Genomic DNA, 56,325 nt, shown 5'->3' with positions numbered 1-56,325 from the left:
TGCGCAACGCCGCCACCCTGCTCAACCGCAAGCTCGGTGACCTGCGGGTCGCGGTGAGCGGCGCCGGCGCGGCCGGTGTGGCCGTGACGAAGATGCTGGTCGCCGGGGGCGTCAACCCCGACCAGGTGGTGGTCTGCGACTCCAAGGGCATCATCGGCCGGCACCGTACCGAGCTGACCGGCACCAAGGCCGAGCTGGCCGCGACCACCAACGCCGACGGTCGGCAGGGTGACATCACCGAGGCGCTGCGCGGCGCGGACGTGCTGATCGGCGTCTCCGGCGGGCAGATCCCGGAGGCCGCGGTCGCCGGCATGGCACCCGGCGGGATCGTGTTCGCGCTGGCCAACCCGACCCCGGAGGTGCACCCCGAGGTGGCCGCCCGGCACGTCGCGGTGGTCGCCACCGGGCGCAGCGACTACCCCAACCAGATCAACAACGTGCTCGCCTTCCCCGGGGTGTTCCGGGGCGCGCTGGACGCGCGGGCCACCCGGATCACCGAGGGCATGAAGGTCGCCGCCGCGGACGCCATCGCCGGAGTGGTGGCCGAGTCGCTGACCGCCGAGGCGATCGTCCCGTCGCCGCTGGACCCCCGGGTCGCCCCGGCGGTGGCCGAGGCGGTCGCCGAGGCGGCCCGCCGCGACGGCGTCGCCCGCCGCGACGGCGTCGCCCGCCGCGACGGCGTCGCCCGCCGGTAAGGAAGGGCACCTTCTTAACGCCTGGTGCATAGGAAGGGTCCCTTCCTAACGCCGGGTGTGTGGAAGGGCCCCTTCTTAACCGGCGTTCGGCTTGTTACCGTGCCGATCATGCGTGCTGCCTTCGCCTCCCGCTTCGACGACGCCGACCCGCTCGCCGCGCTCACTGTCGGTGAGCGGCCCGAGCCGACCCACCCGGCGGACGACTGGGTGACCGTGCAGCTGCGCGCCACCTCGCTCAACCACCACGACCTCTGGTCGCTGCGGGGGGTGGGGCTCACCGAGGCCCAGCTGCCGATGATCCTCGGCTGCGACGCGGTCGGCGTGGACCCGGAGGGCAACCAGGTGGTCGTCTACCCGGTGGTGGTCACCCGGGGTGACCCGCGCGGGGTCTCCATCCTCTCCGAGTACTTCCCCGGCACCCTCGCCGAGCGGGTCGCCGTACCCCGGTCGAACCTGGTCCCGCTGCCCGACGGGATGGCGGCGACCGACGCGGCCTGCCTGCCCACGGCCTGGCTGACCGCGTGGCGGATGTTGACCACCAAGGGCCGTGTCGAGGACGCCGACAGCGTGCTGGTGCAGGGCGCGGGCGGCGGCGTGGCCACCGCGGCCGTCGCGCTCGCCGTCGCGATGGGTAAGCGGGTGTACGCGACCAGCCGCGACGCCACCAAGCGGGAGCGGATCACCGCGCTCGGCGCCACCGCCGTGGAACCGGGTGCCCGGCTGCCGGAACGGGTCGACGTGGTGATCGAGACGGTCGGCGCGGCCACCTTCGACCACTCGATGAAGTCGGCAGCGCCGATGGCCCGGATCGTGGTCTCCGGCGCCACCGCCGGTCACGAGCCGGCGGTCAACCTCCGCCGGGTCTTCGCCATGCAGCTGGAGATCCTGGGCACCTCGATGGGCACGCCCGGCGAGCTGTACGAGCTGCTGGCGTTCTGCGCGGACAGCGACGTGCGCCCGGTGGTGGACAGCGTCGTCCCGTTCAGCCGGGTCGAGGACGCCTTCGCCCGGCTGCACTCCGGTGACGCCTTCGGCAAGGTCGTCGTCGACCACACCGCCTGACGCGTCCGCGGCGTTGCTTTCATGATCCGCGCCTTCGCCCGGCCGGCTACCTACAGGTGGTCGTCGAAGGTGGCGATGTCGCCGCGCTTCGCGTCGGTGGAGATGCGCTTCTTGGCCGCCGGGTCGCCGTACAGCGTCCAGCGGAGGAACTCGACGGAGGTGTCCGAGACCACCCGCAGCGCCGCGCCGTCGCTGAGCAGCGCCCGCCCGTGGTCGCCCTTCGGCAGGCTCAGCATCGCCTTCGGCCAGGGCACCTTGTCGTACGCGGCCCGGCCCGCCGCGTAGTCGACCACCTCGTCCAGCTCGCCGTGCACGAACAGCTGGGGCGCGGCCGCGCCGGCGAACGCCGTACCCACGCCGAGCGCCGTGCCGGCGAACACCACGCCGGCGTCCAGCCGTTCGTCCCGGCTGGCGGTGAACAGGCCGATGGTGGTCACCCCGCCGGCCGAGTGCCCGGCCGCGGCCACCCGCTCGGCGTCCAGCCGGCCGCGAAGCGGGTCGCCCGCCTTGCCGTCGAGCGCCAGCACCTCGGTCAGCGTGTAGGACACGTCGGCCGGCTGGTTGAGCACGTCGAGGACGTTGCCGTCGCCGCCCCGGGAGGTGTGCGGGAAGGCCGGCGCGGCCACCACGAAGCCCGCCGCCGCCCACCGGGTCAGCAGCGTGGCGTAGTCGTCCGGCCGCCCGCCCAGGCCGTGACTGAACATCACCACGGGAAACCGGCCGGCCGCTGCCGCCGCCGACCGCTTGACCGCCCCGCCGGCCTCCCCGGCCGCCGGGTACCAGAGCGTCACCGGCAGCGCCCGGCCGTCCCGGTTCAGCTTGAGCTGGCGTACGCCGACGGCGAAGGCTCGCTGTGGCGCGGTCCCGGCGGGTACCCGCGGCGTCGCCGAGGCGACGGAGGAGGGCTCGACCGGTGCCGGCCCGCTCTCGGCCTGCCGGGCGTCCGCGGTGCAGCCGACCAGGCCGGCCGTGAGCAGGGCGCTGGCCAGCAGCGCGGGGGTGACGCGACGGGACATGAACTCAATTGTGCCCTGCCCGGCTGACCCGCTCGGTCGCGTTCGGTGTGGCGTGGCCACCCGCTCACCCAGCGCTCAGTCTTCTCCGGCCGGCGGGACGGCGGCGCGCAGCCGGGCCAGGTCGTCGGCGTCCTTTGGTCGGCGCGGGCGCTCCGGCATCCAGATCGGGTACATCTGCTTGAACTCGATCTGGGCTGACACCGAGATCGTCGGCACGGTGAGCGCGCCGATCCGGCCCGCTGGCGCGTCCAGCATCCCGGCCGGCAGCGGGGCGGCCGGGGTCGTCAGCGGGCCGGGCGGGACTCGTAGCGGGTCAGGGTGGGGGTGCGGGCGTCGGCGGGGAGGCGGGCGCCGGCCGCGCTGTCGTCGTAGAGGGTCCAGCGGAGAAAGTCGGTGGTGGTGGCGAGGACGGGGGCGAACCCCGGACTGTCCGGGGTGAGGTACGCGCCGTGGTCCTGGCCGAGCAGGCTGAGAAAGGCGGCCGGGCCGGGGGTACGCCCGTACGCGGCCCGGCCGACCGCGACCGGCACCACCGGGTCGGCCGTGCCGTGCACGAAGAGCAGGGGCGCGGCCGGCCCGGCGAAACTGCCGGGCAGTCCGCCCCCGGCGATCACGATCCCGGCGCGCAGCCGGGCCTGGTGCCCCTCGGCGAACATGCCGGCCGTGGTGAAGCCGCCGGCCGAGTGGCCGGCGGCGGCGATCGATGCCAGGGCCAGGTGACCGGCGAGCGGATCATCCGGGTCGGTGTCGAGACGGCTCAGGTGCCGGATGAGCCGCCAGCAGTCGGCCGGCTGGTTGCGGACGTCGGCTCGGGTGAACCGGGCGGCACCGCGCCGGGTGTGCGGGAACGCGGGAGCGGCCACCACGAAGCCGGCCGCCGCCCAGCGCGTGGTCAGCCCTGCGTGCAGCCCGGGCCGGCTGTCCAGGCCGTGGCTGTAGATGACCACCGGGAACCGCCCGGCGGCCACCCCGTCGGGTGACGCCGGGTACCAGATGGTCACCGGCAGGGGGCGCGCCGAGCGGGGATCGAGGGTGAGCGTACGCACGCCGACGACGTACGACCCCTCGGGCGCCCGGCGCGCCGACGGCACGACCGGGGCGGCGGTGGACCCGTCCGCCACGGCGGTGGCCGGCGCGCAACCGGCCAGCAGCGCTGTCACCAGTACGGCGATCAGCCGCCCCGCCCCCATCGTTCCACGGTAGGTGCCCGGGTGTGGGTAGCGACCCCGCCGTCCGGTCCGGCCGCACCCGCCGGCCGGGTCGGGTCAGCTCCGCCGGTCGGGTCGACACCACCGGGTGCCGTGGGCGGGGGCGGTGCGCCGCGACCGGCTTCGCTAGGGTCACCGGCATGCCTGAGAACTACACCGACCCCAGCGGCAACACCGAGGCGTTCCGCGCGTTCACCCAGACGCCGGAGGCCATCGCGTCGGCGGAGTCCCCGTCCCGCCTGCCGCTGATCATCGGTGCGGCGGTGGTCGTCGTGCTGGTGGTTGCCCTCGTCGCCTGGTTGGCGCTGCGCTGAGCCTGCCGGCCCGGCCGGGTTTGACCGGCGGTGAGATGTCCGCGTGCTGAGCCCCACGGAATGGCGTCAGCCGGCCTCGACCACGGCCCGGGCCTGCCGGGCGATCTCCCGTTCCTCGTCGGTGCGAATGACGCAGACGGTCACCTCGGTGCCCTCGGGCGAGATCACCCGGTCACCGTTCCCGGCGTTGCGGGTCGGGTCCACGACGATGCCGAGCCGGTCCAGCCCGGCCAGCGCGGCGGCCCGCACCGGCGCCGCGTGCTCGCCCACCCCGGCGGTGAAGGTGATCGCGTCGACCCGACCGAGCAGCGCGTAGTACGCGCCCACATAGCCGGTGATCCGCCGGCAGTACACGTCGAAGGCCAGCTCCGCCGCCTGGTCTCCGGCCGCCCTGCGCTGGAGCACCTCGCGCATGTCGTTGACGCCGGTCAGCCCGAGCAGGCCGCTGCGGTGGTTGAGCAGGTCGTCGATCTCGTCCACCGACAGCCCAGCCTCCCGCCGCAGGTGGAAGATCACGGCCGGGTCCAGGTCGCCGCTGCGGGTGCCCATCACCAGCCCCTGAAGCGGGGACATGCCCATCGAGGTGGCGACGCTGCGGCCATCCGCCACCGCGCAGGCGCTGGCACCGTTGCCGAGGTGCAGGGTGATCGTGTTGAGCTGCCCGTACGGGCGCCCCAGCAGTTCCGCGGTGCGCCGGGAGACGTACGCGTGTGAGGTGCCGTGGAAGCCGTACCGGCGGATGGCGTACCGCTCGGCGGTGTCCCGGTCGATCGCGTAGGTGGCCGCGGCCTCCGGCAGGGTGTGGTGGAACGCGGTGTCGAAGACGGCGACCTGCGGAACGTCCGGCAGCGTCTCACGGGCCATCTCGATGCCGGCCAGGTTGGCCGGGTTGTGCAGCGGGGCGAGCGGTACCAGGTCCCGGATCGCGGCCAGCACCGCGTCGTCGACCAGGACCGGCGCGGCGAACATCCGGCCGCCGTGCACCACCCGGTGCCCGACCGCTGCCAGCCCACTCAGGTCCTGCCCGGCCAGGATCTCCCGGACGGCGCTGGTGTGGTCCGCCGGGCCGCCACCGGGTTCACCGACCCGCTCGACGGTGCCCTGGTCGAGCACCCGGTCAGCGTCGTAGCGGCGCCACTTGACCGATGACGACCCGCAGTTGAGCACCAGCACCCGACTCACGACGCCTCCTCGGTGGCCGCCTGGATGGCGGTGATCGCCACCGTGTTGACGATGTCCGGCACGGTCGCGCCCCGGGACAGGTCGTTCACCGGCCGGCGCAGGCCCTGCATCACCGGGCCGACGGCGACCGCCCCGGCGGAGCGCTGCACCGCCTTGTACGTGTTGTTGCCCGTGTTCAGGTCGGGGAAGATGAAGACCGTGGCCCGGCCGGCGACCGCGCTGCCCGGCAGCTTGGTCGCCGCCACCGCCGGGTCGATCGCCGCGTCGTACTGGATCGGCCCCTCGACCAGCAGGTCGGGCCGGCGCTTCCGGACCAGCGCCGTGGCCGTGGCGACCTTCTCCACGTCCGCGCCGGCCCCCGAGCTGCCGGTGGAGTACGACAGCATCGCCACCCGGGGCTCGATGCCGAACCGGGCGGCGGTGTCCGCGGACGAGATCGCGATGTCGGCGAGCTGGGCGGCATCCGGGTCGCGGTTGACCGCGCAGTCGCCGTAGACCAGCACCCGGTCGGCGAGCAGCATGAAGAAGACGCTGGAGGCCACCGAGACCTCCGGCACGGTTCGGATGATCTCGAACGCCGGCCGGATGGTGGCGGCGGTGGTGTGCGTCGCGCCGGAGACCATGCCGTCGGCCCGTCCGGTGGCCACCATCAGGGTGCCGAAGTAGTTCGGCTGGGCGACGATGTCGTGCGCCAACTCGGCGGTGACCCCCCGGTGGGCGCGGAGCTGGGCGTACTCGACCGCGAAATCGTCCCGCCACCCGCTGGTCACCGGGTCGACCACGTGCGCGTCGCCGAGGTCGACGCCCAGCTCACGCGTACGCCGGGAGATGTCGTCCGGCCGGCCGAGCAGGGTCAGCTCGACCACCCCGCGGCGGAGCAGGATCTCCGCCGCGCGCAGGATCCGCTCGTCGGCGGCCTCCGGCAGCACGAGGTGCCGGCGCTGTGACCGGGCCCGGTCGATCAGCTCGTTCTCGAACATCAGGGGGGTGACCCGGGTCGACCGGCTGACGCGCAGCCGGCGGGCCAGGTCGTCGGTGTCCACGCAGCGCTCGAACGCGCCGAGCGCGGCCTCCACCTTGCGCGGGTTCGCCGCGCTGGGTCGGCCCTCGATCCGGCTGGACGCGGCCACCGTGTGGTAGCTGTCGCTGCGCACGGAGAGCACCGCCAAGCCGGTGTTCAGCCCCTCCACCAACCGCATCGCCCGCGGGTCGGGCTGCTCGCCGAGGGTCAGCACCAGCCCGGCCACCGACACCTGCCCGGCCACGTGCGCGGCGCTGGCGGCGACGAGCAGGTCGGCGCGGTCCCCGGGGGTGATCACCAGGGCGCCCTCGGTGAGGTGGTCCAGCAGCGTGGGCACGTGTGCGGCACCGACCACGAAGTCCAGCACGTCCCGCCCGAGCGCGGCGTCGTCCCCGGCGAGCAGGGTGGCGTCGAGCGCCGCGGCCACCTCGGCCACCGTCGGCGCCGACACGCTCGGCACCTCCGGGATGGCGTACGCCGGCACCGGCAGCTCGGGCAGGGTCATCGGCCCGGGCACCCGGTTGGCGATCACCGCGAGCACGGTCGCGCCCAGGTCGGCCAGATCGTGGTACGCCCCCCGCACGGCTGCCGCGATGGCCGCCGGCTCCTGCCCGAAGCCGTCCACCACCGGCACCACCACACTGCCGAACTCGGTGGCCAGCCGGGCGTTGAAGGCCAGTTCCCGGGGACGGGCCGGGTCGCCCGGGTCGTCGAAGTCGCTGCCCACCACAACCACCGCCGGGCACTGCCGCTCCACGGCCCGGTAGCGCTCGACGACGGCGGAGATCAGCTCCTCCCGCCGGCCGTCGGCGACCAGTGCGGTGGCCTCGGCGTAGCTCATCCCACTTAGTTCGGTCAGCGGTTGCTCGATCCGGTAGCGCTCGCTGAGCAGGGCGAGGATCGGGTCCGGGCCGGAGCCGGCGACCAGCGGCCGGAACGCGCCGATCCGCCCGACCTGGCGGGACAGCAACTCGGCCAGCCCGAGGGCGACGGTCGACTTACCTCCGCCCGATCCCACACTCGTCAGATACACGCTCCGGGCCACGCCCCAACCCTAGAAGATCGCAAGACCTCCCGCCCGGGTCCTCCGGCCCCTCCAAGCTCGATCACCGGCAGCCGCCGGGGTCTAGGCGTCGTCGTCGTCGGGGTCGTCCAGTCGGGCCAGGTAGGTGGCCAGGCGCTCGATGGGGGTCTCGAAGTCGGGGTTGAGGTCCACGAAGTCGCGCAGGCGTTCGCCGAGCCACTCCAGGGTGACCTGCTCGTCGCCCCGGCGCTCGACCAGCTCCTCAATGCCGCGGTCGGTGAAGTACATGGGTACGTCCTCTTGCTCGTCCCGGCTCGGCCGGGCGGGTGGACCGACGGAGCCGGGGCAGGGCCGTTGTGAACGGTCCTGCCCCGGCTCGCGCGGTGCGGTCAGATCACGGGCGGGGGAGGGCTGCCTCGATCAGGGCGTTCTGCTCGACCTCGTGGGTCTTGGCGGAGCCGACTGCCGGGGCGGCTGCGGCCGGGCGGGAGATCCGCCGCAGCCGGACGTCCGTGAGGTGCTCCAGCAGGTTGAGCGCGACGAACGACCAGGCCCCCTGGTTGGCCGGCTCCTCCTGCACCCAGGCGAAGTCCTCCGCGTTCGGGTACTGCGCCAGGGCGGCCCGGATCTCCTCCACCGGCAGTGGGTACAGCTGCTCGATCCGGAGGATCGCGGTGTCGGTGACCTCGCGCTGCTGCCGGGCCTGGAACAAGTCGTAGTAGATCTTGCCGGAGCAGAGCAGCACCCGCTTCACCGCCTCCGGTGCCGGGGCGGCCGTGTCGCGCAGCACCGGCTGGAAGGTGCCGGTGGTGAAGTCCTCCACCGACGAGACGCAGAGCTTGTGCCGCAGCAGCGACTTCGGCGTGAAGACCACCAGCGGCTTGCGCTTCGGCGACAGAGCCTGACGGCGCAGCAGGTGGAAGTAGTTCGCCGGGGTGGTCGGGATGGAGACCCGCATGTTGTCCTCGGCGCACATCTGCAGGAACCGCTCGGGGCGGCCGGAGGTGTGGTCCGGCCCCTGACCCTCGTGGCCGTGCGGCAGCAGCAGGGTGACCGCGGAGCGCTGACCCCACTTCACCTCACCGGAGGAGATGAACTCGTCGATCACCGACTGGGCACCGTTGACGAAGTCGCCGAACTGGGCCTCCCAGGCGACCAGCGCGTTGATGTTCTCCACCGAGTAGCCGTACTCGAAGCCCATCGCGGCGTACTCGCTGAGCAGCGAGTCGTGCACGAAGAACCGGGAGCGCTCGCCGTCACCGGTGAGCGACTTCAGCGGCAGGTAGTCGTCGCCGGTGCGGGCGTCCACCACCGAGGCGTGCCGCTGGACGAAGGTGCCGCGGCGTGAATCCTGACCGGCGAGCCGGACGGTGATCCCGTCGTGCAGCAGCGCCCCGAGCGCGATGATCTCGCCGAAGCCCCAGTCGATGTTGCCCTCCACGGACATCTTTGCCCGCCGGTCGAGCAACTGCTGGATCCGCTTGTGCGGGGTGAAGCCCTCCGGCAGGTTGATGTGCGCCTCGCCGATCGCCTTCACCACGGCGGCGTCGGTGGCGGTGTCGACCTGCGGCTCCGGCTCCTCCTCACGGCGCGGCCGGTTGAGCTGGCGCGGCGCCGAGGCGGCGTCCCGGGTGGCCTTGAAGACCCGCTCCAGTTGCGCCTGGTAGTCGCGCAGCAGCTCCTCCGCGTCCTCCACGGTGATGTCGCCGCGACCGATCAGCTCCTCGGTGTAGAGCTTGCGGACCGAGCGCTTCGAATCAATGATCTTGTACATCTGCGGGTTAGACATCGACGGGTCGTCGCCCTCGTTGTGCCCGCGCCGGCGGTAGCAGACCATGTCGATCACGACGTCCTTGTTGAACGCCTGCCGGTACTCGAAGGCCAGCCGGGCCACCCGGACCACGGCCTCCGGGTCGTCGCCGTTGACGTGGAAGATCGGCGCCTGGATCATCCGGGCCACGTCGGTGCTGTAGAGGCTGGACCGGCTGTACTCCGGGGCGGTGGTGAAACCGACCTGGTTGTTGACCACCACGTGCACGGTGCCGCCGGTGCGGTAGCCGCGCAGCTGCGAGAGGTTGAGGGTCTCGGCGACCACACCCTGCCCGGCGAACGCGGCGTCACCGTGCACCGCCAGCGGCAGCACGGTGTAGCCCTCCAGCTTGAGGTCGATCCGGTCCTGCTTGGCCCGGACGATGCCCTCCAGCACCGGGTCGACGGCCTCCAGGTGCGACGGGTTGGCCACCACCGACACCTTGACCGCGTGCTCGCCGTCGGGGGTGGTGAACTTGCCGTTCTGGCCCAGGTGGTACTTCACGTCGCCGGAGCCCTGCGTCGAGCGCGGGTCCAGGTGTCCCTCGAACTCGGAGAAGATCTTCTCGTACGGCTTGCCGACGATGTTGGCCAGCACGTTGAGCCGACCCCGGTGGGCCATGCCGATGACGACCTCGTCCAGCCCGCTCTCGGCGGAGGACTCCAGCACCTCGCCGAGCAGCGGGATCAGCGACTCGCCGCCCTCCAGCGAGAAGCGCTTCTGGCCGACGTACTTGGTCTGCAGGAAGGTCTCGAACGCCTCGGCGGCGTTGAGCCGGTTGAGCACGTGCTTCTGCTCGTCCGGGGAGGGCTTCTCGTACTTGCGCTCGATCCGCTCCTGGATCCAGCGCCGCTCCTCCGGGTCCTGGATGTGCATGTACTCGATGCCGACCCGGCGGCAGTACGAGTCGCGCAGCACGCCGAGGATCTCGCGCAGCTTCATCCGCTGCCGACCGGCGAAACCGTTCACCGGGAACTCGCGGTCGAGGTCCCACAGGGTCAGCCCGTGTTGGAGTACGTCGAGATCCGGGTGCTTGCGGATCTTGAACTCGAGCGGGTCGGTGTCGGCCATCAGGTGCCCGCGCACCCGGTAGGCGTGGATCAGCTCGTGCACCCGCGCGGTCTTGTTGATCTGGCCCTCGGAGTTGACCGCGACGTCGCGTACCCAGCGGACCGGCTCGTACGGGATCCGCAGCGAGGTGAAGATCTCGTCGTAGAAACCGTGCTCGCCCAGGATCAGCTCGTGCATCACCTTGAGGAACTCGCCGGACTGCGCGCCCTGGATGATCCGGTGGTCGTACGTGCTGGTCAGCGTGATGATCTTGCTGACCGCCAGCTCGGCCAGGGTGGCCTCGGACATGCCCTGGTAGGGGGCCGGGTACTCCATCGCGCCGACGCCGATGATCGCGCTCTGCCCCTGCATCAGCCGCGGCATCGAGTGCACGGTGCCGATACCGCCGGGGTTGGTCAGCGAGATCGTGGTGCCGGAGTAGTCCTCCATGGTCAGCTCATTGCGCCGCGCCCGCCGGACCACGTCCTCGTACGCCTGCCAGAACTGCCGGAAGTCCATCTGCTCGCAGCCCTTGATGGAGGGGACCACCAGGTTGCGGGTGCCGTCCGGCTTGGCCAGGTCGATGGCGATGCCGAGGTTGACGTGTGCCGGGCGGACCACCGCCGGCTTGCCGTTGGCCTCGGCGAAGGAGTTGTTCATCTCCGGGTGCTGGACCAGCGCCCGGACCATCGCGTAGCCGACCAGGTGGGTGAAGCTGACCTTGCCACCGCGCCCGCGGGCGAGGTGGTTGTTGATCACGATGCGGTTGTCCACCAGCAGCTTGGCCGGGACGGCGCGCACGCTGGTCGCGGTGGGCACGCTCAGCGAGGCGTCCATGTTCTGGACGATCTTCGCGGCGACCCCGCGCAGCGGCGTGGTCTGGGGGCCGTCGGCGCTCGGCGCGGCGGCCTTCTCGGCCGGCTTGGCCGGGGCGGCCTTCGCCGGGGCGGCGGCCTTCGCCGGAGCGGGTGCGGCCTTGGCCGGTGCCGGCTGCGCGGCGGCCGGCTTGCTGGCGGCCGCCGGCTTCGCCGCGGCGCTGGGCTGGCTGACCGAGGCGGCCGCCTCGGGCTGGCCGTCCGGCTCCGGCGCCGCGGCCGGCGTGCCCGTCGACTCACCGCCGCGCGGGGTGGCGGCACCCGGCGCGGGTCGGTAGTCGGCGAAGAAGTCGTGCCAGGCCGAATCGACGCTCGTTGGGTCGGCGAGGTAGCGCTGGTACATGTCCTCGACGATCCACTCGTTCGGGCCGAAACCCGCCAGTGGGTTATCCTGCGAAGTCTGCTGGGTCGACACGGCCGGTAATCGCCTCTTTCACGCGGGTTTATGTGTCACGCGGTGTCCGTCGCGCCCGGTTCGGAGCACGGACAGGACGGCTCCCAGGCTACGCCGTACGGATCCCGCAGGCATTTCCGCCTCGGCCGCGTGGTCCGATTCACAGAAGATGCCAGAAGTTCAGCAAGTGCTGCGGGTCGGCCCGACGGCTGATAGGTCGGCCGGCGCCGGCGCCTGAGTACCGGTACGGATGTCCGCACGGGCGCTCCTCGGCAGGATCGGCCGCATGGATGACACGGGGGAACGGAAGCGGTACGGCCCGAGCATGGCGGTCGCGTTCGGTTGGTACGCCACCGCGATCGCGGCGGTGGTGGTGGGTGTGAACAGCGTGCCGAGCGCCCCGCGGCGGGACTGTTCGGCGATGTTCAGTTGCCTCTCCCCGATGGAGTCACTGGCGCTGGCCGGGCTGGTCTGGGGCGGGCCGGTGCTCGTCGGGTTGCTGATCGTCACGGCGGTGATCAACGCGCTGTTGGTCCGCCGGATCACCTCGCCGGTGCTGGCCGGCACTCTGTCCGTGGCGGTCAGCCTCGCGGTCTGCGCCGTCGTGGCCGCCGCGTACCTGGGCCGGTCGTGAAGCGGCTCGGGCTCGGCGGGCTCTTCTTCGCCTGGCTCTACGGGGTGCCGTTCCTGCTCGTGGTGGCCCTGATCCGGCGGACGTCCACGCCGTACACGCCGACCCAGGACGTGGCGCGGGCGTTCGGCGCGACGACCGACGCCCTGCTGACCGCCGGGCTCCTGCTGAACGCGGCGCTGCCGCTGGCCGGCCTGCTGCTCGCCGGGTGGGCGGGGGAGCAGGGCTGGCGGCGGCACTTCGGCTGGGCGTTCGGTGGGATGGCGCTGCTCTACGTGGCGGTCGCGCTCGCCGGTAGCATGGCCACCAGCACCCTGGTCGGCCACACCCCGGCCGACCAGGAGCCGGACCCGCCGGTCGGCCACTGCGTCCCGATCAGCGGTGGCCGGGGCTGCCCGGGCGGGTGAGTCGACGGAGCCGGGGCCGGCGGGGTCGGGGGTCCGGGACGCCCCGGGGTGGCGACCGAGCCGCCGCCACCCCGGGACGATCCGGGTCAGGAGATGTCGCGCCGGCGCATCAGCAGGGTGCCGACCAGGCCGGTGATCACCGCGTACCCGATCAGCACGAGGGCGCCGGCCCAGCGCGGCGGGTTGCCGGGGATGTCCGCCCCGGTGACCATCAGCGACGAGGCGAGCGACGGCACCAGCAGTTGCAGGTTGTTGATCCAATCGCCCCAGCGGGCGGCCAGGATGCTGATCACCACGATCGCGCCGATCGAGCCACCCAGGTAGAGCAGGATGCCGGTCACGGTCGCGCCGATCTGGCTGCGGATCAGCACCCCGATGCCGACGCCGAACACCGCCCAGAGCAGGTACGCGAGCAGGTTCAACCCGATCGCGCGCCAGGCTGCGTCGTTGCCCAGTTGCGAGCCCACCCCCACGGCGTTCAGCACCGCCGCACCGGCGAGCAGGTTGAGCGCCGTGGTGACCAGCCAGAACAGCAGCGCCAGCACACCCGCCGCGGCGAGCTTGGCGCTCATCACGGCGGTGCGGTGCGGCGTGGTGAGGAACGTGGTGGTCACCGTCTGGTGGAAGAACTCACTGGTCACCACGATGATGCCGAGCAGCATCACGATCAGCAGACCGAAGAACTGCCCGGTGGTGAACAGGTTCGACGAGAGGGCGTCCGGGCTGGCCGCGGCCGCCAGGGTGTCGACCTGGTCGGGTGGCACGTCGCCGAGGTTCCCGCTCGTCAGGGCATCGGCCTGCAACCAGTTGATGAGCAGGGTGAGCGCCCAGAGCGGCAGGCTGATGAGCGCGAAGATCCACCAGGTGTTGGTGGTACGGATCTTGAGCAGTTCGGCTCGGATCAGGTTCATCGGATGCCCGCCTTTCCGGCCGTCAGCTCCAGGAAGACCCGTTCCAGGTCGGGCCGTTCGGTGGTCAGTTCGTGCAGCTCGACCCCGGCGGCCAGGGCGGCGCGGCCGATCGTCGGGGCGTCCACCCCGCCGACCAGCAGGACACCCTGCTCGTCGGTGTCGACGGTGGCCGACTGCGCCTTCAGCGCGGTGATCAGCGCCTCGGTGTGCGGGGTGCGGACGCGGACCCGAGCGCCCTGCGCCATCGACCCGAGGACCTGGTCGACCGGGCCCTGGCGGACCAGCTGCCCGGCCGCGATGATCACCACGTCGTCGGCGAGCAACTGCATCTCCGACAGCAGGTGGCTGGAGACCAGCACGGTGCGACCCTCGTGGGCGAGGTTCTTGAGGAACCCGCGCATCCACCGGATGCCCTCCGGGTCGAGCCCGTTCGCCGGCTCGTCCAGGATCAGCACCCGGGGGTCACCGAGCATGGCGGCGGCGATGCCGAGCCGCTGCTTCATGCCGAGCGAGTAGCCCTTGAACTTGCGCTTCGCCGCCGGGGTCAACCCGACCAGGGCCAGCGCCTCGTCGGCCCGCTGCCTGGGCAGCCCGGCCGCCGCGCAGATCACCCGCAGGTGGTTGATGCCGGTGCGGCCCTTGTGCGCGCTGGACGCCTCCAGGATCGCGCCGACGTGCCGCAGCGGGTCGGAGAGGTCGGCGTACCGGTGGCCGCTGATGGTGGCCGTACCGGCGGTCGGCGTGACCAGGTTCAGCAACATGCGCAGCGTGGTGGTCTTGCCGGCGCCGTTCGGGCCGAGGAAGCCGGTCACCCGTCCCGGCGCGACGGTGAAGGACAGGTTGTTCACCGCCCGGACGTTCTTGTACTGCTTCGACAGACCGGACACCACGATCTGACCGTCGCTGGTGGGGCTTCGCTGCCCGTCAGTCATCGTTCTCCTCCCGTGTGTGGCGTCGAGGTACGCCGTGGCACAGCGTGACGGCCCCGGGCAACAAGGTCAATCAGGCGCGGTCCGTACGGCGTGGTCCGCCTCGGGGTGGAGGCGGGTCCTCCCTGCGGACGACGGAGCGGTTCAGCGGGAGATCCAGGTGGCACGGGCCAGGCCGAGCAGCGCGCCGTCCGGTCCGTACAGGCTGGTGTGCACGAGGGCCTTGCGCCCATCGGCGCGGATCAGCGCACCGGTCACCACGCACTCGTCGCCCGGCTCCGGCAGCGCGGTGACCACGGCGGCGATCCGGCCCAGCAGGTACGGACGGCCCGGCGCGAGCACCGTCCACCCACCCGGACAGTCCAGCGCCGCCCAGACCGTGGCGTCGCTGACCCTCTCGGGCGCCCGGAACGGCGCGGCGGTCCGACCGTCCGGCAGGCGGCCAGGGAAGATCCGCAGCCCGTCGGCCCGGTGCGGACCGCAGACGTAGCAGTCGGGGAACGGGTGCTCGACCAGCCCGGGGTAGCGGCTCGCGGCGTCGATCGCGGTGTCCCGGTCGACCGGCGGTACGACGGCGTCCACCGCCCCGTCCGGGCGTACCTCGGCCACCAGCTCGCCGGCCGGGTCACGGACCTCGCCGTCGACCATCCTCAGCGCCGTCTCCAACGGTGGTGGCCGGCGCAGCGTCACCTCGACGGGGCCGGGGCCGCCGGCCTCGGCGGCGAAGACTCCGGCGCTCCAGCCGCCGTTGCCGGAGCCGGACGGCCCGTTGTAGCGGGACTCGATGCGCATCGTCGACCTCCGGTGTCGGGGCGTGCCGGCGCCGTCGCCGGGTCCGTCCGGCAGCCTCGCACGGCCGCCGTCGGGCGCATCCGCCGGCCGGCGTTCACCCGAGCGACACCGGTGGTCACCTTGGATGGCAACCCGGGGCACCTACACAGATCCCATGGCTGTTCTGCATGCCGCTGGCGCACCCCTGACGACCAGCGGATACACCCTGCTGATCGCCGACGACCCAACCCAGGTCGCGGCCGCGCAACGCCTGCGTCACGAGGTGTTCGCCACCGAGCTCGGCGCCACCCTCCGCCCGGGTGAGGCCGGGATGGACGTGGACCCCTTCGACGCCCACTGCGACCACCTGATCGTCCGCCAGGAGAGCACCGGCGAGGTGGTCGGTACGTACCGGCTGCTGCCGCCCGGTCGCACCAACCGTCGGTACGCCGAGGGCGAGTTCGACCTCGCCGCGCTCGACCCGCTGCGCGACGACCTGGTCGAGGCTGGGCGGTCCTGCGTGCACCCGGACCACCGCTCGGGCGCGGTGATCAACCTGATGTGGGCCGGCATCACCCGGTACCTGCACCTGCGCGGCTCACGCTGGCTCGGCGGCTGCGCCTCGGTGCCGGTGGCCGACGGCGGTCGGGCGGTGGCCGAGGTGTGGGCGCAGGCCCAGGCCCGGCACCTGGCGCCGCCTCCGCTGCGGGTCCGCCCGCTGCGGCCCTGGTTCGCCGAGCCGGCCGCCGGCGCTGGCCCGGTGGCCGCCGCCGATCCGGTCGGCCGCGCGGCGGTGCCGCCGCTGCTGCGTGGCTACCTGCGGCTCGGCGCGTGGATCTGCGGCGAGCCGTCGTACGACCCCGACTTCGGGGTCGCGGACTTCTACGTGTTGTTCTCGCTGGACCGGATGAACCCGCGCTACCTGCGGCACTTCCTGGGCGGGGAGGAGCGGTGACCGCCGCGCCGCACGACCTCTGGCGGCCCTCGTCCGGCTGTGACGAGGGGTGCCTGCCGGCGGCCGGCGAGGTGCCCACGGTGCCGGTGGCCCGCCGGGTGCTCCGGTTGGTCGCGGCGGCCGGCATGCTGCTGGCCGGGGTGGGCTTGGTGGTGCTGCTGCCCCTGCTGCCGGCACCGGAGCGGCAGGCGGCGGTCCGTGGCTGGGCCCGGGGCACCGCGCGCGCCTTCGGCGTCCGACTGGTGATCCGGGGCCGACCGCCCCGGCGGCGTGCGCTGCTGGTCGCCAACCACGTCTCGTGGCTGGACATCCTCGCGGTGCTGGCGGTCGCGCCGACCCGGATGGTGGCGAAGCGGGAGATCCGCTCCTGGCCGGTGGTGGGCCTGCTCGCGGCGGCGGCGGGCACGGTCTTCGTGGACCGGTCCCGGCCGCGGGCGCTGCCGGCCACCGTGCGCCGGGTCGGCGACGCGCTACGCGCCGGCCGCTCGGTAGCGGTCTTTCCGGAGGGTACGACCTGGTGCGCCGGGGACCGCGCGGTCGACTGCCGTCCCGGCGGCGGGTTCCGGCCCGCGACGTTCCAGGCGGCCATCGACACCGGCAGCCCGGTGGTGCCGCTGCGGCTCGTGCACCGGTGCGAGGCCACCGGGACGGCCACCACGGCCGGCGCCTTCCTCGGCGCGGACACCCTGCTGCGCTCGGTGGCCCGGGTGGTCGCGGCGCGGGAACTGGTGGTGACGGTGACGGTCGGTGCCGCGCTGCATCCGGCCCGCGACGCGGATCGGCGGTTGCTGGCCCGGGCCGCCGAGTCGGCCGTACACCTGCGGCCCCCGCCGGGTGCCGGGGCGCGGGCCCGGAGAACCACGAGCCCGGCGGCTCCCGTGCTGTCGCCAGCCGCCGGCCGGGAGCTGGACCTGGCGGCCTGAGAGGGGAGCGGCCGCCCGGTCGGCGCATGCCCGGGCCGGACGGCCCGGCAACTCGCGACAGTCTTGTGCTGTCGCGATGTATCGCGTTACTGTTTCTCTCGGCGGACGCGCATCGGCGCGTCGTCGAGGGGGAGGACGCCATGACCGGATGGACGGTCGACAGCCCACAGCGGCTCACCGTGGACGGCCCGGTCAGCCGGCTGGACGTCCGCCTGGTGAGCGGGCGGCTCAACGTGGTCGCCACCGACGGCCCGGCCCGGGTCGACGTCACCCGGGTCGGCCGCCGACCCGTCCTGGTCACCCACTCCGACGGTCGGCTCACCATCCGCCAGGAGCGCGGCCGGGGCTGGGCGGACGCCCTGCGGTGGATCCGGTCGATCACGCGGTACCCGCGAGTGGACGTCTCCGTGGCGGTGCCCGCCGACGTCGTCGCCGACCTGGGGCTGGTCGCAGGCTCGCTGGTCGCCTCCGGGCTGCGCCGGGAAACCACGGTCGACGTGACCGCCGGGCAGATCACCCTGATGGGGTTGCGGGGCAGCACCTTCGCGAAGATCACCTCCGGGCCGGTGGAGGCGCTCGGCGTGGGCGGCGACCTCAGTCTGGAGACGGTCTCCGGTGAGGTGATCCTCGCCGACAGCGCCGCTGACCGGGTGCGGGCGCAGACCGTTTCGGGAGCCATCACCTGCGACCTGGACAACCCCCGCCGCAGCGAGATCCGACTCACCACCATCTCGGGCAGCATCACCGTCCGGATCCGGGAGGACAGCGACCTCGACGTACGCCTGCACACCACCTCGGGCCGGATCACCAGCGGGTTCCCCCAGGTCCGCACATCGACGTTCCCGCTGGCCAACAGTGTGGGGGTGCTCGGCGCCGGCGAGGGTAAGCTCTGGGCGTCCGCGACCTCGGGGAGCATCGCCCTACTTGCCCGGCCGGTGGACGACGACCAGGAGGAGTTGCCGTGACCGCCGTGTTCAGCCACGGCCGGCTCCGGCTCTACCTGCTCAAACTCCTCGACGACGGTCCGAAGCACGGCTACGAGCTGATCCGCCTGCTGGAGGACCGGTTCCTCGGGCTCTACGCGCCCAGCGCCGGCACCATCTACCCCCGCCTGCAACGGCTGGAGGCCGAAGGGCTGGTCACGCACACCGCCGCCGGAGGCCGCAAGACGTACGGCATCACCGACGCCGGCCGCGACGAGCTGCGCCAACGGGCCGGCGAGCTGAGCACCCTGGAGGCGGACATCGCCGCCTCGGTGGCGGACCTCTCCACCCTGGCCGGCGAGATCCGCAGCGAGGTGAGCGGCTCGGTGCGCGACCTCAAGCGGGAGCTGAGCGCGGCAGCCCGGCAGACCCGCCGTACCCGTTGGGAGCCTCCGGCCCCGCCGCCCGGTCCGGCGGCGGCGAACGGCCCCCGCGCGGGACTGCTCGACGAGCTCGACCAGCGGCTGGCCGCGTTCACCGTCGAGGTCGGCCGGCTGGCGCGGGCCCGGCAGTTCAGCGACACCCAGCTGCGTACCGCGATCCGGCTGCTCGACGGCGCGCTGGACGGGCTGCGTCGGCTGCTGCGCTGACCGGCGGTGCCGGCCAGGTCGGGAGCGGCCGACGACTCACAGGATTTTTGCAGGAAGCATCCAGCGCCGGTGCAGTGAGGTCACCGATGATGGGCACATGCCCGCTACCCAGACCGAGGCGCGACTGCTCGTCGTCGAGGACGACCCGAACATCCTCGAACTGCTCTCCGCGAGCCTGCGCTTCGCGGGCTTCGACGTGGCCACCGCGACCAGCGGCAGCGCGGCCCTGAACGCCGCCAAGGACCACCGACCCGACCTGGTCGTGCTCGACGTGATGCTGCCGGACCTCGACGGCTTCGAGGTCATCCGGATGCTCCGCGAGGGCGGTACGCGTACCCCGGTGGTCTTCCTGACCGCCCGGGACGCCACCGACGACAAGATCCGCGGGCTGACCCTGGGCGGCGACGACTACGTCACCAAGCCGTTCAGCCTGGAGGAGCTGACCGCCCGGATCCGCGCCGTGCTGCGCCGCACCACCACCGGCGAGCAGGCCCCGTCCCGGCTCACCTTCGCCGATCTGGAGCTGGACGAGGAGACCCACGAGGTGCACCGGGCCGGGCAGCGGGTGCAGCTGTCGCCGACCGAGTTCAAACTGCTGCGCTACCTGATGCTCAACGCCAACCGGGTGCTGTCCAAGGCGCAGATCCTCGACCACGTCTGGAACTACGACTTCCGCGGCGACGACAACATCGTCGAGTCCTACATCTCCTACCTGCGGCGCAAGGTCGACACCACCCAGCCCCGGCTCATCCACACCCTGCGCGGCGTCGGGTACGTGCTGCGCAAGCCGGCGGCGTGAACGGGGTCCAGCAGGCGAAGGGGCGGCTGCGGGCCGTACCACTGCGGATCAAACTGGTCGCCTCGGTGCTGGCGTTGGTCGCCGGCGCCCTGGTGGTGATCAGCGTCTCGACCGCGTACTTCCTGCACAACTACCTGGTCGACCAGATCGACCTCGAACTGCGCAACTCGGCGGACCGGATCCAGTTGCCGTCGTCGAAGGAGGTCTACCTGCCCAGCGACTACGTTGTCGTGGTGACCAGCCCGACCACTGGCAAGGTGCAGGACTACGCGTACGACACGTCCCGCTTCACGCTGGCGGATCTACCGCCGTGGCCGAGCGACGCGGCCGGGTTCGAAGCGCAGGAGGCGGCACAGAAGGACAGCCCGCGCACCGTCCGCGCCCGGGACAGCTCGGTGCGCTGGCGGATGCTCTACACCGAGCTGCCCAACGGCCAGAGGGCGGCGATCGGCGAGCACCTGACCGACGTCGACCTCGCCGTCAAGCGGTTGGCCTGGATCGACCTGCTGGTCGGCGGGTCGGTGCTGATCATGCTGGCCTCGGTGGGCGCGGCGATCGTGCGGACCAGCCTCAAGCCGCTGGTGGAGATCGAACGGACCGCCGCCGCCATCGCCGGCGGTGACCTGACCCGCCGGGTGCCCGACCCGGAGCAGGGACAGGAGCATCCCACCTCCGAGCTGGGCCGGCTCTCCCGGGCGCTGAACGCGATGCTCACCCAGATCGAGGCGGCGTTCACCGCCCGGGCCGCTTCGGAGACCGCCGCGCGCTCGGCCGAGAGCGCCGCCCGGGACGCGGCGGTCGCCGCGCAGGCGTCCGAGGCGCGGGCCCGGCGGTCCGAGGAGCGGATGCGGCAGTTCGTCGCGGACGCCTCACACGAGTTGCGGACCCCGCTGACCACCATCCGGGGCTTCGCCGAGCTGTACCGGCAGGGCGCGGCCCGGGCACCCGAGCAGACCGCCGGCCTGCTGCGCCGGATCGAGGACGAGGCGGCCCGGATGGGGCTGCTGGTGGAGGACCTGCTGCTGCTCGCACGGCTGGACCGGGAACGGCCGCTCTCGCTCGCCCCGGTGGAGCTGCCGGTGCTGGCGTCCGACGCGGTGCAGGCCGCCCGCGCGATGGCCCCGGACCGGCGGATCGAGCTGGAGATCGAGCCCGGCTCGGGCCCCCTGGTCGTCTTCGCCGACGACGCGCGGCTGCGTCAGGTGATCGGCAACTTGGTCACCAACGCGCTGACCCACACCCCAGCGGACGCCAAGGTCAGCCTGCGGCTGCGCGCCGAGCCGGGGAACCTCGCCGTCGTGGAGGTGGTCGACACCGGCCCCGGGCTCTCCCCGGAGCAGGCGGAACGGGTCTTCGAGCGGTTCTACCGGGCCGACGCGGCGCGGACCCGGCGGGCGGACGGCAACACCGGCACCGGCCTGGGCCTGGCCATCGTGGCGGCGTTGGTCGCCGCCCACCACGGCGCGGTCGAGGTGGTGGAGACCCCGGGCGGCGGCGCCACCTTCCGGGTCCGGCTGCCGCAGGTGCCACAGGACGACGGTGCCGGCGAATGACTTTTCAGGCAACTTTCAGGACGGTTCCAGGTTGGTCGCAGTGGCCGGGGAGAAGGTAGTTCCATGACCGAGTTCGAGTCCGACCCGCAGCGCCGGCCGGCCCCCACCGACGCCGACCCCACCGCCGAGCTGCCGCGCGACGAGCGCGCGCAGTCCGACTCCCCGACCACCCCTGTTCCGGTCGTCCCGACCACCGGCGACACGGTGACCGCCGCGAACCCGGCCGTGCCGGCCGAGCCCGCAGCGCCCGCGGGATACGCCGGCCAGCAGGCCAGCGCACCGCCGGCCGCCGGGCAGCCGACCGGGTACGAGCCTCCCGCCGGCACCCACTCCGCGCCGCCGTACCCGGTCTCCGGCCAGCCGGGCTACCCGCAGCCGACCGCCGCCCGGTACTCCGGCGCCCCGTGGTACCCCGGCCAGCAGTCCGGCTGGGCCGGCGGGGGCCAGCCGGGCATGGCGTACCAGCAGCACCCGGGGCAGCACCAGCAGCACCAGCAGTACCAGCAGCACCCGGGGCAGCCTGTGCCGCCCTGGGGCCCGCAGGCCACGCCGCCCGGCACCGGGCCCCGGCCCGGCCGGATCGCCAAGTTCGCCGGCGCGGGCGTCGCCGTGTTCGCCCTCATGCTCGGCTCCGGCGTGGCCGGTGGCGCGCTCGCGCTCGCCCTCGACGGCGACGGTGGTGGCGTCACCCGCACCTACTCCGCGGCCCCGGTGCTCAACAGCGCCGACCTGCCGAAGATCGCCGCCGCCGTGCAGGACAGCGTCGTCTCCATCGCCACCACCAGCGGCGAGGGCTCCGGCGTGGTGCTCAGCGCCGACGGCTACGTGCTCACCAACAACCACGTGGTCGCCTCCGCCGCCGGTGACACCGTGCAGGTGGTCTTCGCCGACGGCAAGAACGCGCAAGCGAAGATCGTCGGTACCGACCCGAAGACCGACCTGGCCGTGGTGAAGGCCGACGGGGTGAGCAACCTCAAGCCGGCCACCTTCGGCGACAGCGACGGCATGCAGGTTGGCGACCAGGTGCTCGCCCTGGGCAGCCCGCTCGGCCTGCAGGGGTCGGTGACCGCGGGCATCCTCAGCGCCCGGGACCGCACCATCCGGGCCGGTGAGGGCCAGCCCCAGGACCCGAACCAGCAGGGCCAGGCGGTCAGCTCGATCTCCGGCCTGCTCCAGACCGATGCCCCGATCAACCCCGGCAACTCCGGTGGCGCCCTGGTCAACACCCGTGGCGAGGTGATCGGCGTCAACACCGCCATCGCCACCTCCGGGCAGAGCACCGGCAACATCGGCGTCGGGTTCGCGATCCCCAGCAACAAGGCCAAGGACGTCGCGGGCAAGCTCCAGCGCGGCGAGAAGGTCAGCCACCCGTCGCTCGGGGTCGGCGTCAACCAGGCCGAGGGCGGCGGCGCCCTGGTCGCGTCGGTCACCCCGGGCAGCGCTGCCGACAAGGCCGGCTTCCAGCGGGGCGACGTGATCTCCCGGTTCGGCGACAAGGCCGTCAACGACTCCGACGACCTGGTCGGCGCGGTGCAGGCCGGCAAGGTCGGCGACCGCGTCCAGGTGCAGTTCAAGCGCAACGGCACCGAGAAGACCGTGACCGTGACGCTCGCCGAGACGTCCTGACCGATATCTGAACCTGCCTCCTCCCTCCGGCGGCGGGTGGCGGGGCCAAGGGGGTTGGCTCCGTCACCCGCCGCTCTTTTCCGCCCTGACGGCGGTTCACCCGATCCGGGTGAACCGCCGTCACCCGTACGCCGGGCACGGTCGGCAGGCGATCCGGCGACGTACGGGGGTGGATGCCATGAGCACGGCGACGGATGTCCGCGACGACCAGCGGATCCAGCGCGACGTCCTGGCCGAGCTGGCCTGGGACGCGCGGCTGCAACCGAACGAGATCGGCGTGACCGTCGACCAGGGTGTGGTCACCCTGACCGGATTCGTGGACGGGGCCGCCCGCGGCTGGGCGGCGATCCGCTGCGCGCAGCGGGTCCGCGGGGTGCGGGTGGTCGCCGACGAGATCGAGGTGCGGCTGCCGGGCACACCGGGGCGTACCGACGCCGAGATCGCCATCGCCGCCAGCCGGGCGCTGGAGTGGGACAGCTTCGTGCCGGCCGAACGGCTGGACGTGACCGTGGCCAACGGCTGGCTGATGCTCCGTGGCGAGGTCGAGTTCGGCTGGCAGCGCCGCACCGCGGAGGGGGAGCTGCGCCGGTTGGACGGCGTACGGGGGATCACCAACCTGGTCGAGGTGCGTCCGCCGGCGCCACCGGCCGGTGACCGGCTGCGCCGGGACGTCCAGCGCGCGCTGCTGCGGACGCTCGGCGGCGACCGGGTGACGGTCGAGGTGGACGGCGACACGCTGGTCCTCGCCGGGGTGGTCCGCTCGTGGTGGGAACGCGACCAGGTCGAGCGGGTGGCCTGGTCCGCGCCCGGGGTGCGGGTCGTGCACGACCAGCTCCTGGTCGGCGGGTGATCGTCCGTCTTGTCCGGTTTACCGGCGACGACATGGGGAAACCGCCGCGGACCATTCCGACCGGCGGCGACACCGGGCCGGGGAGCGACGGGGAGGACTCGTGGCCGTGAACCACCCGCCCGCCCGTGCCTCGGAGCGGCCGTTGCGCATCGCGATGGTGGTGCCGCCGTGGCTGTCCGTGCCGCCGCCCGGCTACGGCGGCCTCGAGCAGGTGGTCGCCGGGCTGGTGGACGCGCTGACCGGGCACGGGCACGCGGTGACGCTGTTCGGTGCCGGTGTACACCACGGCACCGCCGCCGGTGACTTCGTCTCCACCGTTCCGGAGGTCCAGTACCCGCGACTCGGCGAGTCGTTGCCCGAACTGGCCCACCTGGCCCGGGTGAATCGGATGATCACGGCCGGCGATTTCGACGTGATCCACGACCACACCACCATCGGCCCGCTCGTGGCCGGTCGCCGGGCGGTGGCGACGGTGGCGACGGTGCACGGCAACCCGGTGGGGGAGTACGGCGACGTGCTCGGTGAGGTGGACCGGGGCGTCGCCCTGGTGGCCATCTCGCACGCCCAGCGCCGGCTCAACCCGGTCCTGCCCTGGGCCGGCACGGTGCACAACGCGCTGGACCTGCGCGGGTTTCCGCGCAAGTTCGCGCCCGGTCCCGGGCCGGTGCTGTGGCTGGCCCGGTTCAGCCCGGACAAGGGCCCGGACGTCGCCATCCGGGCGTGCCGGGCGGCCGGGCTGCCGCTGCTGCTGGCCGGCAAGTGCAACGAGCCGGCCGAACGCCGGTACTACGAGCAGGTCGTCGCGCCGCTGGTCGGCGACGACGTGACCGTCGTGTTGAACGCCGACCGCGCGGAGACCCTGCGGATGTTGGTCGACGCCCGCTGTCTGATCATGCCGATCCAGTGGGAGGAACCGTTCGGCATGGTGATGTTGGAGGCGATGGCCACCGGGACTCCGGTGGTCGCCTTCGACCGGGGTGCGGTGCCGGAGCTGGTCCTGCCCGGAGTGACCGGTCTGGTCTGCGAGCAACCGGAGGAGCTACCCGCGGCGTTGCTCGCGGCGAAGGGGCTCGACCCGGGGGCGTGCGTGGCGCACGTCGCGGAGAACTTCTCGGTCGAGCGGTTGGCGTACGGCTACGAGGAGGTCTTCCGACGCGTACTCGCCGGCCGGCACGACGTCCGCGAGTCGGTCCGGGTGGCGGCCCGCTGACCGGCCCGCCCCGCTGCCGTCGGAGCCCGGATCAGACCCGGGCGGCACCCAGCTCGGCGATGGCGGCGTCCAGCCGCTCCGCGTACGCCGGACTGATGCCGCCCTCGCCCAGCCGGACCGTGACCTTCTCGCGCAGCCGGGCCACCGGCGGGGCCAGGTCGTTGCGACCGGAGCCGACCGCGGCGGTCAGGTTACGCAGCTCGTTGCGCAGGTCGAGGCCGACGTCGGCGCGGATCTCCCCGGCGGTCAACCCGGCGCCGATCAACCCGTCGACCCGGTTGGCGGCCTCCACCAGGCTGCCCGGCCCGGCGGAGGGCGAGCCGGTGCTCCGTGGTGCCGACGGCGCCGCGGTCGGGGCGGACGACTCGGTGACCGGCGGGCCGCTCGACGCGGTCGGCACCGGACCGGTGGTGGGCTGCGTCCGCGGTGTCGCCCGCTGCTCGGGCAGCAGGGCCGCGACGGTCAGCGCCACGCCGACCGCCAGGGCCGCCGGGATCAGCAGCAGCGCCGGTCGACGGCTGCGGCCCCGCCCGGCGTCGACCGGTACGGCTGCTCCGTCGCCCGGTCCCGCCGCCCCTTCGCCGCCGGCCGCCGGGGCGGGGGTTGCCGGCGGCCGGGGCGGCGTGGGTGCCGGGGTGGTGTCGGTCGGCAGCAGGTGCTCACGCAGCACCGTGGCGACCTGCCGGGCGGTCGGCCGGTCGGCCGGATCCCGGGCAAGGCTGCGCAGGCAGACCCGGGCCACCTCAGGGGGGAGCTCCGGCAGCCCGGCCAGCGTCGGCGGCGGGCCGCTGGCCAGCGCGTCGCTGAGCTGCTCCCAGGTGTCCGCCAGGTAGGGGACGCGGCCGGTCAGCGCCTCGTGCAGCAGTACGCCGAGTGAGTACACGTCGGTCGCCGGCTGGGCGGGCGCGCCGTCGAGCCGTTCCGGGGCCACGTACGCCGGGGTGCCGAAGGTGCCGCCGTCCTCGTCCTCGTCGGGAGCGCCGATCCGGGTGGCGATGCCGAAGTCGAGCACCTTGACGCCCACCTCGGTCATCATCACGTTGGCCGGGGTGATGTCCCGGTGCACGATGCTGAGCCGGTGCGCGGCGGCCAGCGCGTCCGCGACCTGCGCGCCCACCTGGACCGCCTCGGCCCACGGCAGCGGGCCCTCGGTGAGCCGCAGCTTCAACTCCTCACCGCTGAGCAGCTCCATCACCACGAAGGAGGTGATGGCGCCGTCCGGGGCGACGGTCTCGCCGTAGTCGTGCACCGAGGTCACGTGCGGGTGCACCAGCTGGGCGGCGGCCCGGGCCTCGTCGCGCACCATGTCCCGGAACCGGGCGTCGGCGGCCAGCGACGGCGCGAGCACCTTGAGCGCGACGACCCGGTCCAGCACCTCGTCCCGTGCGCGCCAGATGACCGACATGCCGCCGGCGCCGATCTGGTCGACAAGCCGGTACCTGCGGGCCAGCAACCGGCCCGCGTGCAGTGCTGCCTTCACGGATCGCACCTGCCTCGGGGTGGGAGCGGTATCAGGTTGCGCGAATGCGTCCGGGCTGTCAACGGTCGTCACTGTCCGCCCCTCGATCCGCGCCGGTCGGGTGCGCCCGCCACCGCGCGGCGGTGGCCGACCGGTCGGCGGCACGCCCGTGCCAGGATGGGTGGCATGGCGGGGGGACCGGTGGCGTTCGTACTCGGGGGCGGGGGAGTGCTCGGCGCGGTCGAGGTGGGCATGTTGCGTGCCCTGTTCCGCGCCGGGATCCAACCCGACATGGTGCTCGGCACCTCGATCGGCGCGGTCAACGGCGCGCTGGTCGCGGCCGACCCGTCGGAGGCGGTGACCGACCGGCTGGTCCGGCTCTGGGCCTCGCCGGAGGCCAGCGAGGTGTACGGCGACTCGGTCGCCCGGCAGCTGCGCCGCTTCGCCGCCCGGACCCACCTGCACTCGCCCCGGCCACTGCGCCGCGTGCTCGAAGCCGAGCTGGGTGTGGACACCACCTTCGCCGACCTGCGGGTGCCGTTCCGCTGCTGTGCCGCGCACATCGAGCGGGCCGCCGAGCACTGGTTCGACAGTGGCCCCGTGGTGCCGGCCGTGCTCGCGTCGGCCTCGGTGCCGGGGCTGCTCCCACCCACCGAGATCGACGGTGCGCACTACGTGGACGGTGGCATCGTCAACTCCATACCGATCGGCGAGGCGGTGGCCGTCGGCGCGAAGCAGATCTTCGTCCTTCAGGTGGGCCGGATCGAACGGGAGCTGACGCCGCCCCGGCGGCCGTGGGAGATCGCGCAGGTGGCGTTCGAGATCTCCCGCCGGCACCGGTTCTTCCGTGAGTTGGCGGCGCTGCCCGAGGGGGTGGAGGTGCACGTCCTGCCGACCGGTGGGCTGAACCCGCGCGACGACACCCCGTGGGCGTACCGCGACATGGCGGCGGTGGGGCGGCGGATCAGCCGCGCGTACACCGCCTCCCGACGCTACCTCGCGACCCACGTGGTGCGGTGATGCCGCTGCCGCCCAGGTGGCTGCGCCGGTTGCTGTTCGCCCCCGTTGTGGTGCTGCTCGCGGTCACCGTGGTGACCACCCTGCCGGTCTGGGCGCTGCTCGCCGCGGCCGCCTCCCCGCTGGTCCCGGGCCGGTTGCGCCCACTGCGGCTGTTCTGGATCGGTTGCGTCTATCTGGTCTGGGACGCCGCCGCGCTGCTCGCGCTCTTCGCGCTCTGGGTCGCCTCCGGCTTCGGTTGGCGGAGCCGGTCGCCGGCCTTCCAGCGCGCGCACTACCTGCTGGCCGGCTGGTTCCTGCGGGCCCTGTTCTGGCAGGCCCGTTGGACACTGCGGCTGCGTATCGACGTGGTGGGCACCGACCCGGACACCGCGCTGCCGGGCCGGCCCGAGTTGGTGCTCTGCCGGCACGCCGGGCCGGGCGACTCGTTCATCCTGATCCACGGGCTGGTCAACTGGTTCAACCGGGAGCCCCGGATCGTGCTCAAGGACAGCCTCCAGTGGGACCCGGCGATCGACGTGCTGCTCAACCGGCTGCCCAACCGGTTCATCGCGCCGACACCGGAGCGCGGCGAGGAGACGGTGCGCCAGGTCGGGCACCTGGCCACCGGCCTGGACGACAACGACGCGTTCGTGATCTTCCCGGAGGGCGGCAACTTCACCCCCAAACGGAGGCTGCGTGCCATCGCCCGGCTGCGCTCCCTCGGGCTGGAGCGGATGGCGTTGCGCGCGGAGCGGATGCGGCACGTGCTCGCCCCGCAGCCCGGCGGGATGCTCGCCGCGCTGGACGCCGCCCCGGACGCCGGGGTCATCTTCGTCGCCCACACCGGGCTGGACCGGATGCTCACCGTCGCCGACGTGTGGCGGGAACTGCCGATGGACAAGCGGATCGTGATGCGGTTCTGGTCGGTGCCGCCGGAGGACGTACCGACCGGACGGCAGGAACGCATCGACTGGCTCTACGACTGGTGGGCGAAGATCGACACCTGGATCGCGGCCAACCGGGACGGCGCCGCGTAGGGTGCGGTCGTGGACCAGATCTGCGTGGTGACGACGGTGGTGGATGCCCGTTCGGTCGCCGACCTGCTGGCGGCCGCAGCCGTCGCAGGACGGCTCGCCGCCTGCGCCCAGGTCAGCGGCCAGGTGGACAGCACCTACTGGTGGCGGTCCGGGGTGGAGACCAGTACCGAGTGGTCGGTGCAGTTCAAGACCGCGCCCGACCGGCTCTCCGCGCTCGTGGACCAGATCCGGACCAGCCACCCGTACGAGGTTCCGGAGATCCTGGTGTCCAGGGTGGAGAGTGGCGACCCCGGTTACGTCACCTGGGTGCACGAGCACACCCGCCCCTGAGTACGCGCACTCTGGGCTCGGCCCCGGTGGCGCTTCGAGAATGACCGCGTGGATGACACCGGCTACCCCTGCCCCGCCTGCGGCGCCCCGGCCGACCTGAGCGCCGGCTGCGGCGGCTGTCGCCGCCCGCCTGACCCGACTGCCGCCGAGGTGGTCCGGCTGGGCCGGGAGGTCGCGCTGCTCGGGCCCGAGGTGGAGCGGGCCCGCCGGACGTACGTCGAGCTGGCCGGGCGGCTGGCGGCCAGTTCCCGGCGCCGGGACGAGCTGGCCGCGATCGTTCGTGCCGGGGTGGCCGCGTCCGTCCCGGCGCGTCCGGTGTCCTCCACGGGGGCGGAGACGCCCAACGGGCCGGGGGTGGCGGCCTCGGCCGCTGCGGGGGCCCCGGCGCCGGGCGCGGCGGAGACGTCGACCCGGACGGTCCAGGGCCTGCTCTTCGTCCTCGGTGGACTCCTGCTGGGCACGGCGGCGGTGGTCTTCACCGCGGTGGCCTGGGCGGCGGTGGGGGTCGGTGGACGGGCGCTGATCCTGGCGGCGGTCACGGCGCTCGCCCTGGCTGTCCCGCTGGTGGCGGTCCGTCGGGGGCTGCGCGGCACGGCGGAGACGTTCGCCGCGGTGGGGCTGCTGCTGGTGGTGCTGGACGGCTACGCGGCCTGGTCGGTGGACCTGGCGGGGGTGGCCGGCTGGCCGGGCAGCAGGTACGCCGCGCTGGTCGGGGGGGCCAGCGCGGCGGTCGCCGCGGCGTACGCCCGGTGGAGTCGGTTGACCGGGCCCTGGTTCGCCGCCCTGCTGGCCGCCCAGCCGGTGCTGCCTTTGCTCGCCGTGGAGGCGCGGCCGGGCCCGGCCGGTTGGGCGCTGGTCCTGCTCGGGGTGGCGCTGCTGAACCTGGCCGTGCTGGCCGGGTTGCGCGACGGGGGAGGGCGGGCGCGGCTGGCCGGCCGGGTGCTGTCCGGGGTCGGGCACGTCGCCGCGTTGGTCGGTGCCGCCGGGTGTGCCCTGGTGCCGCTGCTGCTCGGCCGGGCGGCCGGTGCGCCGCTGCTGGCCGGGGGGCCGCTGCTGCTGGTGGCGCTGGCCGGGCTCGGCTCGGCCGGGCTGGTCGGGGGACGGGTGCTGCGCGCGGTGGCCGCCGGGCTGCTGGTGCCGGTGCTCGCTGCCGCGCTCCTGCGCCCGGTGGCCGAACTACGGCCGTCGTCGCTGCTGATCGCGGCGGCCACGGTGGCTCTCGGGCTGGCCGGCGCGGTACGGCTGCTGCCGCCCGGCTGGCGGACCGGCTCGCGGGCCGGGGCGCTGCTGGTCGCGGCGGGCACGGTGCAGATCGCGGCGCTGATCACCGGCGGGCTGGCGGTCGCCGCCGTCGGGCGGTCGCTGCCGCCGTGGCACGGTGCCGGGACGGGGCCGGAGCTGGACTGGGGCTGGCAGGTGGCACCCGCCCTGGCGCTGGCGCTCGGCGCGTCGACGCTGCTGCTGCCCCGCGGCGCGCGGGTGGTGGTCGCCACGGCCGGCGCGGTGGTCGTGCTGCTCGCCCTGCCCGTCGGCTGGGCGGTCGCCTGGCCGGCCGTGGTGGCCGTGGACCTGGTCGGTGGGGCCGTGCTGCTGCTCGCCGTGCTGGCCCGACCGGCGCTCCGGCCGACCACACTGCTCACCGGGGCGCTCGGCGGCGCCGTCCTGCTCGGGCACGGCCTGCTGGTGGCCCTGGCCGCTCCGGCCGGTGCCCTGGTGGCACTCGGGACGATCACCGTGCTCGGCCTGGCGCTGGCCGTGCGACGGGCCGCCGGCCCGTACCGGCGGGTGGCCGGCACCGGCCTGCTGGTCGCGCAGGTCGCGCTGCCCGGGGTCGCCGCGCTGGCGCTGTTCGCCGCGGACGCGCCGCCCTGGTGGCAGGCACGGGTCGCGCTGGTCGCCGCCGGGCTTCCGCTGGTCGCGGTGCTCGCGACGCATCGGCACCGGGTGGAGCTGACGGGGTACGCGGTGAGCGGTGCCGTGGTCGCGGTGAGCCTGCCCGGGCTGGCGCCGCTCGTCGTGGCGGGAAACGAGCCGTTCGCGCCGTACGCCGCGCTGGCGGCGTTGGGCGTCGCGCTCGTCGCCCGCTGGGACCGGCCGGCGAACGGCCGGTCGGGCCTGCTGGCGGTGGCCGGCGTCGTTCTGGTGGCGGTCGCGGTGCTGGCCGCGCTGCCGGCGCTGCTGACCGCGCTCACGGCACCGTACGGCAACCGGGGTCCGGTCTGGTCGGGAGTCCCTGCGGTCGTCGCCGACCCGACGGCGCTACCGGCCGCGCTGGCGCTGGTCGTGCTGGCGGTGGCCGCCGTGCTGACGGTTCGGGCGGTCGACCCGCCGCTGCTGCGCGCGCTGCCGTTTGGCGCGGCCGCGCTGCCGGTGCTGCTCGTCGCGGTCGGCGCGCCCTGGCCGCTGCTGCCGGCCGCAGTCCTGCTCGCCGGGTTGGCCGCGCTGCTGCTCGCCGCGCTGGCCGTGCCCCGCCCGGCGCTCGTGCCGATCGCCGTGCCGGCGGGGATGGTGCTGGCCGCCTCCGGCGTGGTGGGGCTGCTGGTCACCCGGGCCGGCACCCTCGCCGCCGAGGGTGCGCTGCTGGTGGCTGCGGTGGTGGTCGCCGTCGGAGCGCGAAACGTCGAGGTACGCCTCGTTGGTTGCCTCGCCGCGGTGGGGGCGGCGTCGGCGCTGGCAGTGACCGCCCCGCTCGCCGGTGGGCTGCCGCTCCGGGCAGCGGCGTACCCGTTGCTGGCGGTGGCCGCGCTGGTCCTGGCGGTCGCCGCCGCGTCGAGCCCGCCGGGGGCGGCCCGTGGAGATTCGTCGGCGCGGGCCCGGGCCGGGCGGGTGCTGGATGCCGCCGCGCAGGCCGTGGCGCTGGTGGCGGTGCTGTTCGCCGTCGAGGTGGCGCGGCACCTCGCCACCATCTGCGTGCTCTGGGGTGTCGCCGTCGCGCTGCGGCTGCTGCGCCCGGGCGAGCCGGCGGCACGGCGGTGGTCGTTCGCCGCCATCGCCGCCGGCAGCGAGCTGCTCGGGGCGTGGGTGCTGATGGCAGCCGGCGGGGTGACCGTGCTGGAGGCGTACACCCTGCCGGCTGCGGCGCTCGCCCTCGGCGCGGGCCTGCTGGCACTGCGCACCCGGCCCGATCTGACCAGCTGGCCGGCGCTCGGCCCGGGGCTGGTCGCGGCGTTGCTGCCGAGCCTGGTGTCGGTGTTGGCCGGGCCGGACCCGCAGCCGTGGAGGCGGCTGCTGCTCGGCGCGGCAGCGCTGGGCGCGGTGCTGGCCGGCGCCACCCGCCGGTGGCAGGCTCCGGTGCTGCTCGGCGGCGGGGTGCTGGCGGTGCTGGCGCTGCACGAGCTCGCCCGCGGCTGGGACCTGCTGCCCCGGTGGATCTACCTGGGTGCCGGCGGGCTGGCGTTGATCGGGCTCGCCGCGAGCTACGAGCGGCGGCGGCGCGACCTGGCCCGGCTGCGCGACGCGGTGGCGCGGCTCGGCTGAGCGAATGGGGGGTAGGGCTCGCCCTACCCCCCATTCGGGGGTTGTCAGGGTTACTCAGAGCAACTGATCCCGGGAGACTTGAGTCGGCCCGGTCCACCCCGGTACGGGCGTGAGCGGGAACGGGAGCAGCAATGGCGCTCGGAGCGGTGGCGGAACCGCCGGTACGACGGCGAGGCAGTGACTACGCACAGTTGTCCCGACGGATCAGCCAGGCGGGCCTGCTGGAGCGGCGGCCCGGCTGGTACGTCGCCCGCATCCTGCTCACCCTCGGCGCCTTCGTGGCCGGCTGGGTCGCCGTGTTCCTCGTCGGCGACTCCTGGTGGCAGCTGCCGCTCGCGGCCGTGATGGCGGTGGCCACGACCCAGGTCGCGTTCCTCGGTCACGACGCCGGGCACCGCCAGATGTTCCGTCGACGGGGTCCCAGCGAGCTGGTGGGGTTGTTCGCCGGCAACGCGGCGGTGGGACTGAGCTACGGCTGGTGGGTCGACAAGCACAACCGGCACCACGCGAACCCGAACCACGAGGACGAGGACCCGGACGTCGGCGCGGGCGCCCTGGTCTGGACGCCGGAGCAGGCGCTGGAGACCCGAGGTTTCGGTCGCTGGATGGCCAAGCGGCAGGCGTACTTCTTCTTCCCGATGCTGTTCCTCGAGGGCCTGAACCTGCACGTGGCGAGCATCCGGGCGATCGTCGGCCGGGGCCCGGACGGCCGGTACGCCACGCCGATGCGGCACCGGGCGGTCGAGGCCGGCCTGCTCCTCGCGCACACCGCCGGTTACGTGGCGCTGCTGCTGGCTGTCATGTCGCCCGGGAAGGCACTGGTCTTCGCCGCCGTGCACCAGGGGCTGTGGGGCCTCTACATGGGCTGCGCGTTCGCGCCGAACCACAAGGGCATGCCGATGCCGACCGCTGAGGACGAGCTGGACTTCCTGCGCAAGCAGGTGCTGACCTCCCGCAACGTGCGGGGCAGCCGGTTCGTGGACACCGCGCTCGGTGGGCTCAACTACCAGATCGAGCACCACCTGTTCCCGAACATGCCCCGGGCCAACCTGCGCCGGGCCCAGCCGATCGTCCGCGCCTACTGCGCCGAGCAGGGCATCTCGTACGCCGAGACCGGGCTGGTCGAGTCGTACCGGCAGGCGCTCGGCCACCTGCACGAGGTGGGCCAGCCGCTGCGCGGCTGAGCACGGAGGCCGCTGAGCCGCCCGACACCCCGCCACCGCTGGTCGATGCCGCTCGCCGACCCCGGTAGGGTCGGCGCATGGCAGACCTGCTCACCGCGGAAGCGGTCCGAGACGACCTCGGCGGGGTCACCCACCGCGACATCGACCTCGCCCGCCGGATCGACGAGTTCATCCGGAGCGCCCGATGAGGTTCGAGATCAGCAAGGTGCTGGACGCCATCGAGGGTCGCGTCTGCACCGACCCGTCGCTGGTCCGGGCGGTGCTCGACCTGGCCGAGGTGATTCGCTACCAGGACATCGACGGCGGCCGGCCGGCCAGCCTGCTGCGGCTCGGCATGGTCATCGACGCGCTCTCCCGTGAGCTGGAGGAGGACAGCGTCCAGGTCTACGCGGTGGTGCACCGGGCACTGCTCTCCGACGCCGATCTCACCTCCAACGAGCGGATGGTGGTCCGGCGCTGGGCCGACGACGGGCTCGTCGAGGTGCTCGACAACCCGGGCGACCGGATGCTGGAAGTCGCCGACCTGCTTGGGCTGCCGGTGCTCAGCCGGGTCCGCTTCGACGGGCTGCGCGGGCGGTTCCCGTGGCTGGTCGAGCAGCCCGGTCGGTTGCTCGCCCCGGTGCCCGGTGCCGGCGGACCGGCGTTCATCGCGCACGTCGGGGGCGGGCACTCGCCGGTTGCCGGCACCCGCTCGCCAACCGGGGCGAAGCTGCTGGCCCGCCAGTGGCGCTGCCCCGAGCCGGGCTGCGCGCTGTTCGGTGGCGGTGGTGGAGGCGGCGCGTTCGCCGACCTCGCCCGGGTGGAGCGCAGCCCGGCCGGGCAGCCGCCGCCCGCGCTGCGCGGTGGCGTACCGACCTGCCCCCGGCACGGCGCACGGCTCGGCGACGGCGGGCCCCGGCCGCGTACGGAGGTGCTCGCGGTACGCGTCGGCGGCCTGGTCCGGCGGCGGTTCGTGCTCAGCGAGGAGCAGCCGGTGCTGGCCGGCCGGGCCCCGGAGCAGGACGGCGGGATCATGCTCGGGCAGTGGCTCAACGACGAGGCCCGACGGTGGATCAGTCGTGGCCACGTCCGCTTCGAGCTGCGGGTCGGCGAGGTCGTGGTGACCGACGTCAGCACCAACGGCTCGGGCATCCGGCCGGCCGGCTCGATGGCCGAGGCGGACCGCATCGCCCTGGCGCCACAGCAGTCCCGGGTGCTGGGTGAGGGCGACATGGTGGAGCTCTACCCCGGGGTGCAGATCGGCCGGGCCGAGGAACTGCCCGCCGGCGCCCCGTTCACCCCCACCTCGGTGATGGCCGAGGCCCCCACCATGGCGATGCGCCTACCCCGCCCCTGACGCGAAAGGCGGGCGTCGGTCCCGACGCCCGCCTTTCATCACGTTCCGGGTCAGCCGGCCAGCACGGCCGCGAGCTGAGCGACCGCGAGGTCGATCTCCTCCTCGGTGATCACCAGCGGCGGGGCGAGCCGGATGGTGGAGCCGTGCGTGTCCTTGGCGAGCACGCCGCGCTCGGCGAGCCGCTCACACGCCTCGCGCCCGCTCATCAGCGCGGGGTCGATGTCCAGACCGGCCCAGAGACCGCGGACGCGTACCCCGACCAGGCCCTTGCCGACCAGCCCCTCCAGACCAGCCCGCAGCCGCTCGCCCAGCTCGGCCGAGCGGCGCTGGAACTCGCCGGTGGCCAGCAGCCGGACCACCTCGATCGCCACCGCGCAGGCCAGCGGGTTGCCACCGAAGGTGGAGCCGTGCTGGCCGGGCTTGAGCACGCCGAGCACGTCGGCGTTCGCGGCCACCGCGGAGACCGGCACGATGCCGCCGCCGAGCGCCTTGCCCAGCAGGTACATGTCGGGCACGACGCCCTCGTGGTCACAGGCGAAGGTCGCACCGGTACGCCCCAGCCCGGACTGGATCTCGTCGGCGATGAAGAGCACGTTGCGCTCGGTGCACACCTCGCGTACGCCCGGCAGGTAGCCGTCCGGCGGCACCACCACGCCCTGCTCGCCCTGGATCGGCTCCAGCAGAACGGCCACGGTGTTCTCGTCGATGGCGGCGGCCAGCGCGTCCAGGTCGCCGTACGGGACCACGGTGAAGCCCGGGGTGTACGGCCCGAAGTCGGCGCGGGCGTCCTCGTCGGTCGAGAAGCTCACGATGGTGGTGGTCCGGCCGTGGAAGTTGCCCTCGGCCACCACGATGTTGGCCTGACCGGCGGGCACGCCCTTGACCTGGTAGCCCCACTTGCGGGCCACCTTGATCCCGGTCTCCACCGCCTCGGCGCCGGTGTTCATCGGCAGCACCAGGTCCTTGCCGCACAGCTCGGCCAGCTCCCGGCAGAAGTCGGCGAACTGGTCGTGGATGAAGGCCCGGCTGGTCAGCGTCAGCCGGTCGAGCTGCGCGTGCGCGGCGGCGATCAGCTGCGGGTGCCGGTGGCCGAAGTTGAGCGCCGAGTAGCCGGCCAGGCAGTCCAGGTAGCGCCGGCCGTCCACGTCGGTGAGCCAGGCGCCCTCGGCGGAGGAGATCACCACCGGCAGGGGGTGGTAGTTGTGCGCCGTCCAGCGCTCGGCGTCCCGGACCGCTCCCGGCGTCCGCAGGATGTCATCCACGATCACTTGCTTGCCTTTCCCTGACGGAGTCGCAGCGTGCAACACTTCGGTCCGCCGCCGGCCTTACGCAGCTCGGACAGGTCGACACCGATGGTCTCGTAGCCCCGGTCGCGCAGCTTGGCGGCCAGGTCGGTGGCCTGCGCGGGCAGCACCACGTGCCGCCCGTCGCTGACCGCGTTCAGCCCCAGCACCTCGGCGTCGGCCATGGTGGCGTGCACGGCGTCGGGGAAGAGCCGGCGCAGCACGGCCTGGCTGCCGGGGGAGAACGCCTCGGGCAGGTACGCCACGGTCCGCTCGTCGAGCACGGTCAGCGCGGTGTCCAGGTGGTAGAAACGCGGGTCGACCAGCTGCATGGTGATCACCGGGTAGCCGAAGACCTCCTGCAACTGGGCGTGCGAGGCGTGCGCGGTGCGGAAGCCGGTGCCGGCCAGCAGGTGGTCGCCGGCCAGCAGGACGTCGCCCTCGCCCTCGTTGACGTGCTTCGGGTCGTACATCTCGAAGCCGGCGGCCTCGAACCAGGCCCGGTAGGCCGGGGCTTCGTCGGCGCGCTGCGGGTCGCGGAACTGCACGGCCATCGCCTTGCCGTCGATCACGGTGCCGCCGTTGGCGGCGAAGACCATGTCGGGCAGGCCGGGCACCGGAGTGATCTCCTCGACGGTGTGGCCCAGGTCGCGGTACGTCTGGCGCAGCTGCTCCCACTGCCGGACGGCCAGGTCGGCGTCGACCGGCGCGCTCGGGTCCATCCAGGGGTTGATCGCATAGTCGACGGCGAAGTACATCGGCCGGCACATCAACAGGCGCTGGCTGGTGGCGTCCATCGTCATTGTGGTGCTCCCAGGTGTCGGGCGCGCCCGGCCACCGTGGCCAACGGGCTGGCGCCGTTGCTCAACGTTATGCGGCGTCAGCGGCAGGATCCACCACTGAGAGTTGCGCGGACCGAACATTCGTTGCGTATGGATGGTCCGCGACTGCGATTCGTTGCGTCAGAGCTTGGCGAGGCGGGATTCGTGTTTCCGGCCACTGGTTGTCGCCGTGCTCGAGGTCGTCTGGCGCGTCGACCAGCGGGTCGGGTGAGCCTTCGTGCGGCCTTTGCTCTGCTTCAACGGGCGCAACACGCGACGTCCGTTTACCGGACGTGCGGTGTTGCGTGGGGTGAAGCAGAGCAAAGGACACCGTGCACGTGGTCCTCCGCGCTGCGGGACTCCTCGTGACGGGCCTGGCGAGCTGGGCCGGAAAACACTTCAGGGGCGGCGAACCCGCCGCCCCTGAAAGGGTGTCGCCCGGCCGGTGAACCACCGGGGTGTTCGGGCTGCCGGCGAACCACCGGCTTTTCGCCGGTGCATCACCGGCGAGCGGAACAGTGCCCGCTAGAAACGGTCGACAAACTGTGAGTCGAGCCACTCGCGGAAGCGCTGCACCCAGTCGCCGTCGGTGGTCGGCCAGTCGAACTGGCCGGTCATCGCCAGCACGCCGATCACCACCGCGGCCAGCCCGATCAGTACGCCGAACAGTGCGTCGGTCTTGCCGGCGACGTGCCGGCGGCGGGTGGCCATCAGGCCGAGCACCGAGAGCACCGCGCCGAGGGCGCCGAGCCCGATGCCGTACCCGGCCAGGGTGCCGGTCAGCACGAAGAGCGCACCGGCGACGGAGACGATCAGGCCGAGGGTGGCGAGCAGGCTGGCCCGTGGCCTCGGGCCGCGCGTCACCGTCGGCTCGGGCGCGGTCCGGTCGGGGGTCGGGTCGAATGGGCGGTCGGTCGAGACCCGGTCCGTCGTGTCGGGTCGCCGGGTCGTGCTGGCGAGGTCGGCGTCCCGGTCGGCGGTGCGCTCGGTGGTCGGGTCGGTGCCGGGCCGGGGCTCGGTCTCCACGGGCCGGGCGGTGGCGGGCCGTGGATCGGTCTCCGCCGGTCGGCCGGTGGCGGCTCGTGCAACCGCCGCCCGCTCGCTCGCCCGCCGCTCGGCCTCACCGGCCTGGTCACCGGTCGCCGTGGGGCTGCGGTACGTCGTCTGGTCGGCGTCCCGCTCGGTGACCACGGGGCGGCCCGCAGTCTCGTCGTCGGGTCGGCTCACGCGGGCCGCCGATTCGTCCCGGCCCTCGACGACCGGGGTGTCGCGGCCGTCAATGCGGCCGTCGAGGTTCTCGTCCCGCGTCGGTGCCGGCTCGGACCGGCGGGACAGCGAAGGAATCCTGACCACAACACACCTCCTGATGAATGCGTGGTGGCCGACGGAACGGGTGGCACCCACGCGGTACCGCCCTGAAATACCCACCTGGGCGTTTCCTGACACCAATCCCGGGTACGGCCGACTCGCTATCCTTGGCACCCGTGCCAGAGGGACACACCATCCACCGCCTGGCGGCCCGGCACGCCGAGTTGTTCGCCGGGGACAAGCTGCACGCCGCCAGCCCGCAGGGCCGCTTCGCCGAGGGCGCCGCCCGGCTCTCCGGCACCGTCCTGGAGAGCACCGAGGCGTACGGCAAGCACCTGCTGCACCACTACGCCGGTGAGCTGACGCTGCACGTGCACCTCGGGCTGTACGGGAAGTTCACCGACGGGTCGGGGGAGCCGCCGGAGCCGGTCGGCCAGGTGCGGCTGCGGCTGGCCAGCGACCGGCACTGGCTGGACCTGCGCGGGCCCACCGCCTGTGAGCTGCTCACCCCGCCCGAGGTGGTCGCACTGCGAGACCGCCTCGGGCCGGATCCGCTGCGCGCCGATGCCGATCCCGAGCGGGCGTACGCCCGGATCTCCCGCAGCCCGACGCCGCTGGCCGCGCTGCTGCTGGACCAGTCGGTGGTGGCCGGTACCGGGCTGATCTTCGTGACCGAGGCGCTGTTCCGGGCCGGGCTGCCGCCGACGATGCCCGGTCGAGGGCTGACCCGTGCCGGTTGGGACGCGCTCTGGGTCGACCTGGTCGGGTTGATGCGGCTCGCGGTCGAGCACGGCCGGATCGACACCGTGCGCGACGCGCACCTGCCGGAGGCGATGGGGCGGCCGGACCGGGTGGACCGGCACGGTGGCGAGGTCTACGTCTACCGCCGCCCCGGCGCGCCCTGCCACGTCTGCGGCACCGAGGTCAGCCGCGGCGAGCTGGCCGGGCGCAACCTCTACTGGTGCCGTACCTGCCAGCCCGCCTGATCGGCCGGTCGGTCACTGCTCGTCGAGCAGCCACCGGACCACCTCGACGTTGTGCGCGAGAAGCGCGTCGCCGTCGAGACTCCAGGCCAGCGTGTGCCCGATCGTCCAACCCCGGACCCGCTCCCGGTCCAGCCCGAGCTCGGTGCTGAGCCGGTCCAGCCGGTGCTGGACGGCGGCCGGCGAGTGGCCGAGCTCCCGACCGCGCACCATCGGCACGACCGAGAAATCCCGCTCGCCGGTCAGCGGCTTCGGGTCGATCACCAGCCACGGCTCCCGGTCGGCGGCAAGCACGTTGCCGGCGTGCAGGTCCTGGTTGACCAGCACCTGCTCGCCCTGGCTCGACGCCAGATCGGTGAGCAGGGCGAGCGCCGCGTCGAGCAGCCGCCGCTCGTACGGCCGGCCGGCCCGTTCCCACTTGCGGGGCATCCGGTCGATCCAGCCGGCGGCCTCCTCGGCCAACGGGGTGAACGGCGCGCCGGCCGGCCGCCAGAGCCGGGGCAGCAGCCCGGTCACCGCGTCCAGCGCCCGGTCCACGGGCAGCTCGTGCAGCGGAGTGCCGGGTTGGCAGCGCTCCACCAGAAGGGCGCGTCGTTCCGGGTCGTGTGCGAGCGGCCGGATCGCCCCGTCGCCGTCCCAGTGGGCCAGCGCGTCGGCCTCGTGCCGGCTGTCCTCGTCGGGGTACTGGAGCTTCAGAACCGCCGGAGTGCCGTCGGGCAGGTCGGCGGGGAGCGCCAGGGAGGCGTAGGCGTACCGAAAGGGCGAGCCGAGTCGTAGCGACCATCGCTCGGTGCACTCCGTCAGCCATGTCGGGAGTGTGGCGAGCCAGGCCCGGCCCGCCGGTGACGCACGTACCCAGTCAAGTCCCTCGGGTAGATCCATCCGGCCATCCTGGGGCATCCACCGCGCTGTTGTGGGATCACGATGTTCACACGCCGGTCCACACTGGCTAGCGTGGGACCCGTGCACATTGGCGTGAACGTACCGAACTTCGCCCCGGGCACCGACCCTGACATGTTGCGACAGTGGGCGCAGACGGTCGAGGGTCTCGGCTTCGACCTGCTGATGGTCTCCGATCACATCGCGGTGACCCCGGACGTGGCCGAGCAGTATCCGGCGCCGTTCTACGAGCCGTTCACCACGCTGTCCTGGCTGGCCGGGGTGACCCGCCGGATTCGGCTGGGCACCACGGTGCTCATCGTCCCGTACCGGCACCCGCTGCTCACCGCCCGGATGGCGGCGAACCTCAACCGGCTCAGCGGCGGCCGACTCGTCCTCGGTGTCGGCGTCGGCTGGGCCCGGCAGGAGTTCGAGGCGCTCGGCGTGCCGTTCCGGCGGCGCGGCGCGCTGACCGACGATTACCTGCGTGCCATGCGCGACGCCTGGCAGAACACCGACGACTACGACACGGGTGCGATCCCGATCTGGGTCGGCGGCAACAGCGAAGCCGGCATGCGTCGCGCGGCACTGCTCGGTGATGCCTGGCACCCGCTGCGGGTCACGCCCGGATGGCTGGCCGAGGCAGCCGGACAGCTGAAGGCCGTCGCCGACGAACTGGGTCGCCCGGTGCCCGCGTTGATGCCGCGTATCGCGCTGCGGGAGACCCCTGATCCGGTCACCGACCCGGGCCGGCTCGCCGGGGTCGGCGCCATCGACCAGATCATCGCCGACATCGACCAGGTCCGTCTGCTCGGCGCGGAGACGGTGGTGCTCGACCCGTTCAACGGCGACCTGACCGAGATCCGCCAGCCCGAACGCGCCTGGCGGACCCTTGCGGCCGTGGCCGCCCACCACAGATCCCAGGAGGGTCGATGACACCCGACGACGAGACGTTTCTCCGCCGCGCCGTGGAACTCGCCAGGCAGGCAGGGGCTTCCGGCGAACGACCGTTCGGCTCGTTGCTGGTCGGTGCGGACGGCGTCGTCCTGATCGAGGACCACAACACCGTGGTCTCCGACTCGGACATCACCGCTCATCCGGAACTGAAGCTGGCCCGCTGGGCCGCTCGGGAACTCTCCCCCGACGTGGCCGCCGGCGCCACCATGTTCACCAGTTGCCAGCCCTGCCCGATGTGCGCGACCGCGATCAACCGGTCCGGCCTCGGACGGGTGGTGTACGCCCTGTCCAGCGAGCAGTTCGAGAAGGTCAAGCCGGCCACCCCGCCGCTGCCCCCGGTCCGGTACGAGGGGCCGGCGCTGTTCGATGAGGCGCGCCAGCCGATCGACAACTATTACTGACCACAGCTGTGGCTGGTCCGGTGCGGTGTGACGAACCGGAATTGACAGTCGGCCGGCTGCCGGAGCAGGGTTGAGCGGTGACAACGATGTCAACGGGCAAAAGGGAGGAATCGTGCGTCATGATCCTCCCCGCTGTGCATCCGGCGCGGCCAGCCGGTTCGCGGCGTCCCGTTGGCGGTTTCCCGGCGCGGACCCGGTCCGCCCGCCGATCCTGGCCGTATGTTCCTTCCCTACCCGACGGTGACCAGCTGAGATGACCGACGTGCCCCGATCCGACGCCGAAAAGACCCCTGCTCCGGCAGGATCACCCGACCTGCCCGACCTCGATCTGTTCCTCGCCGGCCAGACCCACACGCTGCTCGACACGGCGCGGCGGGCGGTCCGGCCCGAGGGCGGCTTCTGGTGGCTGACCGACGACCGCACCCCGGACCGCGGCGAGCCGCTGCACACCTGGATCACCTGCCGGATGACCCACGTGTCCGCCCTCGCCCACCGCAACGGCGACCCGGACGCGGCCGCTCTGGTCGACCACGGAATCGCCGCGCTCAGCACGCTGCTGCGCGACGACCGGTACGGCGGCTGGTTCGCTGCCGTCGACCAGCAGGGCGCGCCCACCAACGAGCGCAAGGCCGGGTACGACCACGCGTTCGTGCTGCTCGCCGCGTCCGGCGCGGCGCGCGCCGGGCGGCCCGGCGCGGACCGGCTCCTCGACGACGCCCTGGCCGTGGTGCGGGACCGGTTCTGGGACGCCGAGGTTGGCGCGGTCCGCGAGTCCTGGAACCGCGACTGGACGGTCACCGAGGACTACCGGGGCGCGAACAGCAGCATGCACATGGTCGAGGCGTTCCTCGCCGCCGCGGCCGCCACCGGCGACGCGAGCTGGACCGACCGGGCGCTGCGGATCGGCACCCATCTGGTGCACGGCGAGGGCGCCCGGCACGACTGGCGGCTGCCCGAGCACTTCACCGCCGACTGGGCACCGCTGCCCGACTACAACCGGGACCGGCCCGCCGACCCGTTCCGGCCGTACGGCTCGACGATCGGGCACTGGCTGGAGTGGGCCCGCCTGCTGCTGGAGCTGGAGGCGGTTCTGCCGCAGCCGCCGAGCTGGCTGCTCGCCGACGCCCGCGCCCTGTTCGCCGCCGCCGTACGACGGGGCTGGGCGGTCGATGGCGCCGACGGCTTCGTCTACACCATCGACTGGGACGACCGGCCCGTCGTCCGCTCCCGGATGCACTGGGTGCTGGCCGAGGCGATCGGGGCGGCGATCACCCTGCACCGGCGCACCGGGGACGCGGTCTACGAAGACTGGTACCGGGTGTTCTGGACGTACGCGCGCCACCACCTGATCGACGACGCCGGGTGGCGGCACGAACTGGACCCGCGGAACCAGCCCGCCGGCACGGTCTGGCACGGCCGGCCGGACGTCTATCACGCGTACCAGGCCGTGCTGCTGTCCCGCTCGGCCGACGCGCTCGGCGGCCCCGGCCCGCTCGCCCCGGGCGAGGTGCCCGCGTGATCGTGGTGGCGGGTGATGCGCTCATCGACCTGGTGGTCACCGCCGAGGGGCAGCGGGCGGTGCCGGGCGGATCGCCGGCGAACGTGGCGGTCACGCTGGCCCGGCTCGACCAGCCGGTGCGGCTGCTGGCCCGGCTCGGCGCCGACGAGTACGGCCGTCAGCTCGCCGAGCACCTGAGCGCCAATCAGGTGGACCTGGACTGGGCGATCCGCGCCGAGCAGCCGACCTCGGTGGCGGTGGCCACCCTGAACGCCACCGGGCAGGCCAGCTACGAGTTCCGGCTGGCCGGCACGGCGGACTGGCAGTGGACGCCGCAGGAGTTGCCCGAACTTGCGGGTTCGCCGGCGACCGCCCTGCACACCGGGTCACTCGCGCTGGCGCTGGCACCGGGCGCGCAGGTCCTGGAGGACCTGCTTGCCCGCGAACGCCGCCGGGACGGGCTCACCATCTCGATCGACCTCAACCTGCGTCCGAGCATCGTCACCGACCGGGCGGCGGAGCAGGCGAGGGTGCGGCGTCAGGTGAGCCTCGCCCACCTGGTCAAGGCCAGCGACGAGGACCTGGCCTGGCTCTACCCGGATCGGACGGTGTCCGACGTGATGGCCGAGTGGCGCGAGGCCGGGGTGTGCTGCGCGGTGGTGACCCGGGGTGCCGACGGCGCCTGGCTGCTCGCCCCGGACGGCTCGCTGCACGAGGAGCCGGCGGTGCCCACGACCGTGGTCGACACCGTCGGGGCCGGTGACGCGTTCACCGGCGGCCTGCTGGCCGCGCTGGCCGACCTCGACGCCCTCGGTGACCGGCCGGCCGACCGGCTCGCCGCGCTGACCCCGGCGCAGTGGGCCCGGGTGCTCCGGCAGGCCGCGCTGGTGGCCGCGCTGACCTGCGCCCGTCGCGGCGCGGACCCGCCCCGCCGGGCCGAGGTGGAGGCCCTGCTCGGCGCCGTGAGCTGAGCACCGCGCCGGCCCGACCCTCGCTCGGGTCGGCGCGATCGGCCGTCAGGCGGCCGGCGGGGTCAGGCCCCGACGCAGCAGCCGGGTGGGGAGCACGGTGGTCGACGGTGGGGAGTCGTCACCGGCGATCCGCTGGAACAGCCGTTCGCTGGCGATCCGGGCCAGCTCCCGGGTGTCGTACCCGACGACGGTGAGCGGCCTGGGCATCAGGTGGGCCAATTCGAAGTCGTCGAAGCCGACCAACGCGGCGTCGCTGCCCCGCCGGTGCAGCTCCTGCAGGGCGCCGACGGTGATCCGGTTGTTGCCGCAGAAAAACGCGGTGGGCGGGTCCGGCAGGTCGAGCAGCGCGGCGACGGCCCGTCCGGCCTCCTCCGGCGCGATGAGCCGGTCGCGGACCAGCGACTCGTCGGGCTCGATCCCCGCGGCGGCCAGCGCCGCCCGGGCGCCGGCCAGCCGCTCACGAATGGTGGGCACGCTCGGCGCGCCGAGCAGGACACCCACCCGGCGGTGCCCCTCGTCGAGCAGGGCGCCCACCCCGGCACGGCTGCCGCCCTGGTTGTCCAGCAGCACGGCGTCCGCGAGCAGACCCTGCGGCGGCCGGTCCAGGAAGACCACCGGCATGCCCAGCTCGACCTCGCGGCGCAGGAACGAGTGGTCCGGGCCGGCCGGCACCACCAGCAGCCCGTCGACCCTGCGCTGGGTGAAATCCTGGAGCAGGGCGCGTTCCCGCTCCGGGTCCTCCTCGGAGGAGGCAGTGATCAGCATCGTCCCGTGCGCGGCGGCGATCTCGGCGGCCACACTGGCAATGGTGGCGTAGAACGGGTTGGCGATCTCCTCGATGAGCAGCCCGACGGTGGCGTTGAGCTGTCGGGAACGCAGGTTGCGGGCGATGTCGTTGCGCCGGAAGCCCAGCTCGGCGATGGCGGCCAGCACCCGACCGACCAGTTCCTGCCCCACCGGCTCGTCGTTGACCACCCGGGAGACGGTCTTCAGGCTCACCCCGGCGTGCCGGGCCACGTCGACCATGGTCGGGCGTCGGCGCGCGGTCGGCCGGGTCGGGGTCTGCGTCACGGGGTGGTCCTCCACGGGCGGCGCGGGTCAGCGGTCGACGGCGGCGAGCACGTCGACGGCTTTTCGGGCGGCGATCAGCACCGGGTCCCACACCGGCGCGTACGGCGGAGCGTAGCCCAGGTCGAGCGCCGTCATATCGTCCACCGTCATGCCGTTCCACAGCGCCACGGCCAGCGTGTCGATCCGTTTGGCCGCCTCGGACCAGCCGACGATCTGCGCGCCGAGCAGTCGACCGCTTGGTCGCTCGGCGATCAGTTTGACGGTCATCCGCCGGGCGCCGGGGTAGTAGCCGGCCCGGTTGGTCGAGTCGGCGACCACGGAGATGAAGTCGAAGCCGGCCGCGGTGGCGTCCCGCTCGCGCAGGCCGGTCCGGCCCACCTCCAGGTCGCAGACCTTCGTGACGGCCGTGCCGATCACGCCCATGAAGGTGGCGTACCCGCCGCCGATGTTGATCCCGGCCACCCGGCCCTGCTTGTTGGCGTGCGTGCCCAGCGGTATGTGCACCGGCATCCCGCTGACCCGGTGCAGCGTCTCCACGCAGTCGCCGGCCGCCCAGATACCGGGCATGCCGGGGACCCGCATCCGGCGGTCCACCCGGATCGCGCCGGTCGGCCCGATGGGCAGCCCGGCCGCCTCGGCGAGGGCGGCGTTGGGGCGTACGCCCAGGCCCAGGACCACGACGTCGGTCGGGATCGGCCCCTCCGCGGTGACCACCGCGGAGACCCGGCCGTCGCGCTGCTCCAGGCCGGTCACCCGCAGGCCGGTGCGGATCGTGAGGCCCAGGCCGCGCATCGCGTCGGCGACCAGCTCGGCCATGTCGCCGTCCACGGTCGCCATGGGCTGGTCGGCCGCCTCGACCAGGGTGACGGAGAGGCCGCGCTGGATCAGGGCCTCGGCCATCTCGACGCCGATGTACCCGCCACCGACCACCACCGCCCGGCGCGGCTGCGGCTCGCTGTCCAGCCAGTCGCGCAGCGCGGCCCCGTCGTCGAGGGTCTGCATGCCGAACACGCCGCCCGCGTCGGTGTCCGCCCACGGCGGCTTCACCGGCATCGCGCCGGCGGCGTACATCAGCTCGTCGAAGCGCTCGCGGACCTCGCCGCCCTGTTCCAGGTCCCGGGCGACAACCTCGCGGCGCTCCAGGTCGATGGCGGTCACCTCGTGGCGTATCCGCACGTCGATGGCGTACTCGGTGCGGAACGTCTCCGGGGACCGGGCGATCAGATGCTCCGGGCCGGGCACCAGGCCACTGATCCAGTACGGGATGCCGCACGCCGAGTAGGAGGTGAAGTGGCCGCGTTCGAAGACCACGATCTCCAGGTCGTCACGGACGCGGCGGCGTCGGGCCTGGGACGCCGCCGACATGCCGGCGGCGTCCCCGCCGATGACGATCAGTCGTTGCGCCACGGGACCATCCTGTCACGCGGTGATCAGCCGCGGGTCTGTCGCGCCACGTCCTGCACCACGTCAATCAGCCGTCCGGTGCGGGCGAACACCGCCCGCTGCCGCCCCGCGCCGCTGCCGTGCCGGCGCAGCACGCTCAGCAGGTCGGTCACCTCGGCCCAGTCGCCGTGCTGCTCCAACGCCGGTCGCATGCGTTCCACGAACCGGTCCAGCAGCTCCCACGCCGGGCGCAGCTCGCCGGTGGTGACGTCGACGGCGTCGCCCTCCAGGCCGTCGTGGGCGGCCCGCCAGTGTGCGCCGACCAGCAGGTGGTGGTCGGTGGGCAGCGCGGGTCGGTCGGCCTCGACGTCCGACATGGCGGTGGCCACCAGGGCCCGGACCAGCGCGGCGACCAGCACGGCGTCGTCCACCGACGGGCAGACGTCGCCGATCCGCAGCTCCACGGTCGGGTACTTCGCCGACAGCCGGGCGTACCAGTAGAGCATCCCCTCGTCGAGCATCACCCCGCTGGCGATCAACTGGCGGATCAGCCGCTCGTAGTGCTCGTGCGACTCCAGCCAGGGCGTCGGCGCCACCGACGGCCAGCGTTCCCACTCCACCGAGCGCCAGCTGGCGTAGCCGGTGTCCTCGCCGCGGGCGAACGGGGAGTTGGTGGTCACGGCGTGCAGCATCGGCAGCCAGGGCCGGACGTGATTGAGCACCTGCACGCCGGTCTCCGGGTCGGGGACACCCACGTGCACGTGCATGCCGTTGTTGCCGGGGCCAGGGACGAGCAGCCGGAACCGTTCGATCATCCGGTCGAAGCGGGGCTTGTCGACCACCGGCGGCACCGGACCGTCGACCGGCCCGGTGCCGATGGCCAGCAGCCGTACGCCGGCCCGCTCGGCGGCGTCGGCGAGCGCCCCGCGCAGCACGGTCAGGGAGTGCCGGATCGAGGAGAGCTCAAGGCCGGGCGGGCTGCCAATCTCGATCTGGCTGGTTTGGAACTCCCGCTCCACCTGCCCGCGCAGCTCCGCCGGCACCTGTTCGAGGACCAGGTCGACGGCGGGTACCGCGGCCCCGGTGTGCGGGTCGACGAGCAGGAACTCCTCCTCGACACCCACGGTGAGCAATTCGGTCCCCGCGGTCGTCCCGCTGGGCGCCTCTGCCACCTGGCCGGTCATCGCCACCACCGTCCGTTCCTGCCGGTCGCGGTCCGTCCGCGTCGGTCGGTCGTTTGGTTACCCACCGTGGCGATGGCGGGAAACGTGGTGACGGCGCGTCGGACCGCGTGTCGGGCGGACACCGCGCGTCGCGCACCGCGTGTCGGCCGCCGCCGGGTTCGCCCCCCACGTGCCGACGGGTGGCCGCGATTCGATCGGCTGGCGTGACACCGGGCCCTAGGCTGAACCCGTGCCGGTACCGGTGGGGCTTCTCGGGGTTGCGTGGATTTCCACGTTCGCGCAGCTCACCCTGCTCGCGCTGCGCCCGGCTGACCTGCTCGCCGGCGTCGCGTTGACCGCCCTGGTGCTGCTCGCCGTGCTGCTCGCGGCGCGCGTGCCCGGTCGCTCGGGCGTGCCGGGCGTCGCCCGGCGCTGGACCGGGCTGCGGGCCCGCTCCCGTGGTCGCCGGGTGCCCCGGCAGGTCGACCCCGACGCGGCCGGCCGGCCCCGCCCCCGCGCACCCGGGCACCCCTCGGCCGCGTAGCGCGACGCCGCCGCGCGGCCGATCCCGCCGTCATCGGTTCTCCCGTCGGGCGGACGCCGCCGGGGGAGGACCCACCGGAATCGGACCGAGGGGTTTCCCATGCTCGCCTTCGCACCTCTGACCGGCGTGGTCGGCGCCGCCGGCACCGCGCTGTCCTGGCTCACCGATCTGCTCGAACCGTTGGCCGGCGGCATGGCGACCGCCGCCGCCATCGTGCTGCTCACCATCGCCGTGCGGTTGCTGATCTCGCCGCTCACCGTCGCCCAGGTCCGCGGGGAGCGGCGCCGCGCGGCGCTCGCCCCGCAGGTCCGTGATCTTCAGCGGCGGTACGCCGACGACCCGACGAAGCTCCAGAGCGAACTGTTCGCGCTGTACCGCTCAGCCGGCGCCAACCCGATCGCCGGCTGCCTGCCGTTGCTGCTCCAGGCACCGTTCCTGCTCGTTCTGTACCGGCTGTTCACCACGAGTGAGGGCGGCACCGGGCTGCTCCAGGAGCGGCTGGCCGGGGTGCCGCTGGGCCACCACCTCGGCGACGGGCTGGCCGGGGCGGCCGGTCCGCTCTTCGCCGTACTGCTGGCGGCGCTGCTGGTGTTGGCCTGGTGGTCGTCGCGGCGGGCCCGCCGGGCGTCGGCGGCGGTCGGCACGGTGGCCGGTACGCCCACCGAGGGCCCGGGTGCGGCGACGCTCGGCCGGCTGCTGCCCCTGCTGCCGTTCACGACGGTGCTGGTGGCGCTGGTGCTGCCACTCGCGGCGGTCATCTACCTGGTGACCACGACCGCCTGGTCGGCACTGGAGCAGGTGGTGCTCCGCCGGCCGCAGGCCACTCCGGCGAGCGCCGAGATAGATCGACGTTGACAACTGTTTCGTTGGGACGTACAACTCCGAGAGAGCGCTCTCTCGACCCGTCCCCGAAGAGAGGCACGTCCATGTCACCTCCTCCGGCGGCCATCGCCGCCCCGCCCGTCCGACGCCGGATGCTGGCGTCCGTCCTGCTCGTCGCCACCACCACCGCCCTGGCCGGGATCACCGTGACCGCGCAGGCCGCCGTGCCGCCCCCCCCGCCGCCGGTTGGAGCACCGTCTGGAGCGACGACTTCACCGGCGCCGCCGGCACCCTGCCGTCGGCGGCCAACTGGATCATCGACACCGGCCACAACTACCCCGGCGGCCCGGCCAACTGGGGCACCGGGGAGATCCAGAACTACACCGCCAGCACCGCCAACGTCAGCCACGACGGTGGTGGCAACCTGCGGATCACGCCGCTGCGCGATGGTGGGGGCGGCTGGACCTCCGCCCGGATCGAGACCGTGCGCAGCGACTTCAAGGCCCCGGCCGGCGGTGTGCTGGCCATCGAGGGCCGGATCCAGATGCCGAACGTCACCGGCGCCGCGGCGGCCGGCTACTGGCCGGCGTTCTGGGCGCTCGGCGCACCCTACCGGGGCAACTATCAGAACTGGCCGGGCATCGGCGAGTTCGACGTGATGGAGAACGTCAACGGCATCAACTCGGTCTGGGGAGTGCTGCACTGCGGCGTCGCCCCGGGCGGACCGTGCGACGAGTTCAACGGCATCGGCGCTTCCCGGACCTGCCCGGGCGCGAGCTGCCAGTCCGCGTTCCACACCTACCGGTTCGAGTGGGACGCCTCCATCAGCCCGCAGCAACTGCGCTGGTACGTCGACGGACAGCTCTACCACACCGTCACGCAGAGCCGGGTCGGCGAGCCGGCCTGGTCGCAGATGACCTCGCACGCCGGCTACTTCCTGCTGCTCAACGTGGCGATGGGCGGGGCGTTCCCGAACGGGGTGGCGGGCAGCGGCACGCCGACCGCGGCGACCGTCCCCGGTCGGCCGATGCTGGTCGACTACGTGGCGGTGTACCGCCGCGGCGGCGGGACCACCCCGCCGCCCACCACCCCGCCGCCCGGCGGCAGCAGGGACGCGTACGGGCAGATCCAGGCCGAGGCGTTCAACGGGCAGAACGGGGTGCTCGTCGAGGCGTGCGCCGAGGGCGGGCAGAACATCGCCGCGCTCCGCAACGGGGACTGGGCGCGCTACGACGGCGTCGAGTTCGGCTCCGCAGTGCCCCGGGACTTCGTGGCCCGGGTGGCCTCCGGGGCCGGCGGTGGGGTGAGCGGTCTGGTCGAGGTGCGGTTGGACAGCCCGACCGCCGCGCCGATCGGCAGCTTCGCGATCGGCAACACCGGCGGCTGGCAGAGCTGGCGCTCGGTGCCCGGCAACGTCAGCGGCGTGACCGGCCGGCACACCGTCTACCTCACCTTCACCAGTGGGCAGCCCAACGACTTCGTCAACGTCAACTGGTTCACTTTCCGCCGCTGAACGCCCAGTTCGGCTGAGCGGGCACGCGGATCAGCGACCGGCGGTCACCGACCGCCGGTCGTCGCGCGTCCGGCGACGGCGGACCTTGCGGATCACCCAGCCGACCACCATGACGACGAAGACCGCGACGATCGCGTAGTTGAACCAGTCGCTGTACCGCTCGACGTCCTGCCAGCGGCTGCCGAGCGCGTAACCGGCGCCGACGATGAGGGCGTTCCACACCCCGCTGCCGATCGTGGTGAGCAGGATGAACTCGCCCAGCGGCATCCGGTTCGCCCCGGCCGGGACGGAGACCAGGCTGCGGACCACCGGCACGACGCGGCCGATCAGCACCGCCCACCGGCCGTGCCGCTCGAACCAGCGGTCGGCCCTCTCCAGGTCGTCGGCGTCCACCAGCGGGATGCGGTCCAGCCAGCGCTTGAGCCGCTCCTCACCCAGCGCCGCGCCGAGCCAGTAGAGCACCAGCGCGCCGGCCAGCGAGCCGACCGTCGCGGCCACCACCACGAGCACCACGTTGAACCGGCCCTCGCTGGCCAGGTAGCCGGCGAGCGCCAGCACGATCTCGCTGGGAATGGGCGGGACGATGCTCTCCAGCGCCACCAGCAGCGCGACACCGACCGGCCCCATCCCCTCGATCACGGTGGCCACCCAGCCGGTCAACCCGGTGAACCTGGTCGGGTCGACATTCTGGGCGAGCGCCATGGTCGGTCCTTCCGGGTCGGCGGCCGGGGGGATCGGATGGTCATACCCGATCGGTGCCCGGCCACACCTGCCGGTGAGCCGGGCCACCTCGCCGTGCCGGTCAGTGCTCCGGGTGCAGCGCGGTGTCGGCCGGCCCCTGCCGCCAGCCGGTGAACACCACGGTGAGGCCGGCGCGGACCGGCGCGCAGCAGAACGGCCCGGCCGTGGCCTCGGCCGTCGGGTCCAGCGGGGCGAGCCGGACCAGCCGCCACGGTTCGTCGTCGATCCGCGCCCGGACGGTCAGCGCGTCGCCGGCCCGGCTGACCCGGACCGTCACCTCCCGGCCCGCCCACTCCGGCACCGGTGCCACCGACCAGTCGGAGAACTCCCGGGTCACCACCGCGCCGAGCTGGAGTTCGCCGTCGCTCACCTCGACACCGGCCTTGATCCAGTTGCGCTCGTCCACCCGGACCAGCGCACCGGCCTGGTCGAACTGCCCGGTGAGGTCGAGCCGGAAGCTCACCTCCATGGCGCTGCCGACCGGCAGCGGGGCGAGCAGGGCGGGGCCGTTGTCGTGCACGAACCCGTAGCTGGTCCGCCGCCAGAGGTCGCTCTCCGCCGCCGGTTCGACGACCAACTCGCCGGCCGGGCTCTCCTCGGCGCGGACCGGCGGATACAGCCAGCCGCCCCGGGCCCAGTCCAACGGTTCGCTCGGCGGTACGAGGTCGATCTCCATGACCGGCACGGTACCGGCCGGAAGCGACCGTCCCGGCTCCGCCGCCCGTCGGCCGGGTTTGCCGCGCCGATCCACGGGAGAAGTTCCTCCGGCATGGGTGACCGTTGGTATTCCGAAGCCGTCGTCTACTGCCTCGACATCGACACGTACGCCGATTCCGACGGCGACGGGGTTGGTGACATCCGTGGGCTGATCGGCCGGCTGGACTACCTGGCCCGGCTGGGCGTGACCTGCCTGTGGCTGCACCCGATCCACCCGTCACCCAACCGCGACGACGGCTACGACGCCACGGACTTCTACAACGTGGACCCGCGCTTCGGCACCCTCGGCGACTTCGCGGAGCTGCTGCACCAGGCGCAGAACCGTGGCATCCGCGTGATCATCGACCTGGTCGTCAACCACACCTCCGACGAGCACCCGTGGTTCCAGTCCGCCCGCTCGTCGCCGGACTCGCCGTACCGCGACTGGTTCGTCTGGTCCGACACCGAGCCGGCCGACCGGCACCAGGGCATGGTCTTCCCCGGTGAGCAGAACGAGACCTGGAGCTACGACCGCACCGCCAAGGCGTGGTTCTACCACCGGTTCTACAAGTTCCAGCCGGACCTCAACTTCGCCAACCCGGAGGTCCGGGCGGAGATCAAGAAGGTCATGTCGTTCTGGCTCCAGCTCGGCGTCTCCGGCTTCCGGATGGACGCGGTGCCGTTCATCATCGAGCTGACCGAGCCGGGCAACCCGAACTCGCCGAAGGACTTCGAGTTCCTCACCGAGATGCGCCAGCACGTGCAGTGGCGGCGCGGCGACGCGGTCCTGCTGGCCGAGGCGAACGTCGAGCCGGACCAGCTGCCGACGTTCTTCGGTGACGCCGGCGGCTCCGGCAACCGGATCCACATGCTCTTCGACTTCATGCTCAACGGTCGACTCATGCTGGCCCTCGCCCGACAGGATCCGGAGTCGCTGATCGAGGCGCTGCGGGACACCCCGACGCTGCCCGTCGGTGGGCAGTGGGCCACCTTCCTGCGTAACCACGACGAGATCGACCTGTCCCGGCTCACCACCGAACAGCGCAACCAGGTGTACGCGCAGTTCGGCCCGGACGAGAACATGCGCATCTACGACCGGGGCATCCGCCGCCGGCTCGCCCCGATGCTCGGCAACGACCGGCGTCGCATCGAGCTGGCGTACGCCCTCCAGTTCTCGCTGCGCGGCACGCCGGTGCTGCGCTACGGCGAGGAAATCGGGATGGGGGAGGACCTGTCGCTGCCCGGCCGGGAGGCGATCCGTACCCCGATGCAGTGGTCGTACCAGCCGAACGCGGGCTTCTCCACAGCGGACCCGGAGAAGCTGGTCCGCCCGGTGATCGACAAGGGTGAGTTCGGCTACCAGAGGGTCAACGTCACGGCCCAGCGCGGTGACTCGAAGTCGCTGCTCGCCTGGTTCGAACGCATGATCCGGACGCTGCGTGAGGCACCGGAGGTCGGCTCCGGCTCGACCACCCACATCGACGTGCCCGCGCCGGCCGGGGTGCTGGCGCACCGGGCGGACGGGCCGACCGGGACGATGGCCTTCCTGCACAACCTGGGCGCCGACGACGTCGAGGTGGACCTGAGCACCCTGGAGGCGGAGGCCGACCTGCCGAACGACGTGCTCGCCGACCGCGGCTACGGAGAGCTGGGCAAGCTCGGCGCGGTCAAGCTCTCCGGCTACGGCTACCGCTGGATCCGGCTCTGTCGGGGCTCGGTGGGGACGGGTTAAGCTCCACCGACCGAGCCAAGTTACCCGGAGGTAATCATGTCGGAGGAGCCCCGCGTCGCCATCGTCACCGGAGCCGCACGCGGTATCGGTGCGGCCACCGCCCGCCGGCTGGCCGCCGACGGCATGGCCGTCGCCGTGGTCGACATCGAGGAGGCGGCCACCAAGGAGACCGTGGACGCCGTCGCCGGTGCCGGCGGCCGGGCCCTCGGCGTCGGCGCCGACGTCTCCGACCGGGCCCAGGTCGAAGCCGCCGTGGAGCGGATCGCCGCCGAGCTGGGCGCGCCCACCGTGCTGGTCAACAACGCCGGGGTGCTCCGCGACAACCTGCTGTTCAAGATGACCAACGCCGACTGGGACACGGTCATGGGGGTGCACCTGCGTGGCGCGTTCCTGTTCAGCCAGGCCGCCCAGAAGCACATGGTGGACCGCAGGTGGGGGCGGATCGTCAACCTGTCCAGCACCTCCGCGCTGGGCAACCGGGGCCAGGCGAACTACGCCGCCGCCAAGGCCGGTCTCCAGGGCTTCACCAAGACCCTCGCCATCGAGCTGGGACCGTTCGGGGTGACCGTGAACGCGGTGGCGCCCGGCTTCATCGTCACCGACATGACCGCCGCCACCGCCGCCCGGATGAAGGTGGACTTCGAGGACCTCCAGAAGCACGCCGCCGCCGAGATCCCGGTACGTCGCCCGGGCCGGCCGGAGGACGTCGCGCACACCATCTCGTTCCTGGCCAGCGAGGGGGCGGGATTCGTCTCCGGCCAGGTCATCTACGTGGCCGGCGGCCCGCGGAACTGACCCGTACCCGTCGAGGGCGCTCCATGCACGAGGGAGCGCCCTCGACGTGTGCGCGGGTCGTTCAGGCGGGGTCGCGGCGGGTGCGCCAGAGCCAGAACAGGCCGAGCACCGGCAGCACCAGCGGGATGTAGCCGTACCCGCTGCCGAACTGCGACCAGACCGTCTCGTCGGGGAAGAGTTCCTTGTCGGCCAGGCTCAGGATGCCGACCGCGACCACCCCGACCAGCTCCAGTGAACAGCAGGCCAGCGCGACCCGTCGGCCGGTGTGCCCGGCACGGGCCAACCCCACCGCGGCGACGATGTAGATGAGCGCGGCCAGCGCGGAGAGCAGGTACGCCACCGGCGCCTCGTCGAACCTCGTGGCGATCTGCAGGCCTGCCCGGCTGGTCGCCGCGATGGCGAAGAGCAGGTAGACCGCGATCAGCAGCCGGCCCGGACCGGTGTTCGTCGCGCGCCGGGCCGGTCGTGTCTCAACCACCGATGACCTCCCAGGTCTGCTGCAATCGGACGACCACCACCGGGGCCACCAGGCAGACCGCGCAGACGATCGCCGAACCCCAGCGGGTCGGCTCCATCCGGGCCAGCACCCAGGCCAGCGGCGGCAGGCAGACCAGCGTGACGAGGTAGCCGAAGAAGGCGCCGGGCTCGCCGGGCCGATCCCCGCCGCCGACCGCGACCAGCGCCAGCACGGTCAACGCGAGCAGTGCCAGTTCCAGGACGGCCAGGCCGGCGAACTGCACCCGGTCCGGTGGCCGGTGGCGTACCGCCGCCACCAGTGCCCACACCGCGACGAGCAACGACAGCACGATCGACGCCGTCGCGAGAATCCCGTCCACCGGCGAGTTGGCCGCCGCCGCACTGGTCATCGGCCCCACCCGGTCGTTGCCTCGGTCACCGGCACAGCCTACTAACCGTCGTAGTACGTCGGCGACCCTGCCTCGCTGTCCTCCGCCACCGCTGTCGAGCGGCCGGGCCATGGCCGGCCGGGCGGAGACCGGACCCTGCGGGCTCGGGGTTGGTCGACCCGCCGCCGTCACGGCTGGTGGGGCGACTAGCGTGGATCACGCCCGTGGCGTCGTCGCGGTGCGGGGAAACGGCGGAGGTACACGTGCTGCGGTTCGGCTTGTTCGGCACCGGTCACTGGGCGATCGAGACGCACGGGAAGGCGCTGCACGCACACCCGGACGCGGAGTTGGTCGGCGTCTGGGGGCGCAACCCGGAGCGGGCCGCCGCGCTGGCCGAGCGGTACGGGGTGCCGGCGTACGCCGACGTCGACGCGTTGCTCGAGGTGTGCGACGCGGTCGCGGTCGCGCTGCCGCCGAACATCCAGGCCGACATCGCGACCCGGGCGGCCGCCGCCGGCCGGCACCTGCTGCTGGACAAGCCGCTGGCGCTGACCGTCGAGGACGCCGACCGGGTGGTCGCGGCGGCGGAGGCGTCGGGGGTCGCCTCGGTCGTCTTCTTCACCCAGCGGTTCCAGCCGAACGTGACCGCGTTCCTCGCCGCCACCGCAGCCGCCGGGGGCTGGCAGCACGGGCGGACCGTCGCGTTCGCCTCGATCTTCCAGGAGGGCAGCCCGTACGGCGGTTCGCTGTGGCGCCGGGAGCACGGCGCGCTCTGGGACATCGCCCCGCACGCGCTCTCCATCATCCTGCCGGTGCTGGGTCGGGTGACCCGGGTGGCCGCGATGGACGGACCGAGCGGGATGGTGCACCTGCTGCTCACCCACGACGGTGGCGCCACCAGCAGCGCCTCGCTCTCCCTGGACGCCCCGAGCGAGTCGATGACCCGCGAGTTCGTGTTCTACGGCGAGAACGGCATCGAGACCGTCCCGGTCGGCGACAACGACCCGGCCACGGCGTTCGGTGTGGCGATCGACCAGCTCGTGGAGCAGGTGCGGGCGGGCACCCGCGACCACCGCTGCGACGTCCGGTTCGGCCGTGAGGTCGTCGCCATTCTCGCCGCCGCCGAAACCGCCCGCGCCGAATCCCGCACCATCCCCCTCCCGTAACCCCCCACCCGCACCCCGCCCCCGCCGCCTGTTGATCAAGAGGTTTGCGTCAACCGGCGCGGCGTGTCGTGGTCGGCCTCCAGGGAGTCGAGCACGGCCGGCAGTGAGCCCGGCACCTGCTTGACGTCGCCCCACTCCTCGG

Annotated in this window: 52 protein-coding genes and 1 pseudogene (1 of these 53 only partly in view); 31 read left to right on the top strand and 22 right to left on the bottom strand. The window is 73.4% G+C overall.

The genetic code is table 11. The features are described 5' to 3' along the window. Positions 1 to 695, top strand: partial view of an NAD(P)-dependent malic enzyme gene (locus tag ACWD5O_RS25385; protein ID WP_450086764.1) — the 3' portion only. 520 nt of this gene lie to the left of the window's left edge; the window shows 695 of its 1,215 coding nt (coding positions 521-1,215); the start codon falls outside the window, past its left edge; its stop codon occupies positions 693 to 695. A 99-nt stretch (positions 696 to 794) separates the two neighbouring features. Further along, on the top strand, positions 795 to 1,757 hold the full coding sequence (locus ACWD5O_RS25380) for a zinc-binding dehydrogenase (RefSeq protein WP_387325970.1): 963 nt from the start codon (positions 795 to 797) through the stop codon (positions 1,755 to 1,757). 50 nt (positions 1,758 to 1,807) lie between these two features. On the opposite strand, the gene ACWD5O_RS25375 is transcribed toward ACWD5O_RS25380, so the two are convergent. The 3 genes from ACWD5O_RS25375 to ACWD5O_RS25365 all read right to left on the bottom strand — a co-directional run bounded on the left by ACWD5O_RS25375 (position 1,808) and on the right by ACWD5O_RS25365 (position 3,963). Further along, positions 1,808 to 2,773 (bottom strand): alpha/beta hydrolase family protein, encoded by a 966-nt coding sequence (locus tag ACWD5O_RS25375; protein WP_387325973.1) that lies wholly within the window; start codon positions 2,771 to 2,773, stop codon positions 1,808 to 1,810. A gap of 75 nt (positions 2,774 to 2,848) precedes the next feature. Then, positions 2,849 to 3,028, bottom strand: a complete 180-nt coding sequence (locus ACWD5O_RS25370) for a hypothetical protein (protein WP_450086763.1) — start codon at positions 3,026 to 3,028, stop codon at positions 2,849 to 2,851. A 29-nt stretch (positions 3,029 to 3,057) separates the two neighbouring features. Further along, positions 3,058 to 3,963: an alpha/beta hydrolase family protein gene (locus ACWD5O_RS25365; protein WP_354963771.1), complete on the bottom strand. Its 906-nt coding sequence runs from the start codon at positions 3,961 to 3,963 to the stop codon at positions 3,058 to 3,060. Positions 3,964 to 4,121: 158 nt separating this feature from the next. Between ACWD5O_RS25365 and ACWD5O_RS25360 the strand changes: the two genes are divergently transcribed. Then, positions 4,122 to 4,295, top strand: a complete 174-nt coding sequence (locus ACWD5O_RS25360; RefSeq protein WP_450086762.1) for a hypothetical protein — start codon at positions 4,122 to 4,124, stop codon at positions 4,293 to 4,295. Between the two features lie 66 nt (positions 4,296 to 4,361). On the opposite strand, the gene ACWD5O_RS25355 is transcribed toward ACWD5O_RS25360, so the two are convergent. The 4 genes from ACWD5O_RS25355 to ACWD5O_RS25340 form a co-directional block, all read right to left on the bottom strand. Continuing rightward, positions 4,362 to 5,477, bottom strand: a complete 1,116-nt coding sequence (locus tag ACWD5O_RS25355) for an acetate/propionate family kinase (RefSeq protein WP_450086761.1) — start codon at positions 5,475 to 5,477, stop codon at positions 4,362 to 4,364. Then, positions 5,474 to 7,543, bottom strand: a complete 2,070-nt coding sequence (pta, locus tag ACWD5O_RS25350) for a phosphate acetyltransferase (RefSeq protein WP_354963774.1) — start codon at positions 7,541 to 7,543, stop codon at positions 5,474 to 5,476. The genes ACWD5O_RS25355 and pta overlap by 4 nt, the downstream gene beginning before the upstream one ends. A gap of 81 nt (positions 7,544 to 7,624) precedes the next feature. Next, positions 7,625 to 7,810 (bottom strand): DUF6104 family protein, encoded by a 186-nt coding sequence (locus tag ACWD5O_RS25345; protein ID WP_088987811.1) that lies wholly within the window; start codon positions 7,808 to 7,810, stop codon positions 7,625 to 7,627. 106 nt (positions 7,811 to 7,916) lie between these two features. Then, positions 7,917 to 11,672, bottom strand: coding sequence for a multifunctional oxoglutarate decarboxylase/oxoglutarate dehydrogenase thiamine pyrophosphate-binding subunit/dihydrolipoyllysine-residue succinyltransferase subunit (locus ACWD5O_RS25340; RefSeq protein ID WP_387325985.1), 3,756 nt, complete (start codon positions 11,670 to 11,672; stop codon positions 7,917 to 7,919). A 265-nt stretch (positions 11,673 to 11,937) separates the two neighbouring features. Between ACWD5O_RS25340 and ACWD5O_RS25335 the strand changes: the two genes are divergently transcribed. Next, positions 11,938 to 12,285: a hypothetical protein gene (locus tag ACWD5O_RS25335; protein WP_354963776.1), complete on the top strand. Its 348-nt coding sequence runs from the start codon at positions 11,938 to 11,940 to the stop codon at positions 12,283 to 12,285. Then, a complete protein-coding gene (locus ACWD5O_RS25330) occupies positions 12,282 to 12,689 on the top strand; it encodes a hypothetical protein (protein WP_354963777.1) in 408 nt (135 codons plus the stop codon). The genes ACWD5O_RS25335 and ACWD5O_RS25330 overlap by 4 nt, the downstream gene beginning before the upstream one ends. Before the next feature lie 86 nt (positions 12,690 to 12,775). Here the strand turns inward: ACWD5O_RS25330 and ACWD5O_RS25325 are convergent, their stop codons facing one another. The 3 genes from ACWD5O_RS25325 to ACWD5O_RS25315 all read right to left on the bottom strand — a co-directional run bounded on the left by ACWD5O_RS25325 (position 12,776) and on the right by ACWD5O_RS25315 (position 15,321). Then, a complete protein-coding gene (locus ACWD5O_RS25325) occupies positions 12,776 to 13,600 on the bottom strand; it encodes an ABC transporter permease (protein WP_354963778.1) in 825 nt (274 codons plus the stop codon). After that, positions 13,597 to 14,532, bottom strand: coding sequence for an ABC transporter ATP-binding protein (locus ACWD5O_RS25320; protein ID WP_354963779.1), 936 nt, complete (start codon positions 14,530 to 14,532; stop codon positions 13,597 to 13,599). Before ACWD5O_RS25320 ends, ACWD5O_RS25325 begins: the two co-directional genes overlap by 4 nt. Before the next feature lie 141 nt (positions 14,533 to 14,673). Next, complete coding sequence (locus tag ACWD5O_RS25315; RefSeq protein WP_354963780.1) at positions 14,674 to 15,321, bottom strand: hypothetical protein; 648 nt, start codon at positions 15,319 to 15,321, stop codon at positions 14,674 to 14,676. 154 nt (positions 15,322 to 15,475) lie between these two features. On the opposite strand from ACWD5O_RS25315, the gene ACWD5O_RS25310 reads away from it, so the two are divergent. The 9 genes from ACWD5O_RS25310 (at position 15,476) to ACWD5O_RS25270 (ending at position 24,789) form a co-directional block, all read left to right on the top strand. Next, positions 15,476 to 16,255 carry a GNAT family N-acetyltransferase gene (locus tag ACWD5O_RS25310; RefSeq protein ID WP_354963781.1) on the top strand — a complete coding sequence of 260 codons (780 nt, stop codon included), beginning with the start codon at positions 15,476 to 15,478 and terminating at the stop codon, positions 16,253 to 16,255. Then, positions 16,252 to 17,178 (top strand): lysophospholipid acyltransferase family protein, encoded by a 927-nt coding sequence (locus ACWD5O_RS25305; RefSeq protein ID WP_354963782.1) that lies wholly within the window; start codon positions 16,252 to 16,254, stop codon positions 17,176 to 17,178. The genes ACWD5O_RS25310 and ACWD5O_RS25305 overlap by 4 nt, the downstream gene beginning before the upstream one ends. 140 nt (positions 17,179 to 17,318) lie before the next feature. After that, complete coding sequence (locus tag ACWD5O_RS25300; protein ID WP_354963783.1) at positions 17,319 to 18,143, top strand: DUF4097 family beta strand repeat-containing protein; 825 nt, start codon at positions 17,319 to 17,321, stop codon at positions 18,141 to 18,143. Next, a complete protein-coding gene (locus tag ACWD5O_RS25295) occupies positions 18,140 to 18,751 on the top strand; it encodes a PadR family transcriptional regulator (RefSeq protein WP_354963784.1) in 612 nt (203 codons plus the stop codon). The genes ACWD5O_RS25300 and ACWD5O_RS25295 overlap by 4 nt, the downstream gene beginning before the upstream one ends. 97 nt (positions 18,752 to 18,848) lie before the next feature. After that, complete coding sequence (locus ACWD5O_RS25290) at positions 18,849 to 19,550, top strand: response regulator transcription factor (RefSeq protein ID WP_030336721.1); 702 nt, start codon at positions 18,849 to 18,851, stop codon at positions 19,548 to 19,550. After that, a complete protein-coding gene (locus tag ACWD5O_RS25285; protein WP_450086760.1) occupies positions 19,547 to 21,103 on the top strand; it encodes a sensor histidine kinase in 1,557 nt (518 codons plus the stop codon). Before ACWD5O_RS25290 ends, ACWD5O_RS25285 begins: the two co-directional genes overlap by 4 nt. A gap of 63 nt (positions 21,104 to 21,166) precedes the next feature. Further along, complete coding sequence (locus tag ACWD5O_RS25280) at positions 21,167 to 22,729, top strand: trypsin-like peptidase domain-containing protein (RefSeq protein ID WP_450086759.1); 1,563 nt, start codon at positions 21,167 to 21,169, stop codon at positions 22,727 to 22,729. 178 nt (positions 22,730 to 22,907) lie between these two features. Next, on the top strand, positions 22,908 to 23,579 hold the full coding sequence (locus tag ACWD5O_RS25275) for a BON domain-containing protein (RefSeq protein ID WP_354963787.1): 672 nt from the start codon (positions 22,908 to 22,910) through the stop codon (positions 23,577 to 23,579). Positions 23,580 to 23,679: 100 nt separating this feature from the next. Then, on the top strand, positions 23,680 to 24,789 hold the full coding sequence (locus tag ACWD5O_RS25270) for a glycosyltransferase family 4 protein (protein WP_450086758.1): 1,110 nt from the start codon (positions 23,680 to 23,682) through the stop codon (positions 24,787 to 24,789). Positions 24,790 to 24,820: 31 nt separating this feature from the next. Here the strand turns inward: ACWD5O_RS25270 and ACWD5O_RS25265 are convergent, their stop codons facing one another. Continuing rightward, positions 24,821 to 26,269, bottom strand: a complete 1,449-nt coding sequence (locus ACWD5O_RS25265) for a serine/threonine-protein kinase (protein ID WP_450086757.1) — start codon at positions 26,267 to 26,269, stop codon at positions 24,821 to 24,823. Between the two features lie 165 nt (positions 26,270 to 26,434). Between ACWD5O_RS25265 and ACWD5O_RS25260 the strand changes: the two genes are divergently transcribed. The 6 genes from ACWD5O_RS25260 (at position 26,435) to ACWD5O_RS25235 (ending at position 34,611) form a co-directional block, all read left to right on the top strand. Then, positions 26,435 to 27,268 carry a patatin-like phospholipase family protein gene (locus tag ACWD5O_RS25260; protein ID WP_354963790.1) on the top strand — a complete coding sequence of 278 codons (834 nt, stop codon included), beginning with the start codon at positions 26,435 to 26,437 and terminating at the stop codon, positions 27,266 to 27,268. Continuing rightward, positions 27,268 to 28,284: a 1-acyl-sn-glycerol-3-phosphate acyltransferase gene (locus ACWD5O_RS25255; protein ID WP_354963791.1), complete on the top strand. Its 1,017-nt coding sequence runs from the start codon at positions 27,268 to 27,270 to the stop codon at positions 28,282 to 28,284. The genes ACWD5O_RS25260 and ACWD5O_RS25255 overlap by 1 nt, the downstream gene beginning before the upstream one ends. Positions 28,285 to 28,293: 9 nt before the next feature. Continuing rightward, positions 28,294 to 28,614, top strand: coding sequence for a divalent-cation tolerance protein CutA (gene cutA, locus ACWD5O_RS25250; RefSeq protein ID WP_450086756.1), 321 nt, complete (start codon positions 28,294 to 28,296; stop codon positions 28,612 to 28,614). Between the two features lie 48 nt (positions 28,615 to 28,662). Further along, positions 28,663 to 32,091 (top strand): SCO7613 C-terminal domain-containing membrane protein, encoded by a 3,429-nt coding sequence (locus ACWD5O_RS25245; protein WP_450086755.1) that lies wholly within the window; start codon positions 28,663 to 28,665, stop codon positions 32,089 to 32,091. A 131-nt stretch (positions 32,092 to 32,222) separates the two neighbouring features. Beyond that, positions 32,223 to 33,275 (top strand): fatty acid desaturase family protein, encoded by a 1,053-nt coding sequence (locus ACWD5O_RS25240; RefSeq protein WP_354963794.1) that lies wholly within the window; start codon positions 32,223 to 32,225, stop codon positions 33,273 to 33,275. Positions 33,276 to 33,459: 184 nt separating this feature from the next. Continuing rightward, positions 33,460 to 34,611, top strand: coding sequence for an FHA domain-containing protein (locus tag ACWD5O_RS25235; RefSeq protein ID WP_354963795.1), 1,152 nt, complete (start codon positions 33,460 to 33,462; stop codon positions 34,609 to 34,611). 50 nt (positions 34,612 to 34,661) lie between these two features. Here the strand turns inward: ACWD5O_RS25235 and rocD are convergent, their stop codons facing one another. The 3 genes from rocD to ACWD5O_RS25220 all read right to left on the bottom strand — a co-directional run bounded on the left by rocD (position 34,662) and on the right by ACWD5O_RS25220 (position 38,068). Beyond that, the gene (gene rocD, locus ACWD5O_RS25230) at positions 34,662 to 35,876 is read right to left on the bottom strand and encodes an ornithine--oxo-acid transaminase (protein ID WP_354964008.1); all 1,215 of its coding nucleotides are present in this window, start codon (positions 35,874 to 35,876) and stop codon (positions 34,662 to 34,664) included. Beyond that, positions 35,876 to 36,691, bottom strand: coding sequence for a dimethylargininase (gene ddaH, locus ACWD5O_RS25225; protein WP_450086786.1), 816 nt, complete (start codon positions 36,689 to 36,691; stop codon positions 35,876 to 35,878). Before ddaH ends, rocD begins: the two co-directional genes overlap by 1 nt. A 549-nt stretch (positions 36,692 to 37,240) precedes the next feature. Then, a complete protein-coding gene (locus ACWD5O_RS25220; RefSeq protein ID WP_354963796.1) occupies positions 37,241 to 38,068 on the bottom strand; it encodes a thrombospondin in 828 nt (275 codons plus the stop codon). 131 nt (positions 38,069 to 38,199) lie between these two features. Between ACWD5O_RS25220 and ACWD5O_RS25215 the strand changes: the two genes are divergently transcribed. Then, positions 38,200 to 39,009, top strand: coding sequence for an Fpg/Nei family DNA glycosylase (locus ACWD5O_RS25215; RefSeq protein WP_354963797.1), 810 nt, complete (start codon positions 38,200 to 38,202; stop codon positions 39,007 to 39,009). A gap of 12 nt (positions 39,010 to 39,021) precedes the next feature. Here ACWD5O_RS25215 and ACWD5O_RS25210 read toward each other — a convergent pair whose 3' ends face one another. Beyond that, entirely contained in the window at positions 39,022 to 39,888 is an 867-nt protein-coding gene (locus tag ACWD5O_RS25210) for an aminoglycoside phosphotransferase family protein (protein WP_354963798.1), read from the bottom strand. An 81-nt stretch (positions 39,889 to 39,969) separates the two neighbouring features. On the opposite strand from ACWD5O_RS25210, the gene ACWD5O_RS25205 reads away from it, so the two are divergent. The 4 genes from ACWD5O_RS25205 to ACWD5O_RS25190 all read left to right on the top strand — a co-directional run bounded on the left by ACWD5O_RS25205 (position 39,970) and on the right by ACWD5O_RS25190 (position 43,712). Then, the gene (locus tag ACWD5O_RS25205; protein ID WP_354963799.1) at positions 39,970 to 40,821 is read left to right on the top strand and encodes an LLM class flavin-dependent oxidoreductase; all 852 of its coding nucleotides are present in this window, start codon (positions 39,970 to 39,972) and stop codon (positions 40,819 to 40,821) included. Then, complete coding sequence (locus tag ACWD5O_RS25200) at positions 40,818 to 41,243, top strand: nucleoside deaminase (RefSeq protein WP_450086754.1); 426 nt, start codon at positions 40,818 to 40,820, stop codon at positions 41,241 to 41,243. The genes ACWD5O_RS25205 and ACWD5O_RS25200 overlap by 4 nt, the downstream gene beginning before the upstream one ends. Before the next feature lie 253 nt (positions 41,244 to 41,496). Continuing rightward, positions 41,497 to 42,762 (top strand): AGE family epimerase/isomerase, encoded by a 1,266-nt coding sequence (locus tag ACWD5O_RS25195; protein WP_450086753.1) that lies wholly within the window; start codon positions 41,497 to 41,499, stop codon positions 42,760 to 42,762. Further along, a complete protein-coding gene (locus tag ACWD5O_RS25190) occupies positions 42,759 to 43,712 on the top strand; it encodes a carbohydrate kinase family protein (RefSeq protein WP_450086752.1) in 954 nt (317 codons plus the stop codon). The genes ACWD5O_RS25195 and ACWD5O_RS25190 overlap by 4 nt, the downstream gene beginning before the upstream one ends. A gap of 45 nt (positions 43,713 to 43,757) precedes the next feature. Here the strand turns inward: ACWD5O_RS25190 and ACWD5O_RS25185 are convergent, their stop codons facing one another. From ACWD5O_RS25185 to ACWD5O_RS25175, 3 genes are all read right to left on the bottom strand, one after another. After that, on the bottom strand, positions 43,758 to 44,738 hold the full coding sequence (locus ACWD5O_RS25185; protein WP_354964010.1) for a LacI family DNA-binding transcriptional regulator: 981 nt from the start codon (positions 44,736 to 44,738) through the stop codon (positions 43,758 to 43,760). Between the two features lie 72 nt (positions 44,739 to 44,810). Next, positions 44,811 to 46,190, bottom strand: a complete 1,380-nt coding sequence (locus tag ACWD5O_RS25180) for an FAD-dependent oxidoreductase (protein WP_354963803.1) — start codon at positions 46,188 to 46,190, stop codon at positions 44,811 to 44,813. 23 nt (positions 46,191 to 46,213) lie between these two features. After that, positions 46,214 to 47,350, bottom strand: coding sequence for a carboxylate-amine ligase (locus tag ACWD5O_RS25175; RefSeq protein WP_450086751.1), 1,137 nt, complete (start codon positions 47,348 to 47,350; stop codon positions 46,214 to 46,216). 229 nt (positions 47,351 to 47,579) lie between these two features. Here ACWD5O_RS25175 and ACWD5O_RS25170 point away from each other — a divergent pair, with 229 nt between their 5' ends. The 3 genes and pseudogenes from ACWD5O_RS25170 to ACWD5O_RS25160 all read left to right on the top strand — a co-directional run bounded on the left by ACWD5O_RS25170 (position 47,580) and on the right by ACWD5O_RS25160 (position 50,208). Beyond that, positions 47,580 to 47,873, top strand: coding sequence for a DUF6412 domain-containing protein (locus tag ACWD5O_RS25170; RefSeq protein WP_354963805.1), 294 nt, complete (start codon positions 47,580 to 47,582; stop codon positions 47,871 to 47,873). Positions 47,874 to 47,972: 99 nt separating this feature from the next. Continuing rightward, on the top strand, positions 47,973 to 48,728 hold the full coding sequence (locus ACWD5O_RS25165; RefSeq protein WP_450086750.1) for a YidC/Oxa1 family membrane protein insertase: 756 nt from the start codon (positions 47,973 to 47,975) through the stop codon (positions 48,726 to 48,728). 71 nt (positions 48,729 to 48,799) lie between these two features. Then, positions 48,800 to 50,208 (top strand): annotated as a pseudogene (locus ACWD5O_RS25160) (carbohydrate-binding protein). Between the two features lie 30 nt (positions 50,209 to 50,238). Here the strand turns inward: ACWD5O_RS25160 and ACWD5O_RS25155 are convergent. Continuing rightward, on the bottom strand, positions 50,239 to 50,910 hold the full coding sequence (locus ACWD5O_RS25155; RefSeq protein WP_354963808.1) for a DedA family protein: 672 nt from the start codon (positions 50,908 to 50,910) through the stop codon (positions 50,239 to 50,241). A 100-nt stretch (positions 50,911 to 51,010) separates the two neighbouring features. Then, positions 51,011 to 51,625 (bottom strand): DUF1349 domain-containing protein, encoded by a 615-nt coding sequence (locus ACWD5O_RS25150; RefSeq protein WP_450086749.1) that lies wholly within the window; start codon positions 51,623 to 51,625, stop codon positions 51,011 to 51,013. Positions 51,626 to 51,718: 93 nt separating this feature from the next. On the opposite strand from ACWD5O_RS25150, the gene ACWD5O_RS25145 reads away from it, so the two are divergent. Beyond that, positions 51,719 to 53,377, top strand: a complete 1,659-nt coding sequence (locus ACWD5O_RS25145) for an alpha-amylase family protein (RefSeq protein ID WP_450086748.1) — start codon at positions 51,719 to 51,721, stop codon at positions 53,375 to 53,377. A gap of 36 nt (positions 53,378 to 53,413) precedes the next feature. Beyond that, positions 53,414 to 54,172, top strand: a complete 759-nt coding sequence (gene fabG, locus ACWD5O_RS25140) for a 3-oxoacyl-ACP reductase FabG (RefSeq protein WP_354963811.1) — start codon at positions 53,414 to 53,416, stop codon at positions 54,170 to 54,172. A 61-nt stretch (positions 54,173 to 54,233) separates the two neighbouring features. On the opposite strand, the gene ACWD5O_RS25135 is transcribed toward fabG, so the two are convergent. Then, on the bottom strand, positions 54,234 to 54,650 hold the full coding sequence (locus ACWD5O_RS25135; RefSeq protein ID WP_121657381.1) for a hypothetical protein: 417 nt from the start codon (positions 54,648 to 54,650) through the stop codon (positions 54,234 to 54,236). Then, positions 54,643 to 55,038, bottom strand: a complete 396-nt coding sequence (locus ACWD5O_RS25130; protein ID WP_450086747.1) for a hypothetical protein — start codon at positions 55,036 to 55,038, stop codon at positions 54,643 to 54,645. The genes ACWD5O_RS25135 and ACWD5O_RS25130 overlap by 8 nt, the downstream gene beginning before the upstream one ends. A gap of 242 nt (positions 55,039 to 55,280) precedes the next feature. On the opposite strand from ACWD5O_RS25130, the gene ACWD5O_RS25125 reads away from it, so the two are divergent. Continuing rightward, complete coding sequence (locus ACWD5O_RS25125; RefSeq protein ID WP_354963813.1) at positions 55,281 to 56,183, top strand: Gfo/Idh/MocA family protein; 903 nt, start codon at positions 55,281 to 55,283, stop codon at positions 56,181 to 56,183. The last annotated feature ends 142 nt before the right edge of the window (positions 56,184 to 56,325 follow it).

The organism is Micromonospora sp. NPDC005161 (assembly GCF_053599855.1).
The sequence above is the reverse complement of the archived record's forward strand: the minus strand, read 5'-3'. Positions and strand labels throughout refer to the sequence as shown.

Coding starts and splice junctions, on each gene's coding strand:
- ACWD5O_RS25375 (WP_387325973.1), bottom strand. CDS start 2,773: ATGTCCCGTCGCGTCACCCCCGCGCTGCTGGCCAGCGCCCTGCTCACG.
- ACWD5O_RS25370 (WP_450086763.1), bottom strand. CDS start 3,028: ATGCTGGACGCGCCAGCGGGCCGGATCGGCGCGCTCACCGTGCCGACG.
- ACWD5O_RS25365 (WP_354963771.1), bottom strand. CDS start 3,963: ATGGGGGCGGGGCGGCTGATCGCCGTACTGGTGACAGCGCTGCTGGCC.
- ACWD5O_RS25360 (WP_450086762.1), top strand. CDS start 4,122: ATGCCTGAGAACTACACCGACCCCAGCGGCAACACCGAGGCGTTCCGC.
- ACWD5O_RS25345 (WP_088987811.1), bottom strand. CDS start 7,810: ATGTACTTCACCGACCGCGGCATTGAGGAGCTGGTCGAGCGCCGGGGC.
- ACWD5O_RS25335 (WP_354963776.1), top strand. CDS start 11,938: ATGGATGACACGGGGGAACGGAAGCGGTACGGCCCGAGCATGGCGGTC.
- ACWD5O_RS25325 (WP_354963778.1), bottom strand. CDS start 13,600: ATGAACCTGATCCGAGCCGAACTGCTCAAGATCCGTACCACCAACACC.
- ACWD5O_RS25320 (WP_354963779.1), bottom strand. CDS start 14,532: ATGACTGACGGGCAGCGAAGCCCCACCAGCGACGGTCAGATCGTGGTG.
- ACWD5O_RS25315 (WP_354963780.1), bottom strand. CDS start 15,321: ATGCGCATCGAGTCCCGCTACAACGGGCCGTCCGGCTCCGGCAACGGC.
- ACWD5O_RS25310 (WP_354963781.1), top strand. CDS start 15,476: ATGGCTGTTCTGCATGCCGCTGGCGCACCCCTGACGACCAGCGGATAC.
- ACWD5O_RS25300 (WP_354963783.1), top strand. CDS start 17,319: ATGACCGGATGGACGGTCGACAGCCCACAGCGGCTCACCGTGGACGGC.
- ACWD5O_RS25290 (WP_030336721.1), top strand. CDS start 18,849: ATGCCCGCTACCCAGACCGAGGCGCGACTGCTCGTCGTCGAGGACGAC.
- ACWD5O_RS25280 (WP_450086759.1), top strand. CDS start 21,167: ATGACCGAGTTCGAGTCCGACCCGCAGCGCCGGCCGGCCCCCACCGAC.
- ACWD5O_RS25275 (WP_354963787.1), top strand. CDS start 22,908: ATGAGCACGGCGACGGATGTCCGCGACGACCAGCGGATCCAGCGCGAC.
- ACWD5O_RS25260 (WP_354963790.1), top strand. CDS start 26,435: ATGGCGGGGGGACCGGTGGCGTTCGTACTCGGGGGCGGGGGAGTGCTC.
- ACWD5O_RS25255 (WP_354963791.1), top strand. CDS start 27,268: ATGCCGCTGCCGCCCAGGTGGCTGCGCCGGTTGCTGTTCGCCCCCGTT.
- ACWD5O_RS25240 (WP_354963794.1), top strand. CDS start 32,223: ATGGCGCTCGGAGCGGTGGCGGAACCGCCGGTACGACGGCGAGGCAGT.
- ACWD5O_RS25235 (WP_354963795.1), top strand. CDS start 33,460: ATGAGGTTCGAGATCAGCAAGGTGCTGGACGCCATCGAGGGTCGCGTC.
- ddaH (WP_450086786.1), bottom strand. CDS start 36,691: ATGGACGCCACCAGCCAGCGCCTGTTGATGTGCCGGCCGATGTACTTC.
- ACWD5O_RS25210 (WP_354963798.1), bottom strand. CDS start 39,888: ATGGATCTACCCGAGGGACTTGACTGGGTACGTGCGTCACCGGCGGGC.
- ACWD5O_RS25200 (WP_450086754.1), top strand. CDS start 40,818: ATGACACCCGACGACGAGACGTTTCTCCGCCGCGCCGTGGAACTCGCC.
- ACWD5O_RS25195 (WP_450086753.1), top strand. CDS start 41,497: ATGACCGACGTGCCCCGATCCGACGCCGAAAAGACCCCTGCTCCGGCA.
- ACWD5O_RS25185 (WP_354964010.1), bottom strand. CDS start 44,738: ATGGTCGACGTGGCCCGGCACGCCGGGGTGAGCCTGAAGACCGTCTCC.
- ACWD5O_RS25175 (WP_450086751.1), bottom strand. CDS start 47,350: ATGACCGGCCAGGTGGCAGAGGCGCCCAGCGGGACGACCGCGGGGACC.
- ACWD5O_RS25165 (WP_450086750.1), top strand. CDS start 47,973: ATGCTCGCCTTCGCACCTCTGACCGGCGTGGTCGGCGCCGCCGGCACC.
- ACWD5O_RS25155 (WP_354963808.1), bottom strand. CDS start 50,910: ATGGCGCTCGCCCAGAATGTCGACCCGACCAGGTTCACCGGGTTGACC.
- ACWD5O_RS25150 (WP_450086749.1), bottom strand. CDS start 51,625: ATGGAGATCGACCTCGTACCGCCGAGCGAACCGTTGGACTGGGCCCGG.
- ACWD5O_RS25145 (WP_450086748.1), top strand. CDS start 51,719: ATGGGTGACCGTTGGTATTCCGAAGCCGTCGTCTACTGCCTCGACATC.
- fabG (WP_354963811.1), top strand. CDS start 53,414: ATGTCGGAGGAGCCCCGCGTCGCCATCGTCACCGGAGCCGCACGCGGT.
- ACWD5O_RS25130 (WP_450086747.1), bottom strand. CDS start 55,038: ATGACCAGTGCGGCGGCGGCCAACTCGCCGGTGGACGGGATTCTCGCG.